This is a genomic window from Stenotrophomonas terrae, assembly GCF_001431465.1.
Classification (GTDB): Bacteria; Pseudomonadota; Gammaproteobacteria; order Xanthomonadales; family Xanthomonadaceae; genus Stenotrophomonas; species Stenotrophomonas terrae.
This window is the reverse complement of sequence record NZ_LDJJ01000028.1, coordinates 1-56,745: the sequence shown is the minus strand read 5'-3', so window position 1 is coordinate 56,745 and position 56,745 is coordinate 1. Positions and strand designations below refer to the sequence as shown.

52 protein-coding genes (1 of these 52 only partly in view) are annotated in these 56,745 nt (G+C 64.0%); 24 read left to right on the top strand and 28 right to left on the bottom strand.

What is annotated here, in order from left to right:
• Positions 1-48: the 3' portion of an arsenate reductase (glutaredoxin) gene (gene arsC, locus ABB27_RS08810; RefSeq protein WP_057628330.1), read on the top strand. Its footprint begins 303 nt before the window's first position; 48 of the gene's 351 nt are visible here — the last part of the coding sequence; the start codon falls outside the window, past its left edge; its stop codon occupies positions 46-48.
• A 56-nt stretch (positions 49-104) separates the two neighbouring features.
• Here the strand turns inward: arsC and ABB27_RS08805 are convergent, their stop codons facing one another.
• The gene (locus ABB27_RS08805; protein WP_057628329.1) at positions 105-638 is read right to left on the bottom strand and encodes a DsbA family protein; all 534 of its coding nucleotides are present in this window, start codon (positions 636-638) and stop codon (positions 105-107) included.
• Between the two features lie 169 nt (positions 639-807).
• Here ABB27_RS08805 and ABB27_RS08800 point away from each other — a divergent pair, with 169 nt between their 5' ends.
• Positions 808-1,917 (top strand): sterol desaturase family protein, encoded by a 1,110-nt coding sequence (locus tag ABB27_RS08800; RefSeq protein WP_057628328.1) that lies wholly within the window; start codon positions 808-810, stop codon positions 1,915-1,917.
• Between the two features lie 78 nt (positions 1,918-1,995).
• On the opposite strand, the gene ABB27_RS08795 is transcribed toward ABB27_RS08800, so the two are convergent.
• The 3 genes from ABB27_RS08795 to ABB27_RS08785 form a co-directional block, all read right to left on the bottom strand.
• Positions 1,996-2,631 carry a glutathione S-transferase family protein gene (locus tag ABB27_RS08795; RefSeq protein ID WP_057628327.1) on the bottom strand — a complete coding sequence of 212 codons (636 nt, stop codon included), beginning with the start codon at positions 2,629-2,631 and terminating at the stop codon, positions 1,996-1,998.
• A gap of 413 nt (positions 2,632-3,044) precedes the next feature.
• Entirely contained in the window at positions 3,045-3,365 is a 321-nt protein-coding gene (locus ABB27_RS08790; protein WP_152984503.1) for a hypothetical protein, read from the bottom strand.
• Between the two features lie 81 nt (positions 3,366-3,446).
• On the bottom strand, positions 3,447-4,964 hold the full coding sequence (locus tag ABB27_RS08785; protein WP_057628325.1) for a fumarate hydratase: 1,518 nt from the start codon (positions 4,962-4,964) through the stop codon (positions 3,447-3,449).
• A 223-nt stretch (positions 4,965-5,187) separates the two neighbouring features.
• Between ABB27_RS08785 and ABB27_RS08780 the strand changes: the two genes are divergently transcribed.
• The 9 genes from ABB27_RS08780 (at position 5,188) to ABB27_RS08740 (ending at position 13,958) form a co-directional block, all read left to right on the top strand.
• Positions 5,188-6,084: an RNA polymerase sigma-70 factor gene (locus tag ABB27_RS08780; RefSeq protein WP_057628324.1), complete on the top strand. Its 897-nt coding sequence runs from the start codon at positions 5,188-5,190 to the stop codon at positions 6,082-6,084.
• Positions 6,085-6,120: 36 nt separating this feature from the next.
• The gene (locus ABB27_RS08775; protein ID WP_057628323.1) at positions 6,121-6,570 is read left to right on the top strand and encodes a carboxymuconolactone decarboxylase family protein; all 450 of its coding nucleotides are present in this window, start codon (positions 6,121-6,123) and stop codon (positions 6,568-6,570) included.
• A 78-nt stretch (positions 6,571-6,648) separates the two neighbouring features.
• On the top strand, positions 6,649-7,293 hold the full coding sequence (locus ABB27_RS08770) for a trimeric intracellular cation channel family protein (RefSeq protein WP_057628322.1): 645 nt from the start codon (positions 6,649-6,651) through the stop codon (positions 7,291-7,293).
• 184 nt (positions 7,294-7,477) lie between these two features.
• Positions 7,478-7,795, top strand: a complete 318-nt coding sequence (locus ABB27_RS08765) for a BON domain-containing protein (RefSeq protein WP_161809632.1) — start codon at positions 7,478-7,480, stop codon at positions 7,793-7,795.
• A 69-nt stretch (positions 7,796-7,864) separates the two neighbouring features.
• Positions 7,865-9,730 (top strand): ABC transporter ATP-binding protein, encoded by a 1,866-nt coding sequence (locus ABB27_RS08760; RefSeq protein ID WP_057628320.1) that lies wholly within the window; start codon positions 7,865-7,867, stop codon positions 9,728-9,730.
• A 238-nt stretch (positions 9,731-9,968) separates the two neighbouring features.
• On the top strand, positions 9,969-10,751 hold the full coding sequence (locus ABB27_RS08755; RefSeq protein WP_057628319.1) for a ferredoxin--NADP reductase: 783 nt from the start codon (positions 9,969-9,971) through the stop codon (positions 10,749-10,751).
• 112 nt (positions 10,752-10,863) lie between these two features.
• On the top strand, positions 10,864-13,272 hold the full coding sequence (locus ABB27_RS08750; RefSeq protein WP_057628318.1) for an AAA family ATPase: 2,409 nt from the start codon (positions 10,864-10,866) through the stop codon (positions 13,270-13,272).
• A 114-nt stretch (positions 13,273-13,386) separates the two neighbouring features.
• A complete protein-coding gene (locus tag ABB27_RS08745; protein WP_057628406.1) occupies positions 13,387-13,665 on the top strand; it encodes a type II toxin-antitoxin system RelE/ParE family toxin in 279 nt (92 codons plus the stop codon).
• Positions 13,665-13,958, top strand: a complete 294-nt coding sequence (locus ABB27_RS08740; RefSeq protein WP_057628317.1) for a HigA family addiction module antitoxin — start codon at positions 13,665-13,667, stop codon at positions 13,956-13,958. Before ABB27_RS08745 ends, ABB27_RS08740 begins: the two co-directional genes overlap by 1 nt.
• 15 nt (positions 13,959-13,973) lie before the next feature.
• Here the strand turns inward: ABB27_RS08740 and ABB27_RS08735 are convergent, their stop codons facing one another.
• Positions 13,974-14,456 (bottom strand): glutathione peroxidase, encoded by a 483-nt coding sequence (locus ABB27_RS08735; RefSeq protein WP_057628405.1) that lies wholly within the window; start codon positions 14,454-14,456, stop codon positions 13,974-13,976.
• Between the two features lie 154 nt (positions 14,457-14,610).
• On the opposite strand from ABB27_RS08735, the gene ABB27_RS08730 reads away from it, so the two are divergent.
• Entirely contained in the window at positions 14,611-16,782 is a 2,172-nt protein-coding gene (locus ABB27_RS08730; protein WP_057628316.1) for a M3 family metallopeptidase, read from the top strand.
• Positions 16,783-17,112: 330 nt separating this feature from the next.
• Here the strand turns inward: ABB27_RS08730 and ABB27_RS08725 are convergent, their stop codons facing one another.
• The 7 genes from ABB27_RS08725 to ABB27_RS08695 all read right to left on the bottom strand — a co-directional run bounded on the left by ABB27_RS08725 (position 17,113) and on the right by ABB27_RS08695 (position 23,368).
• Positions 17,113-18,114 carry an HlyD family secretion protein gene (locus tag ABB27_RS08725; protein ID WP_057628315.1) on the bottom strand — a complete coding sequence of 334 codons (1,002 nt, stop codon included), beginning with the start codon at positions 18,112-18,114 and terminating at the stop codon, positions 17,113-17,115.
• A 9-nt stretch (positions 18,115-18,123) separates the two neighbouring features.
• Positions 18,124-18,321, bottom strand: a complete 198-nt coding sequence (locus ABB27_RS08720; protein WP_057628314.1) for a DUF1656 domain-containing protein — start codon at positions 18,319-18,321, stop codon at positions 18,124-18,126.
• Complete coding sequence (locus ABB27_RS08715; protein ID WP_083491215.1) at positions 18,311-20,458, bottom strand: FUSC family protein; 2,148 nt, start codon at positions 20,456-20,458, stop codon at positions 18,311-18,313. The genes ABB27_RS08720 and ABB27_RS08715 overlap by 11 nt, the downstream gene beginning before the upstream one ends.
• A gap of 7 nt (positions 20,459-20,465) precedes the next feature.
• A complete protein-coding gene (locus ABB27_RS08710; RefSeq protein WP_057628312.1) occupies positions 20,466-20,960 on the bottom strand; it encodes a MarR family winged helix-turn-helix transcriptional regulator in 495 nt (164 codons plus the stop codon).
• Positions 20,961-21,050: 90 nt separating this feature from the next.
• A complete protein-coding gene (gene cfa / locus ABB27_RS08705; protein ID WP_275452863.1) occupies positions 21,051-22,226 on the bottom strand; it encodes a cyclopropane fatty acyl phospholipid synthase in 1,176 nt (391 codons plus the stop codon).
• Positions 22,186-23,013: a DUF3298 and DUF4163 domain-containing protein gene (locus ABB27_RS08700; protein ID WP_057628310.1), complete on the bottom strand. Its 828-nt coding sequence runs from the start codon at positions 23,011-23,013 to the stop codon at positions 22,186-22,188. Before ABB27_RS08700 ends, cfa begins: the two co-directional genes overlap by 41 nt.
• Before the next feature lie 61 nt (positions 23,014-23,074).
• Complete coding sequence (locus ABB27_RS08695; RefSeq protein WP_057628309.1) at positions 23,075-23,368, bottom strand: GNAT family N-acetyltransferase; 294 nt, start codon at positions 23,366-23,368, stop codon at positions 23,075-23,077.
• Positions 23,369-23,565: 197 nt separating this feature from the next.
• Here ABB27_RS08695 and ABB27_RS20105 point away from each other — a divergent pair, with 197 nt between their 5' ends.
• The gene (locus ABB27_RS20105; protein WP_170183051.1) at positions 23,566-23,730 is read left to right on the top strand and encodes a hypothetical protein; all 165 of its coding nucleotides are present in this window, start codon (positions 23,566-23,568) and stop codon (positions 23,728-23,730) included.
• 111 nt (positions 23,731-23,841) lie between these two features.
• Here the strand turns inward: ABB27_RS20105 and ABB27_RS08690 are convergent, their stop codons facing one another.
• Positions 23,842-24,453, bottom strand: coding sequence for a rhomboid family intramembrane serine protease (locus tag ABB27_RS08690; protein WP_152984510.1), 612 nt, complete (start codon positions 24,451-24,453; stop codon positions 23,842-23,844).
• An 11-nt stretch (positions 24,454-24,464) separates the two neighbouring features.
• A complete protein-coding gene (locus ABB27_RS08685; protein ID WP_057628307.1) occupies positions 24,465-26,033 on the bottom strand; it encodes a POT-type proton-dependent oligopeptide transporter in 1,569 nt (522 codons plus the stop codon).
• 179 nt (positions 26,034-26,212) lie between these two features.
• Here ABB27_RS08685 and ABB27_RS08680 point away from each other — a divergent pair, with 179 nt between their 5' ends.
• Positions 26,213-27,022 (top strand): endonuclease/exonuclease/phosphatase family protein, encoded by an 810-nt coding sequence (locus tag ABB27_RS08680; protein WP_057628306.1) that lies wholly within the window; start codon positions 26,213-26,215, stop codon positions 27,020-27,022.
• Between the two features lie 404 nt (positions 27,023-27,426).
• On the opposite strand, the gene ABB27_RS08675 is transcribed toward ABB27_RS08680, so the two are convergent.
• Positions 27,427-28,038: a superoxide dismutase gene (locus ABB27_RS08675; RefSeq protein ID WP_057628305.1), complete on the bottom strand. Its 612-nt coding sequence runs from the start codon at positions 28,036-28,038 to the stop codon at positions 27,427-27,429.
• A gap of 281 nt (positions 28,039-28,319) precedes the next feature.
• Between ABB27_RS08675 and ABB27_RS08670 the strand changes: the two genes are divergently transcribed.
• Both ABB27_RS08670 and ABB27_RS08665 read left to right on the top strand, forming a co-directional pair.
• Complete coding sequence (locus ABB27_RS08670; RefSeq protein ID WP_057628404.1) at positions 28,320-28,793, top strand: guanyl-specific ribonuclease; 474 nt, start codon at positions 28,320-28,322, stop codon at positions 28,791-28,793.
• Positions 28,790-29,239 (top strand): barstar family protein, encoded by a 450-nt coding sequence (locus ABB27_RS08665; RefSeq protein ID WP_057628304.1) that lies wholly within the window; start codon positions 28,790-28,792, stop codon positions 29,237-29,239. Before ABB27_RS08670 ends, ABB27_RS08665 begins: the two co-directional genes overlap by 4 nt.
• Positions 29,240-29,441: 202 nt before the next feature.
• Here ABB27_RS08665 and ABB27_RS08660 read toward each other — a convergent pair whose 3' ends face one another.
• The 3 genes from ABB27_RS08660 to ABB27_RS08650 all read right to left on the bottom strand — a co-directional run bounded on the left by ABB27_RS08660 (position 29,442) and on the right by ABB27_RS08650 (position 32,777).
• Positions 29,442-29,867 carry a VOC family protein gene (locus ABB27_RS08660; protein ID WP_338061719.1) on the bottom strand — a complete coding sequence of 142 codons (426 nt, stop codon included), beginning with the start codon at positions 29,865-29,867 and terminating at the stop codon, positions 29,442-29,444.
• 86 nt (positions 29,868-29,953) lie between these two features.
• Positions 29,954-31,837 carry an ATP-binding cassette domain-containing protein gene (locus tag ABB27_RS08655; RefSeq protein WP_057628302.1) on the bottom strand — a complete coding sequence of 628 codons (1,884 nt, stop codon included), beginning with the start codon at positions 31,835-31,837 and terminating at the stop codon, positions 29,954-29,956.
• A 34-nt stretch (positions 31,838-31,871) separates the two neighbouring features.
• A complete protein-coding gene (locus tag ABB27_RS08650) occupies positions 31,872-32,777 on the bottom strand; it encodes a LysR family transcriptional regulator (RefSeq protein ID WP_057628301.1) in 906 nt (301 codons plus the stop codon).
• 127 nt (positions 32,778-32,904) lie between these two features.
• Between ABB27_RS08650 and ABB27_RS08645 the strand changes: the two genes are divergently transcribed.
• On the top strand, positions 32,905-33,930 hold the full coding sequence (locus ABB27_RS08645; RefSeq protein WP_244479186.1) for a YeiH family protein: 1,026 nt from the start codon (positions 32,905-32,907) through the stop codon (positions 33,928-33,930).
• A gap of 327 nt (positions 33,931-34,257) precedes the next feature.
• On the opposite strand, the gene lysS is transcribed toward ABB27_RS08645, so the two are convergent.
• Together lysS and prfB are read right to left on the bottom strand one after the other, a co-directional pair.
• Positions 34,258-35,778 carry a lysine--tRNA ligase gene (lysS, locus tag ABB27_RS08640; protein WP_057628299.1) on the bottom strand — a complete coding sequence of 507 codons (1,521 nt, stop codon included), beginning with the start codon at positions 35,776-35,778 and terminating at the stop codon, positions 34,258-34,260.
• Positions 35,779-35,876: 98 nt separating this feature from the next.
• Positions 35,877-37,002 (bottom strand): peptide chain release factor 2 gene (gene prfB, locus ABB27_RS08635; RefSeq protein WP_152984501.1). Its coding sequence is split into 2 segments (ribosomal slippage): positions 35,877-36,926 and positions 36,928-37,002, totalling 1,125 coding nucleotides; the frame shifts between segments, so codons are not numbered across the junction.
• 172 nt (positions 37,003-37,174) lie between these two features.
• Here prfB and ABB27_RS08630 point away from each other — a divergent pair.
• Together ABB27_RS08630 and ABB27_RS08625 are read left to right on the top strand one after the other, a co-directional pair.
• Positions 37,175-38,332 carry a pre-peptidase C-terminal domain-containing protein gene (locus tag ABB27_RS08630; protein ID WP_161809631.1) on the top strand — a complete coding sequence of 386 codons (1,158 nt, stop codon included), beginning with the start codon at positions 37,175-37,177 and terminating at the stop codon, positions 38,330-38,332.
• A 110-nt stretch (positions 38,333-38,442) separates the two neighbouring features.
• A complete protein-coding gene (locus ABB27_RS08625; protein ID WP_057628296.1) occupies positions 38,443-39,789 on the top strand; it encodes a hypothetical protein in 1,347 nt (448 codons plus the stop codon).
• Positions 39,790-39,964: 175 nt separating this feature from the next.
• Here the strand turns inward: ABB27_RS08625 and ABB27_RS08620 are convergent, their stop codons facing one another.
• Both ABB27_RS08620 and ABB27_RS08615 read right to left on the bottom strand, forming a co-directional pair.
• A complete protein-coding gene (locus ABB27_RS08620) occupies positions 39,965-42,826 on the bottom strand; it encodes a VIT domain-containing protein (protein WP_057628295.1) in 2,862 nt (953 codons plus the stop codon).
• 190 nt (positions 42,827-43,016) lie between these two features.
• Positions 43,017-43,922: a LytTR family DNA-binding domain-containing protein gene (locus ABB27_RS08615; protein WP_057628294.1), complete on the bottom strand. Its 906-nt coding sequence runs from the start codon at positions 43,920-43,922 to the stop codon at positions 43,017-43,019.
• Positions 43,923-44,077: 155 nt separating this feature from the next.
• Here ABB27_RS08615 and ABB27_RS08610 point away from each other — a divergent pair, with 155 nt between their 5' ends.
• On the top strand, positions 44,078-45,268 hold the full coding sequence (locus tag ABB27_RS08610) for an acyltransferase family protein (protein WP_083491212.1): 1,191 nt from the start codon (positions 44,078-44,080) through the stop codon (positions 45,266-45,268).
• A gap of 64 nt (positions 45,269-45,332) precedes the next feature.
• Here ABB27_RS08610 and ABB27_RS08605 read toward each other — a convergent pair whose 3' ends face one another.
• Complete coding sequence (locus ABB27_RS08605; protein ID WP_057628292.1) at positions 45,333-46,460, bottom strand: fatty acid desaturase family protein; 1,128 nt, start codon at positions 46,458-46,460, stop codon at positions 45,333-45,335.
• 3 nt (positions 46,461-46,463) lie between these two features.
• Entirely contained in the window at positions 46,464-47,525 is a 1,062-nt protein-coding gene (locus ABB27_RS08600) for a ferredoxin reductase (protein WP_057628291.1), read from the bottom strand.
• Between the two features lie 92 nt (positions 47,526-47,617).
• On the opposite strand from ABB27_RS08600, the gene fabR reads away from it, so the two are divergent.
• The gene (gene fabR / locus ABB27_RS08595; RefSeq protein ID WP_057628290.1) at positions 47,618-48,280 is read left to right on the top strand and encodes an HTH-type transcriptional repressor FabR; all 663 of its coding nucleotides are present in this window, start codon (positions 47,618-47,620) and stop codon (positions 48,278-48,280) included.
• Positions 48,281-48,445: 165 nt separating this feature from the next.
• On the opposite strand, the gene ABB27_RS08590 is transcribed toward fabR, so the two are convergent.
• Entirely contained in the window at positions 48,446-49,552 is a 1,107-nt protein-coding gene (locus tag ABB27_RS08590; protein WP_244479185.1) for a DUF1615 domain-containing protein, read from the bottom strand.
• A gap of 120 nt (positions 49,553-49,672) precedes the next feature.
• Here ABB27_RS08590 and ABB27_RS08585 point away from each other — a divergent pair, with 120 nt between their 5' ends.
• Positions 49,673-50,644 (top strand): hypothetical protein, encoded by a 972-nt coding sequence (locus ABB27_RS08585; protein ID WP_057628289.1) that lies wholly within the window; start codon positions 49,673-49,675, stop codon positions 50,642-50,644.
• A gap of 1 nt (position 50,645) precedes the next feature.
• Here ABB27_RS08585 and ABB27_RS08580 read toward each other — a convergent pair whose 3' ends face one another.
• Positions 50,646-52,562, bottom strand: a complete 1,917-nt coding sequence (locus tag ABB27_RS08580; protein ID WP_161809630.1) for a PAS domain-containing hybrid sensor histidine kinase/response regulator — start codon at positions 52,560-52,562, stop codon at positions 50,646-50,648.
• Positions 52,563-52,958: 396 nt separating this feature from the next.
• Here ABB27_RS08580 and ABB27_RS08575 point away from each other — a divergent pair, with 396 nt between their 5' ends.
• Positions 52,959-53,735, top strand: a complete 777-nt coding sequence (locus ABB27_RS08575) for a HipA family kinase (RefSeq protein ID WP_057628287.1) — start codon at positions 52,959-52,961, stop codon at positions 53,733-53,735.
• Entirely contained in the window at positions 53,713-54,105 is a 393-nt protein-coding gene (locus ABB27_RS08570) for a DUF3037 domain-containing protein (protein WP_057628286.1), read from the top strand. The genes ABB27_RS08575 and ABB27_RS08570 overlap by 23 nt, the downstream gene beginning before the upstream one ends.
• 151 nt (positions 54,106-54,256) lie before the next feature.
• Here ABB27_RS08570 and ABB27_RS19300 read toward each other — a convergent pair whose 3' ends face one another.
• Positions 54,257-54,643 carry a TonB family protein gene (locus ABB27_RS19300; protein WP_161809629.1) on the bottom strand — a complete coding sequence of 129 codons (387 nt, stop codon included), beginning with the start codon at positions 54,641-54,643 and terminating at the stop codon, positions 54,257-54,259.
• Positions 54,644-54,754: 111 nt separating this feature from the next.
• Positions 54,755-56,374 (bottom strand): acyl-CoA synthetase, encoded by a 1,620-nt coding sequence (locus tag ABB27_RS08565; RefSeq protein ID WP_057628285.1) that lies wholly within the window; start codon positions 56,372-56,374, stop codon positions 54,755-54,757.
• Positions 56,375-56,745 lie beyond the last annotated feature (371 nt).

Genomic DNA, 56,745 nt, shown 5'->3' with positions numbered 1-56,745 from the left:
ACGGCGCTATGCCGGCCACCGGAAACCGTGCTTGCACTGATCAACTGAGGCAAGCGGACGGAAGCCCGCGCCTTGCCCCGGCACCTGGCCGCGGCAAGGCTACTTCACTGCTTTTCAGCAATGGCCTGCACGATCGCATCATAGAGTTCTTCAAAACTCTGCCGCGGCTGGAACAAGCGGCCGTTGATGAAGAATGCCGGCGTGCCGGTCACACCACTGCGCACACCGCTCTCGATATCGCTTTGGATGCGCGCCAGATTGTGGTTGTCATCCATCGCCGCAGCCAGGCCGTCCTCAGGCAGGCCCAGCTCCCGCATCAGCTCGCGGTACACCACCTCGCCCAGCTGCTGCTGGCTGCGGAACAGCGCATCGTGCGCCTCCCAGAACTTGCCATGGGCGGCGGCGTACTCGGCAGTGATCGCCGCTGGCAGCGCCTGCGGGTGCGACTGCACCAGCGGGAAGTTGCGGAACACCAGGCATAGCTGCTCGCCAAAGCGCTGCTGCAAACGCTTGACCAGCGAAAACGCCTCGCCGCAGTAAGGGCATTGGTAGTCGGCGTATTCCACCAACACCACGGCTGCATCCAGCCGTCCCTGGACATGGTCATTCGCATTTACCGGAACGCTCAATCCGCTCATCCACCGACTCCAGACAAATCCCGGCATGGCGGCCTGACGCCCAGCGCATGCCCACTGCCCGCAAGCCTAACGCCGGGACTGCCCAGCCCGCGTGAAGTGCAGCGCGGCCCCACTTCCCCCGTTCAGCGGACGCAGGCAGAATCGGCCAGTCCAAGACAGGAAGTCCACAATGGTCCGTGCCCGCCGCTCGTTCTTTGCCTATGGTTCTGCACTGCTCGGGGTACTGAGCCTGCTGGCGGTTGCCTGCTTCCACTTTCCCGAGCTGCTGACCAGCCGGGAGTTCCGCGCGGTTTACAACGAACAGTTTGCCCGCCACCTGCTGCTGGTCGGCCTGGCCGCCGCCTTCATCATGGGCACGCTGGCGATCCTGCGTGATCGCAACAAACGCATCGCCACCCTCGGGGTTGGCAGCGCCACGCTGGCGGTACTGCTCGGCGGCAGCAACGTGCAGTTCGATGCCATCGGGCAGACACCTTATTCGCTGGGGCTGGACTGGTTCGTGCTGTCGCTGTTCTTCTCGGCGCTGGTGTTCGTGCCACTGGAACGTTATCTGGGCAAACGCGAACTGTCGCCGCTGCGGCCGGGTTGGCGCACCGACGTGGCCTACTTCTTCATGAGCCACGTGCTGGTGCAGTTCATCCTGATCCTGGTCACCGCCTCCACCTCGACCATCGCCGGGCTGGCCGCCTTCCCCTCCCTGAAACAGGCCATCCAATCTTTGCCGGTCTGGGCACAGTTTCTGATTGCAGTCTTTGTAGCGGACATGGCCCAGGCGCTGCTGCATCGCACCTACCACAACATTCCCTGGCTCTGGCGCTTCCACGCCGTGCACCATTCCAGCCGACACATGGACTGGCTGGCCGGCTCACGCGTGCATTTCGTCGAGATCGTGCTGACCCGCAGTGCGGTGCTGCTGCCCTTGCTGATCCTGGGTTTCTCGACCCCGGCGGTAAACGCCTATGTGATCCTGGTCGGCCTGCAGGCAGTACTGGCCCACGCCAATCTGGGTATCCGCTTTGGCTGGCTGGAATACCTGCTGGTGCTGCCGCGCTATCACCACTGGCATCATGCGCGGCAGCAGGAGTACATCGACGTCAACTACGCCATCCACCTGCCACTGGTGGACATGCTGATGGGCACCTTCAAGCTACCGCGCGACCAGGCACAGTGGCCAAAGGAATACGGCGTGATGAAACTGGAAACCGTGCCCAACGGCATCGTCAAACAACACCTGATGCCGTTCCAGGGCGGGCGCAAGTTCGACGATCACGTGGACTGAATCGTCCGCGCTACATTGCTTGCGGGAGCGGCGCACACGGCGAAGCCGGGCTTGCATGCAGGCACCGGCTGCGCAGGCTCACAACCAGTCGTTGATCCCCTCACGCCGATACACCTCGGCAAACGCGGGCCGCGCCTTCATACGGGCGGCATGCGCAGCCAACACCGGCCAGCTATCACTCGGACGCGGCATGTTCCGGCTCCAGCGCATCAACATGGTCAGCATGAAATCCACCACCGACAATTGCTCACCGAGCATATAGGGGCCGTGCGCCGCGAGGTGATCGGCCACCCGCTGCCACGCCGTTTCCAGTTGTACGCGGGCACGCTGCTTGACCTCGGCCGCGCTTGCCGGGCCAGCCGGTTCATCCGGGTAGAACCAGCTGCGATACGCCGGCATCAGCGTGTACACACAGAAGCAGATCCAGCGGTAGTAATCGCCGCGTGCACGGCTGCCCGGCGCGGGCGCGAATCCGGCCTGCGGATGCAGGTCGGCCAACTGCATGGCAATGGCAGCGGACTCCGTCAACACCTGGCCATCGATGATCAAGGCTGGCACGCGACCAGCAGGATTGATCGCCAGGAACGCCGGTGACTTCTGCTCATCGCGTTCGAAATCCAACTGCCGCAGTTCGTGCTCGATGCCGAGTTCGATCAACAACCAATGCACGACCAATGAAGCGGTACTTTGCGATCCGTACAGAACAACTGACATGCGCTGATTTCCCGGCGGGTGAAGCGGCATTCTAACCGCGCACGGTTTCCGTGGCGGGGAGAACAGGTAGTGCCGAGCCATGCTCGGCAGGGGCCGTATCGACCAAGCTGCAGGCGTTGTGTAAGCCATGAAGGCGGTGAAGCAACAGCCACAGCCGAAAGCACCCCTCCCCAGCCCTCCCCTTGGCCTTCGGCCAAAGGGAGGGAGCAGAAGCAGGTAGTGCCGAGCCATGCTCGGCAAGGGCCGTATCGACCAAGCTGCAGGATTTACGCAAGCCATGAAGGCGGTGAAGCAGCAGCTACAGCTAAAAGCACCCCTCCCCAACCCTCCCCTTGCCTCCGGCAAAGGGAGGGAGCAGAACGTGCAGGCGCCGCAGTCTCTGCTCTACGCAACAGCGCCGTGTACCCTCAAATTCAATTGCAGCTGGCCATGCAGCTGTTCAGACGTTCACCGCATACCGACGCGGCCGAGCGGTTCTGGCAGAACGCCTGTGAGGTCTGGCAGGCGCCGCGGAGCTCAGGGTTGCTGATCTTGTCGCATTGGTTGTTTCTATTTGCCTCACCACAATCGCCATAACTATCGGGGTTGGCATTACACCGCTGGTAGACGGTCTGGCAGTAACTCACGCAGGCAGCCGGATCATTGCGTGGCGGGTTGCTCCAGCCGCCTCCGCTGGAACAACCGGCCAGCAGCAGCAATACCGTGATCAAGCCCGCCCACATCCGTGTATGCATGTCCGCAATCCAGAAATGAAAACAGCCCGAGCATACGCCCGGGCTGTCTGATTGCCATCCCTCATCGAGGAACGCGCTGGCTTATTCCACAATCACCGGAATCTTGCCGATGCGTGCCTGCCATTCGCGCGGGCCAGTCTTGTGAACCGACTCGCCGGTGGAATCCACCGCCACGGTCACCGGCATGTCCTGCACGGTGAACTCGTAGATCGCCTCCATGCCCAGGTCGGCAAAACCGACCACCTTGGAGGCCTTGATCGCCTTGGACACCAGATACGCCGAACCACCCACGGCCATCAGGTAGGCCGACTTGTTGTCACGGATGGCTTCGATTGCAGCCGGGCCGCGCTCGGCCTTGCCGACCATGCCCAGCAGGCCGGTCTGCTCCAGGATCTGACGGGTGAACTTGTCCATGCGGGTAGCCGTGGTCGGACCAGCCGGGCCCACCACTTCATCACGTACCGGATCAACCGGGCCGACGTAGTAGATGAAACGACCCTTCAGATCGACCGGCAGCTGCTCGCCCTTGTTGAGCATGTCGACCATGCGCTTGTGCGCGGCGTCACGACCGGTCAGCAACTTGCCGTTGAGCAGCAGGGTCTGGCCCGGCTTCCAATTGGCCACTTCTTCCGGAGTGATATTGTCCAGGTCGACGCGGGTGCCCTTGGAGGCGTCGTAGGTGATCTGCGGCCAGTCTTCCAGCGACGGCGGGTCCAGCATCACCGGGCCGCTGCCGTCCAGGGTGAAGTGGGCGTGGCGGGTGGCGGCGCAGTTGGGGATCATCGCTACCGGCAGGTTGGCGGCGTGGGTCGGGAAATCCTTGACCTTGATGTCCAGCACCGTGGTCAGGCCACCCAGGCCCTGGGCGCCAATGCCCAGCGCGTTGACCTTTTCGTACAGTTCCAGGCGCAGCTCTTCGGCACGGTTGGAGGCGCCGCGGGCCTGCAGATCGGTGATGTCGATCGGCTCCATCAGCGATTCCTTGGCCAGCAGCATCGCCTTCTCGGCGGTGCCACCGATGCCGATGCCGAGCATGCCCGGCGGGCACCAGCCAGCGCCCATGGTCGGCACGGTCTTGAGCACCCAGTCGACGATGGAATCGGAGGGGTTGAGCATGGCGAACTTGCTCTTGGCCTCGGAACCACCACCCTTGGCGGCGACGATCACGTCGACCGTATTGCCCGGCACAACCTTGACGTTGACCACGCCCGGGGTGTTGTCCTTGGTATTGGTGCGCTTGCCGGCCGGGTCGGCCAGCACCGAGGCGCGCAGCTTGTTGTCCGGGTAGGCGTAGGCGCGGCGGATGCCTTCGTTGGCCATGTCCTCCACACCCATGGTGGCGTCATCCCAACGCACGTTCATGCCGATTTCCAGGAACACGGTGACGATGCCGGTGTCCTGGCAGATCGGCCGGTGGCCTTCGGCGCACATGCGCGAGTTGATCAGGATCTGCGCGATGGCCTCTTTGGCCGCCGGCGACTCTTCGCGCTCATAGGCGGCGGAGAGATTCTTGATGTAGTCGGCCGGGTGGTAGTACGAGATGTACTGCAGCGCGTCGGCGACGGACTGGATGAGGTCTTCCTGCTTGATCGATGTCACGGGCTTGCTCGCTTGCTGAAGGCTGGCGGGGGTTCAGCCCACCATTTTACGCCTTGCAGCGCTGCAGCGCTGCCCGCCCTTGGTTGTAGGAGCGGCGTCAGCCGCGAAGCTGGTGGACGGACAGATTCCCAGCTTCGCGGCTGACGCCGCTCCTACAACAGCGGGGTATTGTTCGGGCAAAGTGGGGCTGTCACACCCGCCCGCCCTGCGCCGTCCAGCTCATATGAACGCCGAAACCATCTTCCAGAACCATCGCCCGCGCCTGCTCGCCCTGGCTTACCGCCTGCTGGGCAGCCGCGTTGACGCCGAAGACATCGTCCAGGACGCCTGGCTGCGCTGGGCCAGCGCCGATATCAGCGCCATCCGCGACGTTGAAGCCTGGCTGGTCACCGCCACCACCCGCCTTGGCCTGGATCGGCTGCGTGCGGCCAAACGGGAACGCCAGCACTACGTCGGCCCCTGGCTACCAGAACCCTGGCAGGTCGACCTGGAGGCAGATCCCGCCCCCGGCCCGGCCCAGGCCCATGCCATCGCCGACGAGGTTTCGATGGCCTTCCTCACCCTGTTGGAGCAACTGGGGCCGGAGGAGCGCGCCGCTTTTTTGCTGAAGGAAGCGTTTGACCACGATTACCGGCAGATCGGCGACCTGCTTGGCCATAGTGAAGCCAACTGCCGGCAGCTGGTGCGTCGGGCAAAGCAGCGCCTGCAGACCGGCGCGCCACGCTTCAACGCTACACCGGCGCAGCACCAGCAGCTGCTGCAACGTTTCATGGAGGCCGCGCAGCGCGGTGACAGCCCTGCCATCCAGGCGCTGCTGCATGCCAATGCCGTCGCGCTTTCCGACGGCGGCGGCGTGGTCACCGCGGCGATCCGGCCGCTGCACGGTGCCGAACGCATCGGCCGGCTGTACTGGGCCATTGCCCGTCGCGGCGGCGCCTTGCCAGCGCGGCTGGGCTACGTCAACGGCGAGCCAGCCATCCTGCGGTTTGCCAACGGCAAGCTGGCTTCGTTCACCACCATCGAGGTGGTGGATGGGCGCATCGCGGCGATGTACAGCGTGCTCAATCCAGAAAAATTGCCGGCGCTTGTCACGACTGACGTCGCTTCCGCGTCCTTGTAGTGAAAGACGGCCTTGGTGGCCGCCTGGAGAACCCTGATGTCCGCTAATACTTTCCCCCGCGTACCGTATGCCCGCCTCGCCGCCGACGCCTTCAAGGGCCTGCTGGCCACCAGCAAGGCCGTGCATGACAGCAGCATCGAGCACGAGCTGCAGGAACTGGTGTTCCTGCGCGTCTCGCAGATCAATGGCTGCGGCTACTGCATGGACATGCACGGCACCGCGCTGCGCAAGGCCGGTATCGAGCCGCGCAAGCTGGATACGCTGCCGGCCTGGCATGAAAGCCGTTTCTTCGATGAGCGCGAACGCGCCGCGCTGGGCTGGGCCGAAGCCATGACCCGGTTGCCGGATGGCGCCCCGTCCCAAGCCGCATTCGACGCATTGAGGCCCCATTTCGATGACAAGGGCATCAGCGACCTGAGCATGGCGGTAGCGGTGATCAATGCCTGGAACCGTCTCGGCGCCAGCCTGTTGCCGCCACTGCCCTGATCGCCCGGCAACAGCGGCGGCCATCATTCCAGAACGGGCTGATGGCCGCCGCCGGCGCGACACCGCACAATACCGCGCATGGGAACCCTCGTACTGATCCTCGACCTCATCGGCACCTTCGTCTTCGCCCTGTCCGGGGCAACGATGGGGGTGCGCCGGCGGCTGGATATCTTCGGCGTGCTGGTGCTGTCGTTCGCGGCGGCACTGGCCGGCGGCATCACCCGCGACCTGTTGATCGGCGCCACCCCGGTGGCGGCGATCAGCGATTGGCGCTATCCGGCGATCACCTTGGCCGCAGGCGTCGTCACCTTCTTCTGGGCACCGCTGATCGAGCGCATGCAGTACCCGGTGCGGATGTTCGATGCGATGGGCTTGGCACTGTTTGCGGTAGCCGGTACGCAGAAAGCATTGGCTTACGGCATCGATCCACCGATGGCTGCGGCGCTGGGCATGCTGACCGGTATTGGCGGCGGCATTGCCCGCGACGTGCTGCTGGCACAGGTGCCGCTGGTTCTGCAGGCCGAGTTGTATGCGGTCGCAGCCCTGGCCGGTGCGGCGATTGTCGCCGTGGGTTACTGGCTGGGTCTGCCGCCCTTGCCTTGTGCGCTGGTCGGCGCCGGCTTGTGTTTTGGCCTGCGGATGATGGCAATGCATTTCGGCTGGCATCTGCCGGTGGCGCTGCAGTCGTCGGAACCGCCACCGCCGGAAGGTCCGCGGAGCTGACGCGCTTCCCGCCTGCGCGGGAATGACGACGCAAGCGAAGAAGCGAAAGCAACAGCAAGAACAAGAGCACCCCTCCCCGGCCCCCCCTTGCCTGCGGCAAAGGGAGGGAGCAAAGCCTCCCAAGTAACACCAAACTCACACCCCATCGGCCATCGTGGCGTTCCCGTTTCCAAAGGACATGCTGATGGCCGCAGAACGCCCCGACTCCCTGATCGGCGATGAAGTCGTCCGTACCTTGGGCCAGCAGGCCCAGTCTTCGCAGGTGCTGGCCCAGGTAAAGGACGGCCAGGTGACGCTGTCCGGCGACGTGCCCAGCAGCGAGGCCAAGCACCAGGTAGAAGCCGTTGTCGCCGCCATTGAAGGCGTGCGCAAGGTGGTCAGCCACCTCCACGTCGACAGCGGCAAGCGCTCGTTCGGCGCACCGGGTGAAGCGATACGCGACAACCCGGACGGCCGCGATGATGCGCAGATGGGTGATATCGATCTGGGCAAGGACGGTTGAGCCCCGCAGCAGCTCCGGGCCGCGCCTTTGCGGGTAACCTGACGCGGTACCTCGCCGCCTGAGTCATCCATGCCCCACCCCGCCACCGCGCCTGCATCCACCCAGAAACCCAGCTTCCGCGAGCGCGTGAATGCCATGCGCAACCTGCCGCCGTTCCTGCGGCAGGTGTGGCAGACCAGCCGCTGGCTGACCATCACCAGCCTTGGCCTGCGCCTGATCCGCGCGCTGATGCCGGTGGCGATGCTGTACGTGGGCAAGCTGATCATCGACGAGGCGGTACGCCTGGCCGGTGCCGGAGCGATGCCGCCGCTGGCCGAGGCATTCTCCAGCGGCTACCTCAACACCTTGCTTGAGCTGCTGCTGCTGGAACTGGCCATCGCCATCGGCTCGGACCTGCTCGGCCGGATGATCAACTACGCCGACGCGTTGTTGTCGGAGCTGTTCACCAATGCCACCAGCGTGCGGCTGATGGAGCATGCCGCCGAGCTGGACCTGGAAGATTTCGAAGACCCCGACCTGCAGGACAAGCTGGACCGCGCCCGCCGCCAGACCATGGGCCGGATGAGCCTGATGAGCCAGTTGTTCGGCCAGGTGCAGGACAGCATCACCGTCATCAGTTTTGCCGCCGGCCTGATCGTCTATGCGCCCTGGTTGATCGTGCTGCTGGCCATTGCCCTGGTCCCGGCCTTCATCGGCGAATCGCACTTCAACACCCTGGGCTACTCGCTCAACTTCAGCTGGACGCCGGAGCGCCGTCAGCTCGACTACCTGCGCCAGGTGGGCGCCAGCGTGGAAACGGCCAAGGAGGTGAAGATCTTCAACCTCAACCGCTTCCTGATCGACCGCTACAAGCTGCTGGCCGAGCGCTTCTTCAAGGCCAACCGCGCGCTGGCGCGCAAGCGCGCGATCTGGGGCACTCTGCTGGCGGCCCTGGGCACGCTGGGCTATTACACCGCCTACGCCTATATCGCCTGGCGCACCATCCGCGGTGATTTCAGCATCGGCGACCTGACCTTCCTGTCCGGCAGTTTCCTGCGCCTGCGGCAATTGCTGGAAGGCCTGCTGACCGGCTTCTCGCAGGTAGCAGGGCAAGCGCTGTACCTGGACGACCTGTTCTCGTTCTTCGCCATCGAACCTGAAATCCGCTCGCGCCCGGATGCCGCCGCTATACCGCGGCCGATCCGCGAAGGCTTCGTGTTCGACAACGTCGGCTTCCGCTATCCCGATGCCGAGCGCTGGGCCGTACGCAATCTGAGCTTCCATCTGCAGGCCGGTGAAGTCATCGCCCTGGTCGGCGAGAACGGCGCCGGCAAGACCACCCTGGTCAAACTGCTGGCCCGCCTGTACGACCCGGACGAAGGCCGCATCCTGCTGGATGGCCGCGACCTGCGCGACTACGACCTGGATGACCTGCGCGCCAACATGGGGGTGATCTTCCAGGACTTCGTGCGCTACCACCTGTCTGCCGGCGAGAACATCGGCGTCGGCCTGGTCGAGGCCATGGATGACAAGACGCGCATCCGCGACGCTGCCCACCGCGCGCTTGCCGATGAAGTGATCGATGCCCTGCCCGCCGGTTACGACCAGTTGATCGGCCGCCGCTTCAAGACCGGCGTGGATCTGTCCGGCGGCCAATGGCAGAAGATCGCCATCGCCCGCGCCTATATGCGCGATGCGCAGGTGATGATCCTGGACGAACCGACCGCGGCCTTGGATGCGCGTGCCGAGTTCGAAGTGTTCCAGCGTTTCAAGGAACTGTCGGACAACCGTACCGCTGTACTGATCTCACACCGGTTCTCATCGGTACGCATGGCCGACCGCATCCTGGTGCTGGCCGACGGCCGCATCGAGGCCAGTGGCACCCACGAAGAGTTGATGATTGAGGGCGGCCGCTACGCCGAACTGTTCGAGCTGCAAGCCGCCGGCTACAGATAAGCCAGGCACGTAGTGCCGAGCCATGCTCGGCAGAGGGCTTTACCGGCAAGGCCTCACCTGTAGTGCCGAGCCATGCTCGGCAGGGGCTTTACCGGTAAGGCCTCATGCCGAGCATGGCTCGGCACTACAGGGGTTCTTGAATGCCGCCCCCGCCCTGACAATGTCGTTCAAATGAGATTTATTCTTATTTGAACGAAGTCAGCTAGAATAGGCGGGTCTCCCATCTACGAATCACGGCATGTCTTCCGCTTTTGGCGCCGAAACGGTGCTTGAAGTCCGTCACTGGACGGACGCCTACTTCAGCTTCTCCACCACCCGCGACAGCGGCTTCCGCTTCGAGAATGGCCAGTTCGTGATGATCGGGCTGGAAAACGAAGGCGCCCGCCCGCTGATGCGTGCCTATTCCATCGCCAGCGCCAACTGGGAAGAGCAGCTGCACTTCTTCAGCATCAAGGTGCAGGATGGCCCGCTGACCTCGCGCCTGCAGCACCTCAAGCCCGGCGACAAGGTACTGGTCGGCAAGAAGCCCACCGGCACCTTGCTGATCAGCGATCTGCATCCCGGCAAGCACCTCTATCTGCTGGGCACCGGCACCGGCCTGGCGCCGTGGCTGAGCGTGGTCAAGGACCCGGAGACCTACGAGCGCTTCGAGAAGGTCATCGTCTGCCATGGTGTGCGCTTCGAGAGCGACCTGGCCTACCGCGAATACTTCGAGGAAGAATTGCCGAACGATGAAATCCTCGGCGATATCGTCCGCGACAAGCTGCTGTACTACCCGGCGGTCACCCGCGAGCCCTTCCCCAACCAGGGCCGGCTGACCTCGCTGATGGAAAGCGGGCAGATGCAGGAAACCCTGGGCCTGCCAGCACTGGATCCGGCCAACGATCGCTTCATGATCTGCGGCAGCCCGCACATGCTGGCTGATCTGCGCAGCGTGCTCGATGCCCGCGGTTTTACCGCATCCACACGCATCGGCACGGCAGGCCACTACGTGTTCGAGCGAGCCTTCGTCGAGAAGTAATGCGGACCGGCGGTTCACCGCCCCCTGATCGCTATGAACCCTGCGCATGATCGTTTAGCGTAACGGCCGGATCACACAGATCCGGCCGTTTTCAGTTCAGGGGAAAGGATTCATGGTTTCAAGCAGTTCCCGCAGCAGCTTCATCGACAACCAGCGCAGCGTGCTGCTCGACGAGCTGGCGCACTGCCAGCAACGTGCCGAGAGCGCCAAGCAGGCGATGGGCGCCGCCTACCCGGCCGCGTGCCAGGCCGCGCAGAGCATGCGCCCGGTATTCGAGGATGGGCTGGCGCAGGCACGCCGCAGCACGCTGCAGAAGGGTCAAAAAGGCACCTGGGGCCCGGCCCTGAGCCTGCGCGCCACGCTGGGTGCTGGCGGTATCCGCACACTTGCCTGGTTGTTGCTGCTGGGCAGCCTGGCGCTGTACGGCCCCGTTCGCAGCCTGTGCGCGCAATTTGCGCATTCGCTGCCGTTCCCGGTCAGCCTGCTGTTTCTGCTGTTTGTCTACATCCCACCCGCGCTGGCGCTGTATGCAGCACTGGTCTGGTTTGGCCGTTACCGCCTGTCAAAGCGCAATGCCGCTGCCGGGCTGGCGTCGATCGACGCGCTGGGCAAGCGCCAACTGCAGCTGCATGCCTTCGGCCGCAAGCATGACGATGGCCGCAGCCATCCCTATCCGGTCGTGCGCGCGCCAGCGCCATCCGTGGAGAAGCTGGGCAACAAATGGCAGCTCGGCGACAAGCACGACAACTCCAATGCGGTGATGGTCGGCATGAATACCGATATCGCCACCGACAAGGACCCGGACATCTTCATCCGCCTGCCGATCAACGGCCATCCCGGCGGCTACGTGCGCGTGCGCGCCGAGGTCGACGAGCATGCCGGTGCCTGGAACCCGTTGGCCGCCGAACTCGGGCCGATGCTGGCGCCGCTGGCCCAGCCCATTCTCGACCTGCAGGCACTGAGTGCGCCCTATGAGCGTGAACTGCAGTTGCAGCAGTCACTGCTGGGCCGCCTGGCCTCGCTGGACAAGGTGGAAGCCAACTGGAAGGACGTCGCCATCCCGGAACAGACTCTGGAACGGGTGATCAAACTGGTGGACCGCTTTGCCGCCGGCACCCCGCCGCTACCCAAGGGCATGCTGCTGTGGGGTCCGCCCGGCACCGGCAAGACCCTGATCGCGCGCAAGCTGGCCGAACACGTGGACTGCAACTTCGTCGCGGTCACCATCGCCGACCTCAAGGGCGAGCACATCGGCCACACCGGCCCCAAGGTCAGGAAGATCTGGGAAGACGCACGCGGCAAGGGCCCCACCATCCTGTTCGTGGACGAATGCGAAAGCGCTTTCGCCCGCCGCGGCAGCCGCGACACCGACAACTTCGGCAACGAGCTGGTGCAGACCTTCATCGCCGAGTGGGATGGCTTCAACCAGGGCAGCGGCAATGTGCTGGTGATTGGCGCAACCAATCGCCAGGAGCTGCTCGATGATGCGGTGCTGTCGCGCTTCACCGTCTCCATCGAACTGGCTGCCCCCAATGCCGATGCGCGCGAACGCATCCTGCTGGCCGAGTTGGACAAGGCACAACTGGCATTGCCGGTGACCGAGGCCCTGGTCCGCGAAACCGCCGGCATGTCCGGCCGCGACCTGTCCACGCTGATCACCAGCGTGGTTGCAACGCATCCGGCCGGGCGCCCCACGCACGCTGACTTCAGCGCCGCCATCGCGCGCCTGCGCGGCAAGAGTTCCACCTCGGTGCAGGCCCTGGGCTGGGAGGATGTGATCGTACCGGCCAGCACCCGCGCCGAGTTCGAAGGCCTGGGCAAGGAGTTGCTGCACGCCGAAGAACTGGCACGGCTGAACATCCCGGTGCCGCGCGGCATTCTGTTGTACGGGCCACCCGGCACCGGCAAAACCCAGATTGCACGCGTGCTGGCCAGCCAGTCCGGGCTGTCCTTCATCGCCGCCTCCTCGGCCGAGATCAAGGGCCAGTTCCTTGGCGACGGCGGTGCGCGGATCAAGCAGTTGTTCGAGAAAGCCCGCGCGCAGGCGCCGTGCATCCTGTTCCTCGATGAGATCGACACGATCGCACCGCCGCGCGGCAGCGGCAACTCGGACAAGCTCAACGCCGAGATCGTCGCCCAGCTGCTGCAGGAGCTGGACGGCATCAGCACCAGGCAAGGACAGGTGTTCCTGCTTGCGGCCAGCAATCATCTGGACGCCATCGACAGCGCTTTGTTGTCGCGGCTCGAGCGCAAGATCCAGATCGGCCTGCCCGATGCGGATGCACGCGCGGCGATCCTGCGCCTGCAACTGGCCGGCAAGCCCTTGGATTTTGCCGTGGATGAAGTGCTGGGCACACTGGCCGCAGCTACCGAAGGCAGTTCCGGCCGCGACCTGCAATCACTGGTCACCGCCGCCACCCGCCGCGCCCTGCAACGCGCCATGGCCGAACACGGCGATCCGACCAAGGTGCAGCTGCGGCGCAAGGATCTGCTGGACGAGGCGGAGACCGACCCGGCCTAGCCAAAGCCACCCGGCGCACTCCAGCGCCGGGCGTTGCTGCACGTCGGGACTGAGTCAGCCATCGCCTTCGGCCCGGCACCATGTTGCGCGATGCGCAACATGCTACAGTCAAGCATGATCAGGCCATTCCGTCACAAAGGGCTGCGCAAGCTCTATGAAACCGGAAGCACGGCAGGCATACAGGCCAGTCATGGAAATCGCCTGCGCCTGCAGCTGGCCGCACTTGATACCGCCCAGACAATCGAGGACATGGACATCCCCGGGTTTCGCCTGCACCCGCTGAAAGGTGAAATGAAGGGGCGCTGGTCAATTGCAGTAAACGGCAACTGGCGCGTCACCTTTGAATTCAAGGATGGCAACTGCCATGTAATCGACTACGAGGACTATCACTGATGAGCATGCATAATCCGCCGCATCCCGGCACGTTCATTTCAGGCATCTATCTGGAACCGAACAATGTCAGCGGTCGCGAGCTGGCCCAAGCACTTGGCGTTTCCGCATCGACCTTGAGCCGGGTGTTGAACGGCAGCAGCCGGGTCAGCCCTGAAATGGCGCTGCGCCTTTCAGTCGCCCTGGGGCGCAGCCCCGAAAGCTGGCTGGCGATGCAGGACGCACATGATCTCTGGGTCGCCCGTCAGCACGTCGATCTGAAGACTGTAGGCCGCCTGCAGCTAGCTGCGGCTTGACGACGCAACGCCCGCTCAGCCCAACGCCGCCCGGATATCTGCTTCCAGTGCCTCCGGCCGCGCGGTGGGTGCATAGCGCGCGATCACCTGGCCGTTGCGGCCAATCAGGAACTTGCTGAAGTTCCATTTGATCGCGGCGATGCCCAAGGCGCCGCGCTTCTGCCGCTGCAGCCACTGCCATAGCGGATCGGCGTCGGCGCCGTTGACCTTGAGCTTGGCCGACATCGGGAAGCTGACCCCGTAATTGAGGCTGCAGAAGGCCTGGATGTCCTCGGCATCACCCGGCTCCTGATGGCCGAACTGGTCGCAGGGGCAGCCCAGCACTACCAGGCCCTGTGGGCCCAGGCTTTGCCACAGCTGCTCCAGGCCCTGGTACTGCGGGGTAAAGCCGCATTTGGAGGCCGTGTTGACGATCAGCAGCACCTTGCCGTCAAACGCTGCCAGCGGCAGCGGCTGGCCGTCCAGCGCCGTCAGCTCGAAATCAAATGCATTGGGCATTGCGCAGCTCCAGTCAAGACAGCCAGCGTACGCCATCACGGCGCCAACGGCATGCAAGATGTGGCCTTTCAACGCAACCATGCCATTCGACACACCCCTGCGGGCGCGCCTGCAGGTACCCTGAATGATCAGAATTTTTACCGGAGTTGCCGCCTTGAACACCCGTCTTGCCCTTGCCCTTGCCGCGACCCTGGGCCTTGCCCTGCCGGCCTACAGCCTGACCGCGAACGCGGCGACCACCCAGTCGGCACAGCAGGCCAACCCGTTCTTCGCTGAAAGCCCGCTGCCGCTGCACTACCCGCAGTTCGACAAGATCAAGGACGCCGATTTCGCGCCGGCCTTCGACGCCGGCATGGCGCAGCAGCTGCAGGAAGTGGAGGCGATCGCCAACAACCCGGCCGCGCCCACCTTTGAAAACACCTTGATCGCGCTGGAAAACAGCGGCGCCGTGCTCGACCGCGCCACCACCGTGTTCTTCTCGCTGATCGGCGCCGACACCAACGACGCGCGCAAGAAGCTGCAGGGTGACTACTCGGCCAAGTTCGCCGCACACAGCGACGCCATCAACCTCAATGGCAAGCTGTTCGCACGCATCGAAACCCTCTACAACAACCGCGCCAAGCTGGGCCTGGATGCCGAGAGCCTGCGCCTGGTTGAAAAGTACTACGACAACTTCGTCCGCGCCGGCGCCAAGCTGGGCGACGCCGACAAGGCCAAGCTCAAGGCGATGAACGCCGAGCTGGCCAACCTGGGCACCAAGTTCAGCCAGAACGTGCTGGCCGAGGTCAACGCCTCCTTCATCGTGGTTGACGACGTCAAGCAGCTGGACGGCCTGTCGGCCGAGCAGATCGCTGCCGCTGCCGAGGCCGCCAAGGCCCGCAAGCTGGACGGCAAGTACGTCATCGCCCTGCTCAACACCACCGGCCAGCCGCCGCTGACCAACCTGGCCAACCGCGAACTGCGCCAGAAGATCTACGAAGCCTCCATCTCGCGTGGCAGCAAGGGTGGCGAGTACGACAACACCGCCCTGGTCTCGCGCATCATGACCCTGCGCGCCGAGAAGGCCGCGCTGATGGGCTTCCCGAACTTCGCCAGCTATTCGCTGGGCAACCAGACCGCCAAGACCCCGGAAGCAGTCAACGCGATGCTGGGCCAGCTGGCCCCGGCCGCGGTGACCAATGCCAAGCGCGAAGCCGCCGACCTGCAGGCGATGATCGACAGCGAGCAGAAGGCCGCCGGCAAGCCGAGCTTCGAGCTGCAGCCGTGGGACTGGGCCTTCTACAGCGAGAAGGTGCGCCAGGCCAAGTACAACTTCGACGAATCGCAGCTCAAGCCCTACTTCGAGCTGAAGAACGTGCTGGAGAACGGCGTGTTCTTCGCCGCCGGCAAGGAGTTTGGCCTGAGCTTCAAGCAGCGCACCGACCTGCCGGTCTACCACGACGACGTCACCGTCTATGACGTGTTCGACGCCGACGGCAGCCAGCTGGCGATCTTCATCTTCGATCCGTACGCCCGCGAGTCCAAGCGTGGCGGTGCGTGGATGAACGCCTATGTCTCGCAGTCGGGCCTGACCGGTGACAAGCCGGTGGTGGCCAACCACCTCAATATCCCCAAGCCGCCGGCCGGCAAGCCGACCCTGCTGACCTGGGACGAAGTGACCACCACATTCCACGAATTCGGCCATGCGCTGCACGGCATGTTCTCGGACGTGAAGTACCCCTACTTCGCCGGCACCGCCGTGCCGCGTGACTTCGTCGAGTTCCCCTCGCAGGTGAACGAGATGTGGTCCGACGAGCCGACCATCCTGGCCAACTACGCCAAGCACTACCAGAACGGCTCGGCGATGCCGCAGGCACTGCTGGACAAGGTGATTGCCGCCTCCAAGTTCAACCAGGGCTTCGCCACCACCGAATACCTGGGCGCGGCGATGCTGGACCAGAACTGGCACCAGATCGGTGTTGGCCAGATCCCGGCACCGAAGGACGTGATGAAGTTCGAGCACGAAGCACTGGTCAAGGACGGCATCTACTACGCGCCGGTCCCGCCGCGCTACAAGACCCCGTACTTCAGCCACATCATGGGCGGCTATTCGGCTGGCTACTACGCCTACATCTGGTCGGAAGTGCTGGACGCCAACACCCAGAAGTGGTTCCGCGAGAATGGCGGCCTGTCGCGCGCCAATGGCGACCATTTCCGCAAGACCCTGCTGTCCAAGGGTGGCAGCGTCGATGCGATGGAGCTGTTCCGCAACTTCGCCGGCCATGAGCCGCAGATCGAGCCGTTGCTGGAGAAGCGCGGCCTGACCACCGGTGCTGCTGCCAAGTAAGTTGCTACTGGTTTTGATGGAATGAAAACGCCCGGCTTTGCCGGGCGTTTTCATTGCTGGGTGGGGCTGAGTCAAAAGCTTCCCCTCATCCGCCCTTCGGGCACCTTCTCCCGCACGCGGGAGAAGGAAGGTGTTCGGCATTGCGGGGGGCTGAAGCATTGCTAGCGCTCGCGCATTCCGCAGCAAACCAACAGCGCAAGGAAAGCCAGCATTCCCTTCTCCCGCCTGCGGGAGAAGGTGCCCGAAGGGCGGATGAGGGGGGCTTTACGCATTGGCTTTACGCCTTGGCCGCTCAACAACCCAACGCGCAATACCAAGTCCAACCAACCCCTACCGCCCGGCCTCCACAATCACCGTCGCAGTCATGCCATTGGCCAGCACAACACCTTTCGCAATCGAACCGGCGTCCAGCTTGATCCGTACCGGAATACGCTGCGCCAAGCGCACCCAGTTGTAGGTCGGATTCACATTGGCCAGCAGGTCACTGCCGGTCGGGCTGTCCGCATCGGTGATGCCGTGCGAAATGCTTTCGATATGGCCATGCAGCTCCTGCCCGCTCATCAGCTGCACGCGGGTGCCATCGCCCACATGCAGCCGCGCCAGCTTGGTCTCTTCGAAATAGCCATAGACCCAGAACGAATCGGTATCAATCACCGCCAGCTTGGCCGCACCTGCTGTGGCGTAATCACCCTGACGAACCTCCAGATTGGTGACGTAGCCGTCCACCGGCGCACGCACCTGGGTGCGCTCCAGGTTCAACTCCGCCGTATCCAGTGCCGCCTGCGCCTGCTCCACCGCCGCCAGTGCCTGCTGCTGCGAGGCACTGGCCTGTTGCCGGCTGGCCTGCGCCTGCGCCACACCGGCCCGCGCTGCCTGCGCCGCGCTGAGCGCATCGGTGCGCGATTCCTCGGAGATCAAGCTGCCGGTGATGCGTTGGCGGCGTTCGTACTGCTGCTCGTAACGGCTGGCATTCGCGCTCTGCTGCGCTGCGCCGGCAGCCGCGACCTGGATGCTGGCACCGGCCGCACGCGCCGACGCCTGTGCCGCGGCCAGATTGCCGCGTGCCTGGTTCAAGGCGTTCTGATAGCGCGCCGGATCAATCTGGTAGAGCACGTCGCCACGCTTGACCAATTGATTGTCGCGCACCGCAACCGCGCTCACCGGGCCGGACACATCCGGCGCCACCCGCACTACTTCCGCCCGCAGGCGGCCTTCGCGGGTCCACGGCGAATACATGTAGTGGCGCCACATCGCCATCGCGATCAAGGCGGCAATCACCACCACCACGGCGGTGATGGAGAAACGAAGAATGGATTGGACTTTGGGGGACATGGGGAGTTCTCAGAACAGCAGCAGGCCGAAGCCACCAAACAGACAGATGAAGATCGCGGTACGGAACAAGGCCGGGTGCCAGACATTGCGGTACCAGCCGCGACGCCCGGCCAGCGTGTCCAGTGCCCACACCAGGACGCAGACAAGCAAAAACAACAGCAACAGGCCAGGAAACAGGGTTCCTGCAAATGCGATTTCAATGGGCATGGACAGGGCGCTCCTTGGTCGGTTCGGACGAGGTGATGTAGGCCGCCATCACCGAGTGGTCGTCCACCATCGCCAGACGCACCAGCCGCAGATGCAACAGCACGCGTGCCGCTACTCCGCGCCCCTCGGCCTGCGCCCGGGCCAGCACCACCGCCGCCTCCAGCGCACGGTCCGCACGCTGCCATCCCAATGCACTGGGTAGCGCGAAGAAGTCGGACAAGGCCAGCACCACCGCATCCACGTGTTGATGCAACTGCGTCGACGGCGGCTCATGCGCCACGTCGTGACGAAGATGGATCAGTGCACGACCGGTTTCATTGACCGCCAGCGCCCAGGCCAGTTGCTCGCTGGATTCGGCGCTGCCCGGCGCGGTGTGCGCGACGATCTGGTGCAGCAGGTCGCTGTTGCTGCTTTCAAAACGATGCTGCAGGCCTGGCAAGGGCGCCTGCGCGGCCAGGCGTACCTGCGCACGCAGGCCAGCCATCTGTCGCCGCCGCAGCCATGCCGTGCCTACCAGCGGCGGCATCAGCGCAAAGCTCAACACCGCCGCGCCCATCGCGAACATATGCGAGGTGCCTTCATTGAAAAATCGCAGCGGATCAAATGCGTGCAGGCTGCTGATGGCCAGGATATTGACCAGGCCCATGGTGTAACCCAGGCCGAATACCGACAGCTTGGGCCGGCTGACCATATAGGGCCCGACCAGGAAGAAAGGCAACAACCCGGCAGCAAACAAGGTGTAACCCTCCATCCGGGTCAATACCGTGTAATCGCAGACGTAGGCCGCCAACACGCCCAGCAGATAGCCCCAGGCGACCTTGCCGGTCATCCGCGCCGCATTGGGAACGGTGGCGAACAGGCCGGAAAAAATGGTCGCCAGCAGCATCACGTTGACCGCCATCGCCCAACCACTGGCCGCCCAGAACGCGCCCAGCAGCAACATCGTGATGGCTGTGCGGGTGAAGGCCACCGCCGCACCGGCATAGTCATTGCCCCGGATGAAATGCGCACGTGCGTCGTCCTGGGTTGGCGCGACCTGCAGGGTCAGCTGCCCGCGCGCATACACATACTGCTCGAGCTCCTTGACGAACCGCCGCAACAACTCGACGCCGACAGCAAAGTCCTCGGCCTGCGCCTCGTCTACCAGTTCCTGCCGCAGCTGCGCCGCACGTGCGCGCAGGCCTGCGCGCACTTCGTGGACCTGTCCGGCCAGCTGCCCGGGCTGCTGCTCGCTGGCCTGCAAGGCCAAGCCCAAGGGCTGGTACAGCGCCTGCAAGGCCCGCCCCGCCGCCGGATCCGGCTGCCGCAGCAGGCGGTTGATCAGATGGTGCAATGACTGAAAGGTGGTGGACGCGGCCATGAAGCGCTGGTTGAAACGTTGCAGATGAGCGCTGCGCGCGCGTGCCTCGGGGTCTTCGAAAATCACCGAACTACGCAGGTCTTCCAGCGCGACCGCATCGCGCACCACGCGCAGATGGGCCTGCTCCATGCGCTCGCGCGCGACCTCGCCCAGCAATGCGCCGCGCATGAAAGCAAGGAAATTTTCGTACTGGCTGCTGACCGCTGCACGCAGGGTGTCGCGCAGGCGCACCGGAAATATCGTGTCGCTGATCACCGCGGTCACCAGCAGGCCGAGCAACACCTCGCTGATACGCGCCACCGCCGAATCGAAGATCTGCCCCGGATGGGTGGAGATGACCGGCAAGGCGATGATCGCAGCGGTATAACCAGCCAGCACGAAGGCATAGGACTTGAAGTTGCGGTGCAAGGTGGCACCGGCGGTACAGCCGGCAATCCACAACGCCATCAACACCAGGAAGGGCTCACGCTGCTGCGGGAACAGGCCCACGATCAGCAACGCAGCCGCCGCCCCGACCAGGGTGCCCAGCACCCGGTAGAACGCCTTGGCCAGCACCATGCCGCTCTGCCGGTGCATCACGATGACCGTGGTCATCATCGCCGTGCCAGGCTGTGGCAGCTGGAAACGCATTGCCAACCAACCGGTCAGGAAGAAGGCCACGGTGGTGCGCAGCACGAACAGCCAGGTATCACCCTCGCCTTTGAGGAACGCGCCCATGCCCGCATGCCAGGGCGCTGCCGTGGCGGGTGCGTTTACCGATGTTGAAGTAGCAGACATGGCGTGCTCAATTGGCCTCGATGCCGGTCAGCATCTTTTTCAGCAGGCCCTCAAGCTGGTGCTGCTCGCCCTCGTCCAGGCCCTGCGTCTGCATGACCAGCAGCTCGGCCATCTTCGGCAGCAGCCTCTGTACGCAGGCCACGCCATCAGCGGTCAGGTGCAGGCCCAGCTTGCGCCTGTCGCTGCTGTCCGGAATGCGTTCCAGCAGGCCCTTGTTGCACAGCTGATCGGTGAGCCGGGTGATGTTGGCCGACTTCTCGGTGGCGGCCTCGGCCAGTTCCGATGGCGTCAACGGACGAGTCGGCGTGCCGTACAGCATCATCAGGATGTTGTACTCGGCGTGGCTGAGCTCGAACTCACGCAGCACACTGTTGGCGCGGTCATGCACTGCCTTGTAGACGCCCTTGACCAGCCGCACCAGTACCGCTGGCTCACGCGGGAACCCTGGCCAACGCGCACAGGTGGCGTCGATCCGTACTTCGGTCGCGTCGAAACTGCTCATGGCTCATCCAGCTCATCCAAGGATGAGGCGGATAATACACAACTGAAATATAAACTTCTAAAACAGTTTTGCAGTTACAGTGTTCTGCATTCAGCGCGGTGACAGATAGCCGCCGCGAACCCCACGCGGTGACAACACCAGCTGCCACAGCTGTGAGTGGCGGGTGCGGAAGGTTGCCATGGACGCGGCCAGGTAGAAGCGCCACATGCGCCGGAAGTGCTCGTCGTAGCGGGCATCCAGCTGCTCCCAGGCAGCTTCGATATTGTCGCGCCAGGCCTGCAGGGTGCGGTCATAGTCGGTGCCGAAGTTGTGCCAGTCCTCCAATACGAACAGGCCCTCCATCGCATGGGTGATCTGCGCCGCCGAGGGCAGCATCGAGTTGGGGAAGATGTACTTGGCGATCCAGGGATCGGTGCGGTCGCGGCTGATGTTGGTGCCGATGCTGTGCAGCAGGAACAGGCCCTCATCGCCCAGGCAGCGCCGCGCGACCTCAAAGTAACGACGGTAATTCTTGACCCCGACATGCTCGAACATGCCCACCGACAGGATGGCATCGAACGGCTCATCCAGCTCCCGGTAATCCTGCAGGCGTATCTCCACCGGCAAGCCAGCGCACAGCTGGCGGGCGAATCCGGCCTGTTCCTGTGAAATGGTCACGCCCACGCCCTCTACGCCATGGCGTTCGGCCGCATATTTGAGGGCTTCGCCCCAACCGCAGCCGATATCCAGTACACGCATGCCTGGCCGCAGGCCAAGCTTGCGGCAGATCAACTCCAGTTTGGCTTCCTGCGCCTGATCCAGATTGCTGGCATCGCGCCAGTATCCGCAGCTATAGACCAGCCGCTTGCCCAGCATCGCCTGGTAGAGATCGTTGCCGAGATCGTAGTGGCGCTTGCCAACCTCGTAGCTGCCCTGCCCGCTCTGCAGGTTGAACAGCTTGGCCTTGAGCGCGTCCCAGACCTCGCCACCGCCATGCACGCGCTCGTCCAGGCGGGCATCCAGCAGGTGGGTGAGCAGGCCATCGAGCGAATGGGCCTGCCACCAACCTTCCATGTAACTCTCGCCCAACCCCAGCGAGCCGTCGGCCAGCACCCGCGCATAGAAGCGCGGGTCGAGGATATCCAGGTCCTGCGGCCTATCACCCCCGGGGGTGATGTCGGCCTCCTGCAGCAGTGCTTCCACACGTCGTTGCAGCCCCGCATCCATCACTGACCTCCTGTGTGCTTCAGGGGTGCGCGAACAGCCCCCGGTAATCCGCCGCCACATGCGGCAACAACACCGCAGCCGGGACATCCACGGTCTGCGTGCCATCCGAATACGGCCCCACCTGGTACGGCGGGAACACGAAACGCAATGCGGCGATCTTGCCCGTGGCATCCATCACCGGCTGGAACTGGCCGAAGTTGGTGGCGTCGGCCGCAGTGCCTTCATCGATCATCTTGGACAGATTGCGGACCTGGGCCTGCTGCTCCTCCGGCGACATGTCTTCGCCCTGCGCGCGCACCGTGGCCTGCTCCAGCAGTTTGTCCTCGGTGAAATCGCTGATCGCCTGCCAGCCCTTGGCGTCGGCAATAAGGTCGTCAGCCTTCAGCAACTGCTGCTGCTCGGGCAACCATACAAAACGGGCGACCAGCGGCTGGCCGTGGGCGCCGCCGGTATAGCTGCTGCCGTCGGCAGACACCGCCACCACGGCCGGCGTTTCCACCAGCATGTCGAAGGCAAGTGACAGTTCGTAGGGCGCGGTGGGCTTGTCGTTGCCCAGCTCGGCCACCGACTTCAACAGGTCGGCCTTGGCATGGCCGGCATAGTCGCTCAATGCATTGGCCAGACCCGGATACTTGGACGCTGCCGGCGGGTAGCTGATACCAATCACATAGCTGGGGGTGTTCTCGATCACATCGTGCAGATCAGCTGCCGCAGGCGCAGCCACAACCGGTGCCTGCACCGGTTCCGCGGCCGGGGCGACCGGCGCACCCTGTTCCTCCTGCTTGCAACCAGCCAATGCCAGCAGCAATACCGCTGCGGCAGACGATCCCCGTACCAACCTGTTCATGCCCTTTCAATCCTTAGAAGTTTGTGCGGCCGCCCGGTCGGGCTTGGCCATGCCCCTGCAATTATCCCAGCAGGTCCGCGTATTCGCCATGGCGTTGCAGGAAGGCCGCCGCATAGCTGCAGGCCGGCACCACCTTCCAGCCGGCAGCGCGGGCATGATCCAGCGCAAACCGGGTCAACTGCGCGGCGATACCGCGGCCGCCAATCGCCTCGGGCACCACGGTGTGGGTAATGACCATCACCCCGTCCCGCAACCCGTAGTCCAGTACCGCAAGCGCGCCATCGACGGTGGTCTGGAACCGGTGCGCGCCGGCGTCGTGCTCGATGCTTGCTGGCGATGGATTGTTTGAGGTCATGGCTGCTCCTGCGGGACACGAAGGGATCGGTGAAGGCGACGTGATGACGCCTGATCAGACAGGAACGCCGCTGTGCGTCACTTTCCGACATCGTCTCCGACTGCGCCAGCGCAATCAAACCCTGATCTGTGTCTCAAAAGCTGGCACGGCTTTTGCTGTGTATATCCACAAACAACAGACAGCAGGCCAGGTGCCCCATGTTCGACAATGACAGCACGATGCAGATTCCGTCCAACGACCATGATGCCACCCTGCTCGAGGGCCTGTTCCAACTGACCGTCGCCGGTGACACCCGTAGCTGGGAATTCAAGAAGATCGACAGCGAGGTCTACTCGCGCCTGCTCGACAGCTACGCGGCCTGAGCCAGACTCAGCCGCTTACCCACCGCGCCAGCGCGGTGGGCGATGCAGCGCCGGCGGAGTAAGCCGGCGCTGTTGCATCCGGGCCACTGCCGGCCCCGTCCTTGGCCCCGATCAGAAGCGGAAAGTGGGATTCATCAGGCTCTGCAGGAAATGCTGCAGCAGCTCCGGCTCCATGATCAGCATGAACATCACGCCGAAAGCGGCGCCTGACAGGTGCGCGCTGTGGTTGACGTTGTCACCGCCCTTCTTGTCCATCCAGATGCTGTAGCCCACGTAGAACGCAGCATAGACGATGGCCGGGACCGGGATGAACATCACCAGGATCAGCTTCCACGGTGCGATCAGGATGTAGGCGAACAACACCGCCGAGACTGCACCCGACGCGCCAAGGCTCAGGTAGTTGGGGTTCTTCTGGTTCTTCAGGTAGGTCGGCAGGATCGATACCACCAACGCCGCCAGGTAGAACAGCGGATACACCCACCACTGCCCGGTGATGCCGAGCATGATGACCTCGATCGAACGGCCGAAGAAGTACAGGGTGACCATGTTGAACAACAGGTGCCCGAAGTCGGCGTGGATGAACCCGTAGGTCACCAACCGGTCGTACTGCTTGTGCTTGTCGATGGCTGGCGGCCACAGGATCAGCCGATCCGCCAGCTTGCGGTTGTTGAACGCCATCCACGACACCAACGCAGTGATGGCGATCAGGATCAGGGTGATGATTCCTTGCATGTTCAAACAGCCCGGTAGTTGTCGACCATCTTGTAACGGCGCGCATAGATGCCAAATGCCAACGCCGCGATGAACGCAAAGCCGGCAAAGAAGAACATCAGGAAGGCCGTCTCGCTCAAGCCGGTGCTGGCGATGCGGTCGGTCACCGCATGGTTGCGCACCGCTGCGTTGGACAGCAGCACCCACAGGTTACCGATGGTGGTGGTCAGGTTCCAGAAGCTCATCACCACGCCCTTCATCGAGGGCGGCGCCTGGCTGTAGGCAAACTCCAGGCCAGTGGCCGAGACCAGCACCTCACCGAAGGTGAGCAGTGCATACGGCAGGATCTGCCAGAAGATCGACATGGCGTCGCCACCGTCCATCACCATCTGGATGCAGCCAACCACGATCCAGGCCAGGCCACTGAAGGCGATACCCGCGGTCATCCGCCGCAGCGCGGTCGGCTCGAAACCGAAGCGGCGCAGTGCCGGGTAAAGCACCAGGTTGTTGAACGGGATAAGGATCATCACCAGCAGCGGATTGAGCGCCTGCATCTGCGAGGCGGTGAACCAGCTCGGCATGCTCATCTGCTGGCCCTGCAACACCCAGGTCGAGGCCTTCTGGTCGAACAAGGAGAAGAACGGCGTGGTCAGGGCGAAGATCACCAGCACCTTGAGCACCGAGCGCACGCCTTCGACAGCGGCCTCCGGGTGCACGATACGGGCGCGGTCCAGCTGCAGCATGGTGCCGCCGCCGATGCCGGCCAGCACCGCCACCAGCGCCAGACACAGGCAGATCACGATGCCCAGGCTGGGCACCAGCGCGAACGAGGCCAGCGCCAGCACCACGCCCAGCACGGCTACCACCAGGCCCATGCGACCCTGGCCCGGCGCCTGCGCCAGCAACGCGGTACGCACCACGTTGGCGAAGGAATGCGGATCCTTGGGCGGCAGCGGCACCAGCACATAGCGCTTGCGGCCCAGCCAGAACACGAAGGTGGCCACGAACATCAGGATACCGGGGATGCCGAACGCCCATTGCGGGCCAAGGTTCTTCAGCGCCAGCGGGATCAGCAGCGAGGCAAACAGCGAGCCGAAGTTGATGATCCAATAGAAGGCGTCGAACACCAGCTTGGCCAGGTGCTTGTTGCCCTGGTCGAACTGGTCGCCCATGAACGAGGCCACCAGCGGCTTGATGCCGCCGGCACCCAGCGCGATCAGCCCCAGGCCAAGGAAGAAGCCCTGCCGGCTGCCCTCGAACAAGGCCAGGCAGAGGTGGCCGGCGCAGTAGATCAGGCTGAACCAGAGAATGGTGTGGTATTTGCCGAAGAAGCGGTCGGCCAGCCAGCCACCGAGCAGCGGGAAGAAATACACGCCGATCATGAAGCTGTGCATGATGTCCTTGGCCTCACCCGCACGGCCTTCGGAGGTGATCTCCTGCAACAGCAGCGAGGTGATCAGGAACTGCACCAGGATGTTGCGCATCCCGTAGAAGCTGAAGCGCTCGCAGGCTTCGTTGCCGATGATGTAGCCGATCTGGCGCGGCATCTTTGCCTTGGGGTCCGGGGCTGCTGCCACGTGATTGGTCGTCATCTGAGGGCGATCCGTGAATACAAAGGTTGCAAGCGTAACGCATCACGCCAGGAACCAGAGCAGCCCCCGATCAGTAAAACGCCTACCGCCTGTAGAGGTAAAACCTTAGTACAAAACCATGCACAAGCCCTCTACGCGGAAAGTACTAGCATGACAGTCCCTCACCACGAGGCCTTGCAATGCTGCGCTGGGGCTGTTTTGGACTGCTTGTCCTGTCATTTGGCGTACTGGCCGAGCCGGTACTGCCGGTCATAAAAATCGCCAATCTGCGCCTCCCGGACAGCGGCGAAAGCTGGGTTGGCCAACGCGACCGTATCGCCCAGTTGATGGAGTCACTGCGTCCGGACGTGATCATCGTGCAGGATGTCCGCCAACGCGGGACCGCCAGCAACCCGGCCTGTTGGCTGGGCACCCGGCTCAAGTACAGCTGCGATTTCATCAGCGCCGACCGCCCCAGCCAGTCCGAACGCCGCGGCAACGCCGTGCTGACCCGGCTGACCGCACAGCAGGACGGCATCACCCTGCTGCACGGCGATGAAGCCCCCGCCGCCGCCGGCATGCAACGCCTGCAACTGCAGCAGGCGCTGCTGAACATCTACGCGGCCAGCATGTGCCCCACCGACAACACCGCGGTGTCGCGCGGCCATCAGGCGGCCGACCTGCGCTCATGGATGGATGCCACCGCCGAGGGACTGCCCTCGCTGATCATCGGCGACTTCGCCGCCCCCACCGAGGAGCTGGTGCGACAGCTGCCGGGCTACCAGCCGGCGCGCAGGAATCCATCCAACCAGCGTAGCGATGCCGATCCAGCAGCCGGTGCCCGCCACGGCCTGGACGTGCTGTACCAGGTCCGCAGTTTTGCCGATATCACCCAACAGCCAATTCAACTACCCGCCAGCGATGCGCAGACCGCGCCCGAGCCGCTGGGCATGATGGCGACGCTGCGTATCACCCGGATTCCGGCCAGCGTTGACGCTGAGCAGCCCTGAAGCGGCAACGGGCCGGCAGCTGGCTGTGGGAGCGGCGTAAGCCGCGAAGCTGGCGCTGCAGAAACCCCTGGCATCTGCGCCATCTGATGATGTGTCTGCTTCGCGGCTTACGCCGCTCCCACAAATGGGCTGCCCCACAAGCAAGTGTTCCTGAAACAACAAAGGCCGGGCGATGCCCGGCCTTTGTTGTGCTCTGGCTGTAGGAGCGGCGTAAGCCGCGAAACTGGCGTTGCACAAACCCTTGGCACCTGTGCCATCTGATGATGTGTCTGCTTCGCGGCTTACGCCGCTCCCACAAACCGGGCTGGCCCACAACCAGGTGTTCCTGAAACAACAAAGGCCGGGCGATGCCCGGCCTTTGTTGCGGTAGCGACTACATCCGCCACCACTTCAGGTCACCGCAATCAGGCGATTGCTTCCTGGTAACGACGCTCCACTTCCTTCCAGTTGATCAGGCTGTAGAAGGTTTCGATGAACTCGGCGCGGCGGTTCTGGAACTTCAGGTAGTAGGCGTGCTCCCACACGTCAATGGTCAGCACCGGGGTGCGGCCTTCCATCAGCGGGCTTTCCTGGTTGGAGCTCTTTTCCACCAGCAGCTTCTTGTCGGCGCCGACGCTCAGCCACGCCCAGCCAGAGCCGAACTGGGTCAGCGCAGCCTTGGTGAAGGCTTCCTTGAACTTGTCGAAACCGCCAAGCTGCTCGTCGATGGCCTTGGCCAGCGCGCCGCTCGGGGTGCCACCGGCGTTCGGGCCGATCACGTCCCAGAACAGCGAATGGTTGCCGTGGCCGCCACCTTGGTTGCGCACGCCCTGCTGCAGGTTTTCCGGCAGGGTCTTGACCTTGCGCAGCAGCTCATCGATCGGCAGGTCGGCGTATTCGGTGCCTTCGACCAGCGCGTTGAGGTTGTTGACGTAGGTCTGGTGGTGCTTGGAGTAATGGATCTCGACCGTGGCCGCATCCATGTACGGTTCCAGCGCGTCGTAAGCGTAAGGCAGCTTGGGCAGGGTATAGGCCATCACGGATCTCCTTGGGTATATGCCTGGGGGTCTGTGCCCGGAAAGCCCGGGCGATACAGATGCAGAGGTGAATGGTAGGCAGGAACGCTCAACTTACCAAGGCCGATGTAAAGGAAACTTTGTCCCGTCATCGGGATCATCGTTTTTCGGGCACTTTTCGCAGGCATTGTTATCGGCCCGTGAACCAGCACGACAGAAACAGCGCATGAACCGATCGTTCAACAAAAACCAGCGCGCAGCGTGATAATCATTCTCCTTTCCTTGACTGACCGCCTTTGCTGATGCGCAAGCCCTCTCTTCTGGTTATCGCCATCGTCCTGCTTGTTGCCGGCCTGTGGGGCATGCGCGTGGCGCAGCAGCCACCGCCGCCACAGTTCGCGCCATCGCTGGGCGTTGGCAGCCCAGCAGACACCCATGCGCAGGCAGAAGGCAAGGCACAGTCCAGCCCGGCAACCCAGGCCGATCCATTACCGGGGTTCCTGCCTGCCGAAGCACGCGCGACCATCGCCCTGATCCAGCGTGGTGGTCCGTACCCGCACCGCCAGGACGGCAGCACCTTCGGCAACCGCGAGCGCCAGCTGCCGCAACGGCCACGCGGTTATTACCGCGAATACACGGTGGATACACCCGGGCTGGACCATCGTGGCGCCAAGCGCATCGTGACCGGCGGTGATCCGCCGGATGCCTGGTATTACACCGATGACCATTACGAGAGTTTCCGCAGCTTTGAAGTCCCCTCCAGGAGTACGCCATGAGTTACAGCGGTTTCGACATGGGACTGGAAGACGTCAGCCAGGCCGGTGTCTACGGCGTGGGTGATGGCGACCTGGGTGGACTGGCAGCGGTGGCGCGTGATGCCGGCCTGCGCGTCTGCCGCATCGATCTGGAAGGTTGTGCCGACAAGCGCACCTTGCTGATGCGGATTGGTACGCAACTGGATTTCCCCGCTGGCTGGAGTCGCAACTGGGATGCCCTGTCCGACGGCCTGCGTGACCTGTCATGGCTGCCGGCCAACGGCTATGCGCTGCTTTTCAGCGATGCCAATGACCTGCGCCAGGGCAGTTCGGCGGATTTCGATACCTTGCTGGATGTGCTTTCCGAAGCATCGGCGCGCTGGGCCGAAGACAACGTCGCGTTCTGGGCCTTCCTCGAACTGCCCGGTGGTGGCGAGGAAGCCGCGGGCGACGACGAGGAAGAATAAGGGTTAGCGCTCACTCTTCCCTTTGGCCTTTGGCGACGTACTGAGCCCTCCCTTTGGCAACGCCAAGGGGAGGGTTTGGGAGGGGTGCTGTTGATCTTCGCGATGGATTCGCTACCTGCGTAGCGGCAGATCTACAGCGAAAAGCACCCCTCCCCAGCCCTCCCCTGCACCTGCGGTGCAAGGGAGGGGGCAAAGCCGTGCTTCAGCCTGCGACCGACGCCGGACCCTTCAATTCAATGGTGTTTCCATCGGGGTCGCGGAAATACAGCGATAGCCCATCTCCCTCGGCGCCGAAGTTGACCTCCGCCGCAGCCAACGGCGTTGCGCCATGCGCGGACAGATAGGCAAGCAAGGCCGCTTCATCGAAGGGCTCGATGCGCAGGCATAGATGATCCAGGTTGCGCGCCTCCGGCCCAGGCCCTGCACCACCGCGTGCGCCCAAGCTGCCATCAAGGCTGATCAGGTCGATCATCGATGTGCCAGCGCGCAGGTGCACCAAGCCCAGGTGCTCGCGACGGCGCACCACCTCGCAGCCCAGCACGCTGGAATAAAGCGCAATGCTGCGCTCCAGGTCGCGAACCCGGAACACCACATGATCGATACGCTCAACCTCAAACGGTCTTTTCATCATCGCCTCACAGCATCCATGGACACCATCCTGCCGTCCCGAGTGAGGACGGCAGGTGAAGCAACGCGCTGACTCTTACGAAAGGCTCAGGCGTCCAGTTCCTGCCAGCGTGCGTAGGCGGCATCCAGCTCGGCCTGCACCTTGGTCAGCTGCTGGGTATGGGCGGTGACCTCGGCGCTGGAGCGGGTATAGAACGAGGGATCGTTCATCGCCGAAGTCAGGCCTTCCACATCCAGCTCCAGCTTTTCGATCTTGGCCGGCAGTTGCTCCAGCTCACGCGCATCCTTGAAGCTCAGCTTGCGCTTGGGTGCAGCATCAGCAACCGGAGCTGCAGGCGCTGCCGTCGCCGTCGCCGAGGCCTTGGCCACCGCCATTGCGGTCTGGGTCGGGGCCGGGCGTTGGCGCAGCGAGTCGCTGTAGCCACCAATGTAATCGCCCACCTTGCCCTCGCCTTCCAGCACCAGCGTGGAGGTCACCACGTTGTCGAGGAAGTCACGGTCATGGCTGACCAACAACAAGGTACCGGTGTAGTCGCCCAACAGCTCTTCCAGCAGCTCCAGGGTTTCCACGTCCAGATCGTTGGTCGGTTCATCCATCACCAGCAGGTTGGACGGCTGCGCGAACAGCTTGGCCAGCAGCAGGCGATTGCGCTCACCACCAGACAGGCGGGTGATCGGCGCGCGCGCGCGTTCCGGGGTGAACAGGAAGTCCTGCAGGTAGGCATGCACATGCTTGCGCTTGCCATTGATGTCGATGAAGTCCGCGCCTTCGGCCACGTTCTCGATCGCGCTCCAATCCTCGCGCAGGGTGGCGCGGTACTGGTCGAAATAGGCGATCTGCAGGTTGGTGCCCTGGCGCACTTCGCCGCTGTCCGGCTGCAGTTCGCCCAGCAGCAGCTTCAGCAAGGTGGTCTTGCCGCTGCCGTTGGGGCCGATCAGGCCAATGCGGTCACCGCGCAGGATGACGGTCTCGAAATCCTTGATCATCACCCGCTCGCCAAAGGCGAAGTTGATGTTCTTGATGTCGATGACCTTCTTGCCGGAGTTCTCCGCACCGGAGGCTTCCAGCTTGACGTTGCCACTGAGCTCGCGGCGCTGCACGCGCTCGTTGCGCATGGCCTTGAGCCGGCGCACGCGGCCTTCGTCACGGGTACGACGGGCCTTGATGCCCTGCCGGATCCACACTTCTTCCTGTGCCAGCAGCTTGTCGAAGCGGGCGTTCTCCTGCGCCTGCGCGTTGAGGCGCTCTTCGCGGCGACGCTCGTAGTTTTCCCAATCGCCCGGCCAGCTGGTGACCTGGCCGCGATCGATTTCAACGATGCGGGTAGCCAGCGCACGCAGGAAGCGACGGTCATGGGTGACGAACACCACGCAGCCGTTCCAGCCCTTGAGGAAGGTTTCCAGCCAATCGATGGCTTCGATATCCAGATGGTTGGTCGGTTCGTCGAGCAGCAGCACGTCCGGGCCGGCGACCAGCGCACGCGCCAGCAGCACCCGGCGCTTCATGCCGCCGGACAGGCGGCCGAACTCGGCATCTCCATCCAGATCCAGCTTGGTCAGGGTTTCCTCGACGCGCTGGTCCAGACCCCAGCCATCGGCGGCATCGATCTTGGCCTGCACATTGCCCATGGCCTCGCCGTCGAATACCTCGGCGTGGCTCAGGCGATGGAATTCGGCCAGCCAGTGGCCGAGTTCGCCCAGGCCATCGGCGACCACGTCGAACACGCTGCCGGCAGCGCCATGCGGCACTTCCTGCTCAAGCCTGGTGACGCGCACGCCCTGCTGCACGCGCACCTCGCCGTCATCGGGCTTGAGCTCGCCAGCCATCAGCTTCATGAGAGTGGATTTGCCGGCGCCGTTGCGGCCGATCAGGGCGATACGCTCGCCAGTCTCGATCGACAGTTCGGCTTTTTCCAGCAACAACGGGCCGCCGACGCTGTAGTCGACGTTCTGCAAGGTAATCAAAGGCATGGGCGTATTGTACGGGCTATGGCAGCAGCCGCGCTCAATCGTCGCTAAACACATCCGCCGGCAGCCCCAGCAACTGCCGCAGACTGGCCGGAATCCGCTTGCCCGGGTGGCGCACCACCCACAGCTGACGCTGCAGCGGCGGCAGTGGCGTTGCCAGTACGCGCAGCTTGCCCAGGGTTACCAGATCGGCCACCGCGTGTCGGGACAGGCAGGCCAGGCCCAGTCCCGCCACCGCGCCCTGCTTGATCGCCTCGGTGCCGCCCAGCTGCAGCACCTCGGCAAAACCATGCAGATGCGGCAGCAAGGCCTGCTCGGCGGCTTCGCGGGTGCCCGAGCCCGGTTCGCGCAACAGCCAGCGGGCCTGCCGCAGCATCGCCAGGTCCGCCCCATCGCTGAACCGTGATGCCAGCGGGTGGCGCTCGCCAAATACGATCACCAGTTCATCCTGCCGCCACCGCGCGACCTCCAGCCCCGGCTCATGGCTGGGCCCTTCGATCAGCCCCACATCCACTTCCAGTCGTTGCACCGCAGTGGTGACCTCGCGGGTATTGCCGATCACCAGTTCGACCTGGGCGTGCGGATTCAGCTCCTGCAGGTCGGCAATCCGCGCCGGCATCAGGTAATTGCCGATGGTGGTACTGGCGCCCACCTGCCAGCGCACCGCCGCGCCGGTGGGGCTGTCGGCCCGGAACCGACGCTCGATGTCATTCACCCCCGCCAACAGGGCACGGGCCTGCGGCAACAGGGCGCGGCCATGGCCGTTGAGTACCAGCCGGCGACCGATACGGTCGAACAGCGCCAGCCCCAACAGGCTTTCCAACTCGCCCAGCGCCGCACTCACCGCCGATTGCGACAAACCCAGCAGCTCGCCTGCCGCCGTGGTCGTGCCGGCCTCGGCGATCCCCGAGAAAATCTGCAGTTGCCGCAGCGATAGATGCATGATCTATCCAATAAATTGGTTGAATCAACCAATATTATCCGTTTTACAGGTAATAACCTTGGGTGCAGCATGGGCTATCTTCTGATAACCCAACGTTATGAACACCTCGACTCAAGGGCTGACCCGCATGCCCCTCGCCCGCCTCCCCGGCCTGCTGCTGACGGCCGCCATCGCTGGCCTGGCCATCTGGCTGGGCACCCTGCCATGGATGCAGGATCACGGCATCAGCGCACTGACCCTGGCCATCGTCATCGGCATCGTGATCGGCAATACCGCTTACCGCAGCATGGCGGCACACGCCGATGCCGGGGTCGGTTTCTCCAAGGCCACGCTGCTGCGTGCCGGCATCATTCTCTATGGCTTGCGCCTGACCTTGCAGGATATCGGCCAGGTTGGCCTCGCCGGTGTGCTGATTGACGCGCTGGTACTGTGCTCGACGTTTGCCCTGGCCTGGTGGTTGGGCACCCGGCTGCTGGGCATGGACCGCAACTCGGCGCTGTTGATCGGTGCAGGCAGTTCGATCTGCGGCGCCGCTGCGGTGATGGCGGCCGAGCCGGTGGTCAAGGGCCGCGCCGAACAGGTGGCGGTCGCCGTGGCCACGGTGGTTGTATTCGGCACCGTGGCGATGTTCCTGTATCCGCTGCTTTACCAGTGGGGCGTGTCCGCCGGCTGGATGCCACTGGATGAAACCGCCTTCGGCGTATTCACCGGCTCCACCGTGCATGAAGTCGCCCAGGTGGTCGCCGCCGGCCGCGCGATCAGTGAGCCCGCCGCCGATGCCGCGGTCATCGCCAAGATGGTGCGGGTGATGATGCTGGCGCCCTTCCTGGTGGGCCTGTCGGCGCTGCTGGCTCGCGGCGACAGCTGCAGCGGCGGCGAACGCGCCAAGATCAGCATTCCTTGGTTTGCCTTCGGCTTCATCGCCATGGTCGGCTTCAACTCGCTGCAGCTGCTGCCGGCCGAGGTGGTCAAGGTGCTGGTGGACCTGGATACCGTGCTGCTGGCGATGGCGATGGCGGCGCTGGGCCTGACCACCCACGCTTCCGCCCTGCGTCAGGCCGGTGCCAAGCCGATGCTGCTGGCCCTGCTGTTGTTCGCCTGGCTGTTGGGTGGCGGCATGCTGATCAATCTGGGCGTGCGGGCGGTGTTGTAAAGGCGCTGTGTTGAAGCGTTATCGGGAAGGCCTCTGCCGAGCATGGCTCGGCACTACGCTTTAGCCCCTCTCCCGCATGCGGGAGAGGGGTTGGGGTGAGGGCCGCGGCGTAGCCCGGGTAAGCGCAGCGCACCCGGGGTAGTCCATGCGAGCGGCTGCGTGCCAACGCTCCTTGTTCCCCGGGTGCGCGTTGCTTACCCGGCTACATGCCAGCGATTTATGGGTAAAGCCCCTGCCGAGCATGGCTCGGCACTACATTGCGCAAAGCAAAAGGCCTTCCCGGTTAGGGGAAGGCCTTCTTTCTGCCTGCAGCGCAATCGTGCTGGATCAGGCTTCCGGGCGCATGTACGGGAACAGCAACACGTCGCGGATCGAGGCGCGGCCGGTCAGCATCATTACCAGACGGTCGATGCCGATGCCCAGGCCGCCGGTCGGCGCCATGCCGTATTCCAGCGCGCGGATGTAGTCGGCGTCGTAATGCATGGCTTCGTCATCACCACCGTCCTTGGCCTCCACCTGGGCCTGGAAACGTGCGGCCTGATCTTCCGGATCGTTCAACTCGGAGAAGCCGTTGGCCAGCTCCTTGCCGTTGACGAACAACTCGAAGCGATCGGTGTAACCGGCGTCGTTGTCGCTGGCGCGGGCCAGCGGCGAAACCTCGACCGGGTGATCGGTGATGAAGGTCGGCTGGATCAAGGTGTGCTCGACCGTGGCCTCGAAGATTTCCAGCAGCAGCTTGCCCCAGCCGTAGCTCGGCTTGACGCGGATCTTCAGGCGTTCGCAATGACGCAGCAGCGCATCACGATCGGTGCAGTCGGCGGCAGTGATTTCCGGGTTGTGATGACGCACGGCTTCGTCCATGCGCCAGCGGCGGAAGGCCGGGGCCAGATCAATCTGCACGCCATCCCATTCCACCACGGTGGTGCCGAGCACGCTCTGCGCGACATCGCGGATCACGCCTTCGGTCAGGTCCATCACTTCGTTGTACGTGGCGTAGGCCTCGTACAGCTCCATCATGGTGAATTCCGGGTTGTGGCGGGTGCTGACGCCTTCGTTGCGGAAGTTGCGGTTGATTTCGTAGACCCGCTCGAGGCCGCCAACCACCAAGCGCTTCAGGTAAAGCTCCGGTGCCACGCGCAGGTACAGCTGCATGTCCAGCGCGTTGTGGTGGGTGGTGAACGGCTTGGCCGTGGCGCCGCCGGGGATGTAATGCATCATCGGCGTTTCGACTTCAAGGAAGTCGCGGTTGTCCAGCCATGCGCGCATCGCGCGGATGATCTTGGAACGCTTGATGAAGACCTCGCGCGACTCCGGGGTAACGATCAGGTCGACGTAGCGCTGGCGATAGCGCTGCTCCACATCGGCCAGACCGTGCCACTTGTCCGGCAGCGGGCGAAGCGACTTGGTCAGCAGGCGGATGCTGGTCGCCTTGACCGACAATTCGCCGGTCTTGGTACGGGTCAGGCCGCCTTCGACGGCGATGATGTCGCCCACGTCCCAGCCCTTGAACGCGGCATAGATATCGCCCAGCGCGGTGGCCTGCAGGAACAGCTGGATGCGGCCGCTCTCGTCCTGGATCTGGGCGAAGCTGGCCTTGCCCATGATGCGCTTGGCCATCAACCGGCCAGCCATCTTCACCGTGCGGCCGGTAGCTTCCAGCGCTTCGCTGGTCCAGGTCTCGGCGTCGGCGTATTCGTCCTGCAGCTTGCCGGCGAAGTCTTCGCGACGGAAGTCGTTCGGGTAGGCAATGCCCTGCCCGCGCAGCGCCGTGAGTTTCGCGCGGCGCTCGGCGATGAGGCTGTTCTCGTCGACGGGGGGCTGCTGCGTTTCAGGGGTCTGGTCGGTCATGGCTTTCATTCAATTGGGGGGAGATGACAAGGTGCGGCCACATTGGCCTGCAACCGCACCGTACAACAAGGGAATGGCCCGTGCAGGGCCATTCCGGATCAAGCGTCGATGCGCTTGGCGCCGGCCTGCAGGCCGGACTTGAGGCTGGCCTCGATGAACTCGTCGAGGTCGCCGTCCAGCACCTTCTGCGTGTCGGTACGTTCAACGCCGGTGCGCAGGTCCTTGATACGGCTCTGGTCGAGCACGTAGTTGCGGATCTGGCTGCCCCAGCCGATGTCGGACTTGGTCGCTTCCAGCGCGTCACGCTCGGTGTTGCGCTTCTGCACTTCCAGCTCATAGAGCTTGGCGGCCAGCATCTTCATCGCGGTGTCGCGGTTCTGGTGCTGGCTGCGGCCGATCTGGCAGGCCACCACGGTATTGGTCGGGATGTGGGTGATACGCACCGCCGACTCGGTCTTGTTGACGTGCTGACCACCGGCACCGGAGGAACGGTACACGTCGGTGCGCAGGTCGGCTGGATTGATGTCGATTTCGATGTTGTCGTCGACTTCCGGCGACACGAACACGGAGGTGAAGCTGGTGTGGCGGCGGTTGTCCGAGTCGAACGGCGACTTGCGCACCAGCCGGTGCACGCCGATCTCGGTCTTCAGCCAGCCATAGGCGAACTCGCCCTCGACACGGAAGGTGGCCGATTTGATGCCGGCAACGTCGCCGCCGGACACTTCCATCAGCTCGGTCTTCCAGCCACGCGCTTCACACCAGCGCAGGTACATGCGCAGCATCATTTCCGCCCAATCCTGGGCTTCGGTACCACCGGCGCCGGCCTGGATGTCGACGAAGGCGTTGCAGCTGTCCATTTCACCGGAGAACATGCGCTGGAACTCGAGCTTCTCGATGTGCGACTGGAACTTGTCCAGGTCGGCCACCACCGCCAGCGCGGTGTCCTCGTCCTGCTCGCTTTCGGCAAGCTCAAGCAGTTCGGTGGCTTCGGACAGGCCGTCCAGTACATCGGCAATGCCGGTGACGGTCTTGTCCAGCATCGAGCGTTCACGGCCCAGCGTCTGGGCGTACTCGGGGTTGTTCCAGATATCCGGGTTTTCGAGTTCGCGGGTTACTTCTTCCAGACGTTCTTTCTTGACGTCGTAGTCAAAGATACCCCCTGAGCGATACCACGCGATCAGTCAGATCGGTGATTCGCTGGCGGATGGGATTGAGTTCGATCATGGTCGGTCTAATAAGGCAGACAAGCCGCCAATTCTAGCATCCAGGCGGGCCCGGCATTGGCCACCCGGGGCGGAATCTGTTCTCGCTGAATAGACACAACTTAACGTTAGAATCTCACCCTGACCCGCCAGGGCGGGAAAAGGAGACATTTCTCACTATGAAGGACCTAAGCTTGAACGCTAGCCACGCCCGCTTGTTTACTGCGATCGCCATGACCTTGGCACTCACCGCCTGCCAGAAGCTGGGGGGCATTGCGGCCTCCGGCGGCGACAAGGCCCAGAACCTGACGGTTGGTGAAACGGTCTCCGGTGAAATCACCTCGTCCAGCACCCTGAACTACAACGATGGCAGCCGTCACCAGGGTTACAAAGTGACCATGAAGAGCGGCGAAGCCGTCTCGCTGGAACTGGGCGGCTCGCTCAGCGGCCAGCTGGCGGTATTCGACGGCCAGAACATGATTGCCAATGCCTCTTCCTCGGGAATGAGTGAAGGCGATTCGACCGGCAGTTCGGTGAACCTGGCCTTCCGCGCCCCCAAGGACGGCAACTACCTGGTCGCGGTCAACAGCGCCAGCGCCGACGCCTTCGGCCCGTTCAAGCTCAAGGCCGCCAAGGTCGTGCCGTACGACGGCAAGCCGCTGGGCGCCGACAGCGAGGCAACCGACTGGCTGATGGGTGAAAAGCAGGAATACAAGCTCAAGATCGACAAGGCTGGGCTGTACGCCATCACCCTGGAATCCAGCGCATTCGACGCCTACCTGCGTCTGAACGGCCGCAATGTCGAGCTGGAAGACGACGACAACGGCGGCAACCTCAATGCCCGCATCCGCACCTACCTGGAGCCGGGTGAGTACACCATCGCGGCCTCCTCGGTGAACGGCAACACCGGCTCGTTCAAGCTCAACGTCAAGTTGACCCCGACCGAGAACGGCCTGATCACCCGCGACGGCACCGCCCTGACCATTGGCCAGACCGCGCAGTCGATGATGGATTCGCGCGGCCGCCGCACCTTCGTGCTCAACCTGGATGCGCCCAAGCACATCCAGTTCGACGCCATCGCCGACGGCTTCGACTCGGTGCTGAAGATCACCGGCCCCGGCGTTGATCAAGAGGACGACGATGGTGGCAACGGCACCAATGCCCAGCTGACCCTGGACCTGCGCGCCGGCCGCTACATCGTTGCGGTCACCAGCCTGGGCAACCAGCAGGGCGTGTTCGAGCTGGAAACCACCGATCTGGGTGGTGGCGATGTCGCCGCGCCGGCCAACAGCAACCGCAAGGATGCTGCCGAAGAAGCCGCCGCTGACGCCGCTGCTGCCGTCATCAACTAAGCCACACCGCCCATCGCGCCAACCGGTGTGATGGGCCCACGGCCACGATGCCCGCCCCCGCGGCCATCGTGGCCGCTTTTTACCCCTGCTTCCAACATCAAGGAGTTCAAGTGAAGCGATTTGCAGCCGGACTGCTGTCCCTTGCCATTGCCGCCGCCGTTCATGCCCCCGCCCATGCCGCAGGCCCTGCCCGCGCGCTCGCCATCGATGGCGATGTCACCGGCGAAATCACCTCTTCCAGCCCGGTCAACTACAGCGATGGCACCCGCAGCCAGCTGTTCTCGTTGCAGCTGGGTGCCGGCCAGGCGGTCTCGCTGACCCTGGAAGGCGCGCTCAATGGCGCGCTGGCCGTGTTCAACCGCGACGTGCTGGTATCGCGCACCGACGCCAACCGCGAAGGCAGCACCACGCTGAGCATGCGCGCCGACAAGCCCGGCCAGTACCTGGTCGCTGTCAGCGGCGCCGACGCCCGCGCCTTCGGCCCGTTCCAGCTCTCGGCCGAACCCATCGTCGCCTATGACGGCAAGCCGCTGACTGCCGGCCGCCGGGTCACCGATTGGCTGCGCAACGGCGACAAGACCTTCGTCCTGCAGGTCGACAAGCCCGGCCTGTACACCATCAACCTGGAATCGAGCGAGTTCGATGCCCGCCTGGAACTGAGCGGCAACGGCCTCAACCTGGAAGACGATGACGGCGGCAGCAACCTCAACTCGCGCCTGGTCGCCCCGCTGCAGCCGGGCCGCTACACGCTGACTGCCGGCGGCCTGGGCGAGGCCTCCGGTGCGTTCTACCTGGGCGTGGAACAGTCCGACTTCCCCGAAGGCCTGGTCTTCAACGACGGCACCAGCCTGCCGCTGGAAGGCACGGTCAGCGGCTTCATCGGCGCCGACGATACCCGCAGCTTTGTGCTGAACCTGCCGGAACGTCGCCGCGTGCAGTTCGATGCCAGTGGCAAGGACATGGACACCATGCTCACCGTACAGGGCGGCGACATCACCCTGAGCGACGACGATGGCGGCGGCGGGGTCAACTCGCGCATCAGCCAGGTGCTGGATGCGGGCGAGTACAACGTATCGGTGCGTTCGGTGAACAGTCGTGGCGGCGTGTTCCAGCTGGTCACCGCCACCGCAGCCGCGCCCGATGGCCCGACCCGTCCCGAGCTCAAGCTCGGCCGTGAAGTCAGCGGCCAGCTGCGCGCCGGCAACCGCGACCTGTACACCCTGGAGATTCCGCGCAAGGGCAAGTACGTGATCAGCATGACTGCCGGTTCCTCCAGCCTGGACGGCATGATCACCCTGATGCGCAATGGCGAAGAAGTCGCGCAGCAGGACGACAGCGACTCCAGCCTGGATCCGAACCTGGAAATCGAACTGGAAGCCGGCCGTTACATCGTGCTCGCGCACAGCTTCGACTCCAACGCTACCGGCAGCTACCGCCTGCTAGCCCGCCGCAAGTAAGCGGGTACTACCAAAAGCCCGGTGCCAGAGATCTGGCATCGGGCTTTTTTTGTAGGAGCGGCGTAAGCCGCGAAGCCGGCGCAGTTTCAAATCATGTTGTCAGTGCAATTGCGGGATCTGTCAGCTTCGCGGCTGACGCCGCTCCCACAAACAACAAATTGCTACAGCAAAAACCTCAACGCACTTCGAACTCACCTACCAGCACAGTGTCGGTAGCATCGTGCAGGCGCATGGTTACCGCCTTGTCCTTCTGCTGCGGCGTGCCCCAATGGGTGCTCAGCCGCAACATCAAGGTGGCGGGACCGGTTACCAGCTGCTGGCGGCTGCCGAAATAATTGGCCTCCACCTTGTAGATGCCGGGCTTGGCATCGCGCAGCGAGAACTGCTCCGGGCCATAGCCGCCGGTGAAGTCCTGCGACATCTGCCCACCTTGATGGGTCAGGCGATTGCCGTAGTAGGCACGCTCACCATTGGGATCGGTCACCCATAGGTCCATGTCGCTGTTGTCGACATCCCAAGCCAGCACCACCCGCAGATCCAGCGGCATCGCCTTGCGCAGTCGCGGATCGACCATGCCCGCGTCCAGCGCCGGGCCGCCGCGTGCGAGCAGATTGGTCAGCTCGTCCAGCGCGATCAACGCAACGCCATCGAAGCGCCCATCCCATTGCCGCTGTACGACCTGATAGAGCGGATCAACCGCCTGCTGCGGGCGCCCTGCCGCCTCCAGCGCCAGACCCAGGTCGCGGAAGCTCTGCGGCTCGTCATCGGCTATCGCCAGTACCTGCTCGAACACCGGCACTGCCAGTCCCGGCTCCCCTGCCTGCATCAGGCGATAGCCGAGCACCCGCAACAGATGCCGGTTGTCCAGTTCCATTTCGGCGAGGTTGGACAGCACCCGCAGCGCCAGTTCGCGCTGGCCGGCAGCCAACAACATGTCGGCCACATCCAGGAAGAATGCGCTGCTGTCGGCATTGGCATCGCGCTCATCCAGATACCAGGCATACAACTCACCCGGCGGCGCCTTGCGCAGGCGCTGCGCGATGGGCGAGTCCGGCTCCCAGGCGGCCAGCCTGATCTGCACCGCACCGGCGTTGACCGGTTCGTCGGCGGCAGCGGCCGCGACAGCACTGTCGGCGACCCTGAACTGGTCGGAGACTGTGGCCTCGGCCACCATCGCGGCCGCCGGGGCGGGTGCCGGTGGTGGTGCCATCGCCATTACCGGCGCCGGGGGCAGCGCACTTGCACGCGCCGACGCGAGGTTCGCTGCCTTTGCGACCTTCAACGGCGAATCCTTCGGCCAACGCTTCGACCACCAGCTCTGCCGCTGCTGCCACTGTTCGGCGACCTGATCCAGATGGGCGCGGCGCGCCTGATCGCGGTCGGCGACCTGGCGGGCGAAACGGCGGTCATATTCCGCACGCAACCCGGACGGCGGCCGAATCGCGTAACGCAAGTAGTCCTCGATCGTGTCCAGCACAAGCAGGGAACTGCCCTCACTGACCATACCGAACTGCTGCGACAGCAACTGCATGGCCTCGCGATTACCGCGTGGGTCCGCCGCCAGCTGCTGCAAGCGCGCCTGCGCCCACAGCCCAGCGACCAGGCCACCATCGGTATTGGCGGTACCGGCACTCAGTACCTGCCATTGCCCGCCATTGAGCCGCACCCGCAATGCCGCCGGCGCGGTGTCAGCCCGCGCGTACACCCACAGCCAGCCCTGTTCCAGGCTGCGACGATCAACCACCACATCGTGCAGACCGGGGGCGGGTGCAACTTCCACCGTCGGCGGCATGGCCAACAAACGACGTGCCACTGCGTCGACCTGATCGGATTCCAGCTGCACCAGCGCGCCGCCGTTGGCCTCACTCCAGCCGCGCAGGCGTGCCGTGTCGGCACCGGCCGCAGCACTGCTGATGGCAAACAGGCGTTGTTCTGCCGCCAATGCCGGCAGCGCTGATGGGCCCCAGTTGCCCAGGCCATCACTGAACAACAGGTACTCGCCAGGCTCCGCCTTCGGCGTCCACGCCGCCAGCGCGCTGGCACCATCGTTGGGCGCCTGTTCCAGCACACGCCGCAACGCGCTCCAATCCCCCTTGCGAATGCTGAAACGACGCTCCGCTTCCGGTTTGTCGCGCAGCACCGTCAGCACGACGCTGCCCTCGCCCATCGCGGCGAAATAGCGGTCCAGCAATGCGAACTCACGCGCCCGGTTGCGCGTGGCCGCCGAACCGGAAGCGTCCCACAACAGGCCGATCCGTGACGGCAGGCGGCGCGCGGCGGGTGCTGCCACCGGCAGCTGCGCCAGCAGATACTGTTGGCCGTCGTAACGGGCAGCCTGCAGCGACGGTTGCAACTGAGCCGGCAGCTGCCATTGCAGCTGAGCCGGCAATTGCCGGCCACTACCCTGCCAATCCAGGCCACCAGCCATCAAGCGGAAAGGTCCCTGGCCCAGCCTGTCGGCACCGGCCGCGCGCAGACGCAGGCTTACCTCACCTGCCGCCGATGCAAACTGTAAAGGCAGCCGCCACTGCCAGCCTTGGCCGTTGAGCGGCATCGCTTCGCGGATGGTCAGCTGTACCCGCCGACTGCCACCTGCCGGCAGCGGATAAACGCGCAGCCGGAATTGATTGCCGGCGGTCTGTTCCAGCAGCGCCGGATCCTCGCCCTGGCGGGTGATCGCCTCGAACACCTGCCGCCCGCGTTCCTTAGGCACCGGCACCGCGTCCCGCAGTTGCCCGTCGATATCCAGGGCAAAGCCGCTGATCTGCTGGCCATCGGCCAAAGGAAACTGCAGCTCACCCTCCATCACCCGCCGGTTGGGATTGTGGAAGACTAGCTCGATCCGGGTCTGGGCAATACCCGCCTGTACCTCGCCATCGATGTTCGCCCGTCGCAGCTCGATTGGCTGCTCGGCCTCGGAGACCGCAATAAGTACCGGCGGGCGGAGGGTCTGCCTGCCCTGCTGCGCAAACGCTGGCGCCATCGCGCCCAGCAACATGCCCACCATCCAACACCGCCGCCAGATAACCAGGCTCATCGCAGCACTCCGTCCAAGGGTTGGGACATCAAACGCGCCAACAGCCAAAACGGGGTTGGTGGTACGGCCCAGCAGCCAACCCGCCCCTGTAATGGCAGCCCGCCTGGCCCAAGCCCCCATCCCCTTGCCCGGCGCATTGTGCAGGGTTTCGACGACGGACAACGCCAGCCGCGCCGGCGCCTGCCCAGGCTCAGGCCGGGAGCGAGTGCTCCCTGTCCTCGCTCAGGCGCGATTTGAGCACCGGCAGATAGCGCCGACTGCAGGCAACCGCCTTGCCATCGGCCATATGCAACAAGGCCTCGCCACCCTCCAGCGGTTCAATCGACACCAGATGCGCCAGATTGATCAGCCAGCTGCGGTGGACACGGACGAAGCAGCTGGCATCCAGCTTCAGCTCCAACGCGGCCATGGTGATCCGCAGCGGATAGTCGTGGCCGCGCAGATGCAGATTGACGTAGTTGCCGGCAGCCTGCGCCCATTCGATGTCTGCCGTTGCGATCAGGAAGTCGCGGCCCAGCTTGCGTACCAGCAAACGCTCAGGGTGCTCGATCGGCTCCACCGGCGGACCTTCATCGGGCGCGGCCAGTAATTGCGCCTCGCCCTGCAGGCGCCGGCGCAGGAAACGGTAGCCGTCGATGCAGAACAGGATGGCTGCGTAGGTCCGTACATCCTTGAGGTATTCGTACAGCAGCTCATCAAGCCAGGAACCGATGTGGTAACGCTCCCCTACCGCAGCATAGGCAAGCATCCTCAGTGCGAACATGGCCAGCACATGCAGCAGCGAGATCGGCACGCTGGCCAGTAGATACCAGGGCAGGCGCCGCCGCCAGTTGTCCAGATGCAGGGGCCAGCGCCGGCTGAACCAGACGATTGCCGGCACCAGCAACAGCAACCACACCAGCCCGCTGGAGAACTCCCAGATCCACGGCTCCCACCATTGCATGGAGGCGGCACCGGAGCGGTTGGCATCCATCCAAGTGGTGATTGCATTGCCACTGCAGTTGATCAACACCAGCAGCAACCAGAACAGCAACTCCAGGCTTCGCCGCCAAGCGGCGGAGCGAATCAACAGCGTGGGCGATGTGGCTTGGCTCATCGACGCATTCTAGACGGCGTTGCCGCTGCTGCCCTCGCTCGCCATCCCCTGATCGCCTCCATTCGTCCCTGCACACCCGCAGGCCGGCCCTTTCCGCTCCACACCGGCTGCGCATGCCGGTTGAATGGCGGTCTTCTCCATCCCTTGGACACGCAATGCACAGGCGCCACGATCTGGATTGGCTGCGGGTAATCGCCTTTGGCCTGCTGGTGCTCTACCACGTGGGCATGTACTACGTGAGCTGGGACTGGCACGTCAAAAGCCCGGCAGCGAGCATCACCCTGGAACCTTTGATGCTGCTGACCTCGCCGTGGCGGATGTCACTGCTGTTTCTGATTTCCGGTGTCGCCACCGCTTTCATGCTTGAACGCCGGCCAGATGGCCTGCTGCGACGCCGTTCCCGGCAGCTGTTGCTACCCCTGCTGTTCGGCATGGCGGTGATCGTGCCACCGCAGGCCTATTACCAGGTGGTCGAACAACTGCCCGGCGGCTATAACGAATCGTACTGGGCGTTCTACGGCAAGTATCTCAGCGGCTACCACGGCTTCTGCGACAGCGATGGTTGCCTGCGCCTGCCCACCTGGAACCACCTCTGGTTCCTGCCCTATCTCTGGGCCTATACCGTGCTGGCTTGGCTGCTGTGGCGGCTGCTGCCGGCAACCGCCCTGCAGCGCCTGCGGCAATGGGCCGGCACGGCCCTGCACGGCTGGGGCGCACTGCTTGTGCCGGTGCTGGTTCTGGCGGCCGCGCGCCTGCTGCTGGTCAACCGCTTCGAGCAGACCCATGCGCTGGTCGACGACTGGTACAACCACGCCCAGTACGCCAGCGTCTTTCTGATCGGGTTCCTGGCCGCCTTCAGCACCGGCTTCTGGGAATCCCTGCAGCGCCTGCGCTGGCAGTCACTGGCCTTGGCCGGGCTGGGCTACGCCGCCCTGATCCATGTCTGGTATTTCTCCGGCTACAACGATGCGCAGCCGGCGCCGCTTGAACTGCGGCTGGCGTTGCGGGTTGTCTGGGCAGTGGATCAATGGTGCGCGATCGCCGCACTGCTGGGCTTTGCCTACCGTTGGCGCAACGCCGACAGCCCGCTGCTGCGCTATCTCACCTTGGCAGTGTTCCCGCTCTACATCCTGCACCAGAGCGTGATCGTGGTGCTGGCACACAAGCTCAAGCCCTTGCAGCTCGAACCCGGCATCGAGGCGCTGATCCTGATCATCGCGACCTTTGCCTTGTGTCTGACGGCCTATGCATTGATCCGGCGTTGCGCGCCATTGCGACCGCTGTTCGGGCTGCCAGCGATGGCGGCACAGCCCGCGCGCCCGGCAGCAAGTCCGGTCAGCGACTAGCGCGTGGGCTTGTCTTGCTGCAGATCTGGTCCGCAGCCGGGACTTCCGGCTGCGCTGGCCGCGCTCAGCCGGCTTCGGCTTGCGGCTCGGCCACCAGCGGCCGCTCCGGCGCCGGCTTGCTGGGAAACGCATGGCGTAGGATGCGCCACATCACCTGGCCGAACTGGCGCGGCAACGAGCCGGTGTTGTAGTGCTGGCCGTAGCGCTTGCAGATGGCCTTCACTTCCACCGCCATCGCCGCATAGCGGTTGGCCGGAATATCCGGATAGAAGTGGTGCTCGATCTGATGGCTGAGGTTGCCGGTCATCACGTCCATCCACTTGCCGCCGGTCAGGTTGGACGAACCACGCAGCTGGCGCAGATACCAGTGGCCACGACCTTCATTGCGGATGCACTCCTTCGGGAAGGTTTCGGCATCGGCGGTGAAATGCCCGCAGAAGATCACCACATAGGTCCATACATTGCGGATGATGTTGGCCGCCACATTGCCCAGCAGCACCGGCAGGAAGAACGGGCCGGCCAGCGCCGGGAACAGCACATAGTCCTTCAGGATCTGCAGCGAGGCCTTGCGACCCACCGGACGCGCCTGCTTCCACAGCTGGCGCAGGGTCATCTTGCCGACCAGCACCCGGCCGATACGCAGATCCTGTATGGCGATGCCCCACTCGAACAGCAGCGCGAACACCACTGCGACGAAGGGCTGGGCCAGGAAGAACGGGTGCCAGCGCTGCTCCGGGAAGATCCGCAACAGGCCATAGCCGATGTCGTCATCCAGGCCCCGCACATTGGTATAGGTGTGGTGGCGGAAGTTGTGGGTCTTGCGCCAATTCTCCGAGGTACCGGCGATATCCCATTCATAGGTCTTGCCCTGCAGCTGCGGGTCACCCATCCAGTCGTACTGGCCATGGATGATGTTGTGCGCCAGCTCCATGTTCTCCAGGATCTTGGACAGGCCCAGCAGCAGCACACCGGCGATCCACGCCGGCACCAGCACGCTGTGCACGAACGCCCCCAGGAACAGCAGCGCCCGCCCGGCAACACCGGTCCAGCGCACCGCAGCGACAATCCGCCGGATGTAGCGCGCATCACTGGCGCCCAGCAAGGCCTGGTGCCTTGCGCGTACGCCATCGAGTTCATCGCCAAAGGCCTGCAGTTCGGCAGACGACAGCACGCGGTTGTGCACGGAGGACATGACTTACAGCTCCAGGGTCAGATCGGTACTGGCGCTGTTGACGCACAGTTTGAGCGGAACGGAAGGCTCGCTGGCGTAATCGCCGGTCAGCGTATGCCGGGTGATACCCGAGGTTTTCCCGCAGACGCAGGTATTGCAGATGCCCATGCGGCAGCCACTGGCCGGCTGGATGCCAGCCGCTTCCAGCGCCGGCAACAAGGCCACGCCGCGCGCTATGGTCAGCGTGCGTCCGCTCTTGAGCAGTTGCACCTGCACACTGCCCTGCTCCACCTCGGCCAGCTGTGGCGTGCTGAATGCCTCGCTGTCGAACTGCGCCACCTGCGCCTGCAGGCGCGTACGCGCCGCATCGACAAAGCCGCCCGGACCGCAGGCCAGCACATGCGCTCCGGCCAGCTCGCCGATATCGGCAAGGTCGTAGCTGTCTATGCGCGCAGCCGGGGCAACGGCATCACCGGTCACTGCCAGATGCAGGCGGAACCCAGGGTGCTGCGCCGCGATGGCACGGAACTCGTCGACAAAGCACAGCTGCTCGCGCTGGCGCGCCCAGTAGACCAGGTCGACAGGCGTGGTCATGCCCTGACCAGCAAGCTGGCGCAGCAAGGCGCGCATCGGGGTAATACCACTGCCTGCCGCCAGCAGCACCAGCCTGGGGACAGGGGCAACCGGCAGCTGCATTTCGCCAAAGGCCTGGCCCAGCGTGAAGATGTCACCGATGGCGGCATCGTCGGCCAGATGCTGACTGAGCTTGCCGCCGGCGATGCGCTTGACGGTGATTGCCAGGCGCCCGTTCTCCAGCAGGGTTGGGCTGTAGCTGCGGGTAGTCAGGCGGCCGTCCAGCTCCGCGGCCAGATTGACATGCTGCCCGGCCTGCAGCCCGCGGAAATGCCGGTTGGGCTGCAGCTCAAGGGTTACCGCATCGGCGCTGGCGCTGTGCCGCGCCAGCAGGCGCGCCAACGGCCGCCGCAGCGTCCACAGCGGATGCACCCGGGTAGACCAGAAATCAAAGAAACCTTCACTCAGCCACGGGATCGGTGGCGGCGCGGTATTGCGGTAGACGGTACTCATGGCTGCACTATACGGCCGAGCATACAGCTGTGTATACACTTGTATATTCGCTGTACAGGCTATGATTCACGCACCTGACCGGCCAGAGCCTCATGACAGCACGCGACCAGCCCCTGCCCGCACACGATGACCTGCACCCTGCGCGCAAGGCCTCCATCTCGCGTGACGACCTGCTGGCCGCTGCGTTGTCGCTGATCGGCCCGCACCGCAGCGTGTCCACGCTCAGCCTGCGCGAGGTGGCGCGCGAAGCCGGCATCGCGCCCAATTCGTTCTATCGCCAGTTCCGCGACATGGACGAACTGACCGTGGCGCTGATCGATCTGGCTGGTCGTTCACTGCGCACCATCATCGGCCAGGCGCGGCTGCGCGCAGCCGACAGCAACCGTGGCGTTATCCGCCTGTCGGTGGAAACCTTCATGGAGCAGCTGCGCGCCGACGACCGTCTGATGCACGTCCTGCTGCGCGAAGGCACGGCCGGATCGGATGCGTTCAAGCAGGCGGTGGACCGCGAGCTTGGGTATTTCGAAGAGGAATTGAAGGCTGACCTGGTGCGCCTGGCCGCGCTGGATGGCGCAACCCTGCACGAGCCAGCACTGGCCGCCAAGGCGATTACCCGCCTGGTGTTCGCCATGGGCGGCAGCGCGATCGACCTGCCCGAAGAGCGCGACCCGGAGTTGATCGAGGAAATGTCGCAGATGATCCGCATGATCATCACCGGCGCGCGCGCGCTTGCGCGGCATCCGGTCAAGTCCTGATCCAAGCCAATCGATTTGGTTGGATTGTGGGAGCGGCGTAAGCCGCGAAGCTGGTGATCCGACCGATCACTCGGTAATCCTGCAACTTCATCGACATCAGCTTCGCGGCTTACGCCGCTCCCACAATGGCCTACCGGCATGGCCTCTGCCGAGCATGGCTCGGCACTACCGTTGCAGGCATTGGCGGTAGCGCGTGTCCACACGGTTGGCGAACCATTCGGTGGTCAGCTCGCGGGTGATCTTGGGGCTGTCCAGGCGAATGCCCGGTATCACCGCGCGCGGCAGCGTCGTGCCGGCACGGGCATCGGCCAGCGCAAACACCTGCGAATGCAGTGGGCTGTCGCTGAATTCCAGACTGTCGGACTGCGCAAGCGCGCGACGTATCGCACGCTCATCCAGGCCCAGCTGTGGTGCGAGGCTGCGCACCGCGCGCTCGGTCTGGCCCGGCTTGTCGATTGGCGCATCCGGCACCAGCAGGTCGCCATCCAGTGCCAGCGGCGTCCCGGTCAAGCGGGCAACCGCCGCCTGGAATGCCGCGTTGCGGCTCGCATAGCGGCCTGCGTTGTAATCGGCGAAACGATGCACCTTCTGCGTGTACGGCGTCTGGTAGCCGAGCAGGTGCGCGGTTCCGAAATACACGCCGCCTCGGCGGGTAAATACTTCATCACGAATACTGCGCGTCACCGGATACGGGTAGTCCTGTGCGTTGGCCTGCGCAAAAGCGATGCCGACCTGCATCGCGCCACCGGTCTGTACGGGATTCTTGCCGGCAAACAGGCGCTGTCCCATCGGCACCCGGCCAATGATCTCCTCATAAAGCTCGCTGAGATCCCGCTCGCTGCGCACCCGCGCCAGCCGCTCCCCGTAGCTGCGGCCATCGCTGGCTTTCATTTTCAAACCGGTGTCCACCAGCAGTTTGGGAACATGCAATGCGGCAGCGCGACGATCTATCTCACCCCTGGCAATACGCGGCAAATCCGGCACCTCGGGATTGGCGCGGTAGCCGGATTCCTGCTCGATCACCGCCAGTACCGCGCAGATGTTTTCCGGGTTCGCAGGCAGCTGCTGTGCAGCCAGCGCCGTCTGGATATCGGCCGCCCAGCCGGCACGGTCATCTACCCGGGTCGGAATGCGACGTGCGATATCGGCCCGAGCCACATCCGCAACAGGGCCGGCAGGTGCCGAGGGCATGCTGCTGCAGCCGACCAGCAGCGCCAATCCCGCGCCGGTCGTCAGCAGACGCCGCCACACCATCAATCCCGTATCACGCATGCCCGTGCCCCGCTTCGTCCCATCAATGCGCGACCCTAGCGTGTCCGCAGCTGTCACGAAAGCACGACAGCCGTTCAGCATGGCACACTTGCGCAAACGAACTCCCGGAGCTGCAACGGAATGCCAACGCCCCGCCCTCGCCGCCAGCGGCTGCTGAGCTGCATCGTCGCCTGCCTGTTGTTGACGGCCTGCGGCGAGAAGACCGAACAACAACAGCTGGACGCTCTGCGCGACAGCTTCACCTACAAGCGCTATCGGCAGGTCTCGCACAAGGGATTGCCCGCCGCCTATGCCACCTGGGCGCTGAGCAACCAATTGACCAATGGGAAGCCGGTACCACCACTCACGCAGGGCAACGAGTGCCTGGTGCACGTCCTGCTCGGCTACAGCGCATTGACCGCGAACCGCGGCACCCTGGCCATTGCCGAGGCCGACATCGTCGATGCCCTGCCAGCCTGCAACGACCTGGATCAGGTCAGTGCAGCGCTACGTTCAGTAGCCTTCCAGCGTCTTGAATGGCGGCAACTGGCGCGCGCGCAAAGTGAACTGGCAACCTACGGCGGCCCGCGCAGCAGTGCCGCCAACGCCGAGCAGGCACTGGTGCAAGCCCTCGTCATCCATGCCGTGCTTGGCTATGCCGCGCTTGCAGACAAGGACTCGGCGCGCGCCCAGGTACACGTTGAAGCCATCGCGCTGATTCTGGAAGTGCCGTGGCTGATCGAGCTGAGCAACGCCGGGCTGGCAATCCAGCAGGGCGACCTGCGAAAGGGCCTGGTGGCACTGAAGCGGCTGTCCAATGATCCGCACGTCCCGGCCGAGGTGCGCGACTATCTGCAGCAGGTGATCGGCGAGATCGAAGCCGAGACCGGCAGCGTCGACTCTTCCCTTTGGACGGCCCGCGTGTTCGCGATGATCGTGTGGCGCGAAGCACGCCTGCATGGCCCGCAGGGCATGCGCAGCCTCATCGGCTTCGTCGACCAGCAGAACGGCAAGCTGGGGCAGATGACCGAAGAGGGCAAAGGCATGCTCGCCGGTTGGTGGGACAGCGCCCGCAACCTGCTGCGCAGTGACGGCACCCACGCCGCCGATTGAATCAGCCCAGCGGCGGTGTTGCGTCGGTTGTAACGGCACCGCCATTGCCGATCTGCGGATGTTGGCCCAGCGCCGTCTGGATACGCACGGAGATATCGGCCGCCGAGAACGGTTTGAACAACACCGGGTACCTGTCGTTCACCAGGCCCTCCTTGATCACCACATCGGCGCTGTAGCCGGTGGCAAAAATGATAGGCGTACCAATCTGCGCCTCGACCACCGCAATCAGGTCGAGCACGGTAAGCCGGCCGGGCATGCGGATGTCGGAGATGATCAGATCCGGCCGCATCCCGCTCTGCAGCAAGGTCACCGCGTGATCAGAGCTGAAAGACGGGATGGTGTCGTAACCGAGCTGGTTGAGAATGGAGTTCATCGCCTCGCGTACTGAATCATCGTCCTCCACCAGCAGGATCCGTCCCGCCCCTTGCTGCTGCCGCGGGGTGTCTTCAGCCACCGTTTCCACCGGCACACGCGAAACCGGCAGATACAGCGCTACCCGGGTACCCACACCCGGCGTCGACTCGATGCTGACATGGCCGTTGGAATTCTCGACAAAGGTCTTGACCATCGTCAGCCCCAGACCACTGCCCTTGTCGCTGCTCTTGGTAGTGAAGAACGGATCGAATACACGCTCGCGCAGATCGGCAGCGATACCTGTACCGGAATCCTCCACCTCGAACATCACGTAATCGGCAGCGACCCCGGCCGGCCCGGGCCGTGATCGCATGCCCACATGCAGCAGCATCGTGCCGCGCCCGTCCATGGCATCGCGTGCATTGATGGCCAGGTTGATCAGGGCGTTTTCCAGATAGGCCTTGTCGACGAAGACAGCCTGCAGGCCGTGTTCCAGCTCCACCGTCAGCCGCACCTCGGCACCCACGGCCTTGGCCAGCAGATCCTGGATATCGCTGACCAGCGCCTGTGGCTCAAGTGCTGCTGCATTCTGTGGCATGCGGCCACTGAAGCCGGCCAATTGCGTGGACAGCCGGCCGGCCTTCTTCAGGCAGCCCTCCAGAATGCGCAGATACGGCAGCACAGCCTCCGGCTGCATCTGCACCCGCATCAACTCGATGTTGATACCCATCACATGCAGCAGATTGTTCAAATCGTGGGCAACGCCGCCGGCCAGATGCGATACCAGTTCCATCTTGTGCTGCTGGGCCAGCACCCGCTGCGATTCGAGCGCGCGGCCTTCATGTGCCGCACTACGCTGACGCAGCTGCTCGATGTGCGCCGCAGCGACCAGCTCGGCCTCATGTACCGCCTGGATGTTGATGCTGGTGCCCACCCAGTAGATCGGCATGCCCTGCGCATCGAATACGGGTGCCATCGAGAACTGGAACCAGTGATAGACACCGCTGTGGTCGCGCAGCCGGTAGCGATGCGGATGCTCCATGTGGCCACGGCTCATCGCCTGGGCCAACGCCGCGCCGGCGCTGGTCAGGTCTTCGGGGTGGATCTTGGTGATGTAGCGGGTATTGTCCGCATCGTGGACTTCGGCCTTGCCATAGGTGAAAAGATTGGAGGCGCGGTTTGTCCAGAACAGCTCGCCCTTCACCGTGCACAGCCAGACGTTGTGCGGAAAGTGATCAAGAATGCGGCGATAACCTTCATTGACCAGCAACGCTGCGGGCGTCGCCGCACCCTCGCCCGAAGGAACCAGGGTCATTGCTGTCAGTGGCGATACCACGCACTGCAGTAGCGCCGGTCGCTGCTCACTGTGCAGCAGCGGAGAGAGTTCGAATCGTGCGTTGGTATGCGTGCATTCAACTGCCGCCATCGCGCCACTCTCGGCGGCGGCGCTGACCGCCTCCGACAGCACGGCGATTTCAATGAATACGTTCTTGCCGGCCACTACCTGCAGGTCCTTGAAGAAGCGCAAGAAGGCGTCGTTGGAGAACAGGATGTTCCTGCTCACGCTGTCGATCACCGCGACGGCGACGGCCGATTCCCGGAATGCGATTGCGTATCTTGAGAGCACTGCATCTGCCATCGAACGATTCCGACCCTGATCCATCCCTGCAACCGACCGTCCGGACGTCATGCACCGGGACGGCGTGGCAAGCGAGGCATGCAGAAATAGCACGCTGCCGCGGCATGAAAATGTGAACGATCGACGGCGTCAGCTTGCAGCGGGCCCATACCTTCACCATCCATGAGCTTCGCTCGACCGTACCCTGGCTTCAGCGGACAAACAGCGGATGGGCGGCCGTGCCGGCACCTCGACTTACTCGCCAGCCAAGCACCAACAGGCCCGCACCGCGGCCCGGCTTTGGGTTAGGCTGGCCGCCCTGCCCAAACCGGTTCAATACACTTGAAAACGGTCCACGCCACCCGCTACATCACCCCGCTGCGTGAAGGCGGTTCACTGCCAGCAGTGATCGAGGCCGATGACGATGGCATGTATGTCATCAAGTTCCGCGGCGCAGGCCAAGGCCCGAAGGCCTTGATCGCCGAACTGGTGGTCGGCCGGCTTGCCCAGGTGCTTGGGCTGCCAATGCCGGACATCGCACTGGTCGAACTGGACCGTGAGTTCGCCCGCACCGAGCCGGACCCCGAGATCCAGGATCTGATCCGCGCCAGCGAAGGCATCAATCTGGGCAGCGACTACCTGCCCGGCGCGCTCAACTACGACCCGGCCGCGATGCAGCCCGATGCCGAGCTGGCCTCGCGCATCGTCTGGTTTGATGCCTACACCAGCAATGTGGACCGCACCGCACGCAACCCCAACCTGATGGTCTGGCACCGCAAGCTCTACCTGATCGATCACGGCGCCGCGCTGTACTTCCACCACGACTGGGAGAACGCCGGCGAAGCCTGTGGCAAACCCTTCGTGCTGATCCGTGACCATGTATTGCTGCCATTCGCCAGCCGCATCGCCGAGGCCGACGCAGCCCTGGCCCCCTTGCTGACCGATGCGGTGATCGACAGCATCGTCGCGCAGATTCCGGACGGCTGGTTGCAGAGCGAGCCAAGCTTCAGCGATGTCGACGCCTACCGTTCGGCGTATGCCAGCTACCTGAAGCGCCGCCTGCAGCTGCGCGACGCCTTCGTACAGGAGGCCATCCGTGCCCACACTGCATACCTATGACTACGCGGTCATCCGCCTGGTACCGCGGGTGGAGCGCGAAGAGTTCATCAACGTTGGCGTGATCATCTCCTGCCCCAGCGCCGCTTACCTGCAGGCTGCCATCGAGATCGATACCGCACGCCTGCACGCGTTCGCACCGCAGCTGGACCAGGCCGCCGTACAGCCATGGCTGGATGCCATCGTCGCGATCTGCCGTGGCGAACCTGACGCGGGGCCGATTGCACAGCTGCCGCCGCGCGCGCGCTTCCACTTCCTCACCGCCAAACGCAGCTCGGTGGTGCAGACCTCGGTCACCCATGTAGGCCGCACCAGCAACCCGGCCGGCCTGGTCGAGCACCTGCTCGAGCGCATGGTGCGCACGCCGCGCTGAGTCATCACCAACCAATCGACACCAGTAAAGCAGAGCCATGCTCCGCTGCGGCCTTACCAGTAGTGCCGAGCATAGCTCGGCACTACAGAGATGCGCACCACAGAACAAAGCCGAGCAACGCCCGGCTTTATTCGGCCTTTCGGCGGGAAACCTAGCGTGCTGGACCGTCCCAATGCGTCGACAACTGACTACGAACCGGTTGCCGCGCCGAGTTGCTCTCGGTGGGATCAAAACGCATGGCTTTCACGGCATTGAGTGCCCATTCGGAGCTGGCTCCAGCCGGCTTGGCCTCTATCACCTCGACATCCTTGGTCCGGCCGCGCTTGGTTACGGTATACGCAACGGTTACTTCCTCCGCAAACCCTGCCTTGCCAGGGTTTGCCGGTATCCGGGGATGGAACTCCCCTGCGCTGGGAGTCCAAAGCTTCAGGGCTTCGGAAGGAGCGAGCTGCAAGGGTTCAGCATTGCCTGCAATGACCGACGGACTGACAGTAACCGCTACAACAAGCAGCATTGAACTCATCATCTTGGACAGCATCGTCGTTGCCTGAATGAGTCGAAGGTGGAGGCACTCTAGTAGCGGCTCCTGGCTGCTGCAAGTTGCGCCGCCACATGCAGGCGACATTTGCCTGCCAAAGTGACGGCAGTATCAGTCCAGGTCGGCCAGCTCCTTGGCCGCATCACGCAAGGTGAACTTCTGCACCTTGCCGGTGGCCGTGCGCGGCAGGGGGCCGAATACGAAGCGTCGCGGCACCTTGAAACCCGCCAGATGCTGGCGGCAATGGGCGAGCGCATCTTCGTCGGCGAGTTCCAGGGTTTCCTTCAACTCGATGAAGGCGCATGGCGTTTCGCCCCACTTCGGGTCCGGCTTGGCCACCACCGCCGCCGCCAGCACGGCGGGATGGCGGCACAGCACATCCTCCAGCTCCAGCGAGGAGATGTTTTCACCGCCGGAAATGATCACATCCTTGGAGCGATCACGGATCTTGACCGCGCCATTGGCATAGACCACGGCCAGATCACCGGTATGGAACCAGCCACCGGCAAATGCCTCGGCCGTGGCACGCGGATTCTTCAGATAGCCCTGCATGGTGATGTTGCCGCGGAACATGATCTCGCCAACGCTGGCGCCGTCCCAAGGCACGGGTTGCAGCGTGTCCGGATCCAGCACCTGCATGTCCTCCTGCAACAGGCAGGCCACGCCTTGCCGGCTGTTGAGCTCTGCGCGTTCGGCGATAGGCAACTGTGCCCATTCGGCCTGCGGCTGGCAGATCGAGGCCGGGCCATAGACTTCGGTCAGGCCATAGACGTGGGTGATTTCCACGCCCATGCGCTCCATTTCCTCGAGCACTGCGGCCGGCGGCGCGGCGCCGGCGACCTGGCCCTTGACCCCGACCAGGCCCTGCTTGCTGTGCTCGGGTGCGGCGGCAAGTGCCGCATGAATCACCGGCGCGCCACAGTAGTGGCTGACCGCGTGCTCACGCATCAACTCCAGCACCTGCTTGCGATCAAAGCGGCGTAGGCAGACCTGGGTGCCGGCTACTGCCGCCATCGTCCACGGGAAACACCAGCCGTTGCAGTGAAACATCGGTAGCGTCCACAGATATACAGGGTGCTGCGGCATGCCCCAGTCGATGATGTTGGCCACCGCATTCAAGTAGGCGCCACGGTGGTGATAAACCACGCCCTTGGGATCACCGGTGGTGCCGGAGGTGTAGTTCAGGGTGATCGCCTCCCATTCGTCGGCGGGCAACTCGCACACGAACTCCGGGTCGCCGGATGCAAGCAAGGCCTCGTACTCGATCTGGCCGAGAAACGCACCCTCCTCGATCTCCACATCATCGACATCGATGACCTGCGGCGGACGCTCGCATAGCGCCAGCGCCCGTTCCATCAGGGGCGCGAATTCCCGGTCACTGAATACGATCCGGGCTTCGCCGTGATCAAGCATGAAGGCCAGGGTCTGTGCATCCAGCCGCGTGTTAAGCGTATTCAACACCGCGCCAAGCATCGCCGGGCCGTAGTGCAGCTCGATCATGGCCGGGGTATTGGGTAGCAGCGCCGCAACGGTATCGCCCTTGCCAATGCCCATGCGCTGCAACGCCGAGGCCAGCCTGCGGCAACGCTGGTAAACCTGCGCCCAATCCAGACGGCGTTCACCGTGGATCACGGCCAGGCGTTGCGGGTGCACGGTGGCTGCCTTGCGCAGGAAGCTCAATGGCGACAACGCGGTGTAGTTGGCCTGGTTACGACCAAGGTCCTTGTACATCTGGGGCCTCTCCCTCTCCAAGGATGTTACCGGTAGAGAGTCGGTCAGCCGGGGCGGAATGTCGCTGCGACATTAGTCGCAGGGCGCGTTTGCTTGGGGTTGCTCGCTAGGAGCCTGCCCTCACCCCAACCCCTCTCCCGCAAGCGGGAGAGGGGCTAACAGGATTCTGGCATTGCTTGTCAAGCTGCCCTCACCCCAACCCCTCTCCCGCCAGCGGGCGAGGGGCTCTGGTCTGCTTGGGCTTCTAGACCTTGTGCCTGGCAACCACTTGCTTGGCGATGATGATACGCTGCTTTACGTTGGCGCCTACGCCACTGCACATCAGCATGCCTGCACGGCAGACGCGCTCGCTGGCGTATCCAACAGAGTAG

Excerpts from the sequence above, each read along its gene's own strand:
- ABB27_RS08665 (WP_057628304.1), top strand. The coding sequence starts at position 28,790 with ATGAGTTACAGCGGTTTCGACATGGGACTGGAAGACGTCAGCCAGGCC.
- ABB27_RS08755 (WP_057628319.1), top strand. The coding sequence starts at position 9,969 with ATGTCTTCCGCTTTTGGCGCCGAAACGGTGCTTGAAGTCCGTCACTGG.
- ABB27_RS08740 (WP_057628317.1), top strand. The coding sequence starts at position 13,665 with ATGAGCATGCATAATCCGCCGCATCCCGGCACGTTCATTTCAGGCATC.
- ABB27_RS08650 (WP_057628301.1), bottom strand. The coding sequence starts at position 32,777 with ATGCATCTATCGCTGCGGCAACTGCAGATTTTCTCGGGGATCGCCGAG.
- ABB27_RS08565 (WP_057628285.1), bottom strand. The coding sequence starts at position 56,374 with ATGTACAAGGACCTTGGTCGTAACCAGGCCAACTACACCGCGTTGTCG.
- ABB27_RS08795 (WP_057628327.1), bottom strand. The coding sequence starts at position 2,631 with ATGTCAGTTGTTCTGTACGGATCGCAAAGTACCGCTTCATTGGTCGTG.
- ABB27_RS08790 (WP_152984503.1), bottom strand. The coding sequence starts at position 3,365 with ATGCATACACGGATGTGGGCGGGCTTGATCACGGTATTGCTGCTGCTG.
- ABB27_RS08775 (WP_057628323.1), top strand. The coding sequence starts at position 6,121 with ATGTCCGCTAATACTTTCCCCCGCGTACCGTATGCCCGCCTCGCCGCC.
- ABB27_RS08715 (WP_083491215.1), bottom strand. The coding sequence starts at position 20,458 with ATGTCTGCTACTTCAACATCGGTAAACGCACCCGCCACGGCAGCGCCC.
- ABB27_RS08700 (WP_057628310.1), bottom strand. The coding sequence starts at position 23,013 with ATGAACAGGTTGGTACGGGGATCGTCTGCCGCAGCGGTATTGCTGCTG.
- ABB27_RS08590 (WP_244479185.1), bottom strand. The coding sequence starts at position 49,552 with ATGCGTGATACGGGATTGATGGTGTGGCGGCGTCTGCTGACGACCGGC.
- ABB27_RS08780 (WP_057628324.1), top strand. The coding sequence starts at position 5,188 with ATGAACGCCGAAACCATCTTCCAGAACCATCGCCCGCGCCTGCTCGCC.
- ABB27_RS08800 (WP_057628328.1), top strand. The coding sequence starts at position 808 with ATGGTCCGTGCCCGCCGCTCGTTCTTTGCCTATGGTTCTGCACTGCTC.
- ABB27_RS08660 (WP_338061719.1), bottom strand. The coding sequence starts at position 29,867 with ATGAAAAGACCGTTTGAGGTTGAGCGTATCGATCATGTGGTGTTCCGG.
- ABB27_RS08600 (WP_057628291.1), bottom strand. The coding sequence starts at position 47,525 with ATGAGTACCGTCTACCGCAATACCGCGCCGCCACCGATCCCGTGGCTG.
- ABB27_RS08745 (WP_057628406.1), top strand. The coding sequence starts at position 13,387 with ATGATCAGGCCATTCCGTCACAAAGGGCTGCGCAAGCTCTATGAAACC.
- ABB27_RS08765 (WP_161809632.1), top strand. The coding sequence starts at position 7,478 with ATGGCCGCAGAACGCCCCGACTCCCTGATCGGCGATGAAGTCGTCCGT.
- ABB27_RS08585 (WP_057628289.1), top strand. The coding sequence starts at position 49,673 with ATGCCAACGCCCCGCCCTCGCCGCCAGCGGCTGCTGAGCTGCATCGTC.
- ABB27_RS20105 (WP_170183051.1), top strand. The coding sequence starts at position 23,566 with ATGTTCGACAATGACAGCACGATGCAGATTCCGTCCAACGACCATGAT.
- ABB27_RS08725 (WP_057628315.1), bottom strand. The coding sequence starts at position 18,114 with ATGTCCCCCAAAGTCCAATCCATTCTTCGTTTCTCCATCACCGCCGTG.
- ABB27_RS08675 (WP_057628305.1), bottom strand. The coding sequence starts at position 28,038 with ATGGCCTATACCCTGCCCAAGCTGCCTTACGCTTACGACGCGCTGGAA.
- ABB27_RS08710 (WP_057628312.1), bottom strand. The coding sequence starts at position 20,960 with ATGAGCAGTTTCGACGCGACCGAAGTACGGATCGACGCCACCTGTGCG.
- ABB27_RS08735 (WP_057628405.1), bottom strand. The coding sequence starts at position 14,456 with ATGCCCAATGCATTTGATTTCGAGCTGACGGCGCTGGACGGCCAGCCG.
- ABB27_RS08750 (WP_057628318.1), top strand. The coding sequence starts at position 10,864 with ATGGTTTCAAGCAGTTCCCGCAGCAGCTTCATCGACAACCAGCGCAGC.
- ABB27_RS08720 (WP_057628314.1), bottom strand. The coding sequence starts at position 18,321 with ATGCCCATTGAAATCGCATTTGCAGGAACCCTGTTTCCTGGCCTGTTG.
- ABB27_RS08620 (WP_057628295.1), bottom strand. The coding sequence starts at position 42,826 with ATGAGCCTGGTTATCTGGCGGCGGTGTTGGATGGTGGGCATGTTGCTG.
- ABB27_RS08670 (WP_057628404.1), top strand. The coding sequence starts at position 28,320 with ATGCGCAAGCCCTCTCTTCTGGTTATCGCCATCGTCCTGCTTGTTGCC.
- ABB27_RS08770 (WP_057628322.1), top strand. The coding sequence starts at position 6,649 with ATGGGAACCCTCGTACTGATCCTCGACCTCATCGGCACCTTCGTCTTC.
- ABB27_RS19300 (WP_161809629.1), bottom strand. The coding sequence starts at position 54,643 with ATGCTGTCCAAGATGATGAGTTCAATGCTGCTTGTTGTAGCGGTTACT.
- fabR (WP_057628290.1), top strand. The coding sequence starts at position 47,618 with ATGACAGCACGCGACCAGCCCCTGCCCGCACACGATGACCTGCACCCT.
- ABB27_RS08610 (WP_083491212.1), top strand. The coding sequence starts at position 44,078 with ATGCACAGGCGCCACGATCTGGATTGGCTGCGGGTAATCGCCTTTGGC.
- ABB27_RS08685 (WP_057628307.1), bottom strand. The coding sequence starts at position 26,033 with ATGACGACCAATCACGTGGCAGCAGCCCCGGACCCCAAGGCAAAGATG.
- ABB27_RS08605 (WP_057628292.1), bottom strand. The coding sequence starts at position 46,460 with ATGTCCTCCGTGCACAACCGCGTGCTGTCGTCTGCCGAACTGCAGGCC.
- ABB27_RS08760 (WP_057628320.1), top strand. The coding sequence starts at position 7,865 with ATGCCCCACCCCGCCACCGCGCCTGCATCCACCCAGAAACCCAGCTTC.
- ABB27_RS08645 (WP_244479186.1), top strand. The coding sequence starts at position 32,905 with ATGCCCCTCGCCCGCCTCCCCGGCCTGCTGCTGACGGCCGCCATCGCT.
- ABB27_RS08805 (WP_057628329.1), bottom strand. The coding sequence starts at position 638 with ATGAGCGGATTGAGCGTTCCGGTAAATGCGAATGACCATGTCCAGGGA.
- lysS (WP_057628299.1), bottom strand. The coding sequence starts at position 35,778 with ATGACCGACCAGACCCCTGAAACGCAGCAGCCCCCCGTCGACGAGAAC.
- ABB27_RS08655 (WP_057628302.1), bottom strand. The coding sequence starts at position 31,837 with ATGCCTTTGATTACCTTGCAGAACGTCGACTACAGCGTCGGCGGCCCG.
- ABB27_RS08695 (WP_057628309.1), bottom strand. The coding sequence starts at position 23,368 with ATGACCTCAAACAATCCATCGCCAGCAAGCATCGAGCACGACGCCGGC.
- ABB27_RS08680 (WP_057628306.1), top strand. The coding sequence starts at position 26,213 with ATGCTGCGCTGGGGCTGTTTTGGACTGCTTGTCCTGTCATTTGGCGTA.
- cfa (WP_275452863.1), bottom strand. The coding sequence starts at position 22,226 with ATGTGGCGGCGGATTACCGGGGGCTGTTCGCGCACCCCTGAAGCACAC.
- ABB27_RS08615 (WP_057628294.1), bottom strand. The coding sequence starts at position 43,922 with ATGAGCCAAGCCACATCGCCCACGCTGTTGATTCGCTCCGCCGCTTGG.